At 41.7% G+C, this 56,649-nt stretch carries 61 protein-coding genes, 1 tRNA gene and 1 pseudogene (2 of these 63 only partly in view); 50 read left to right on the top strand and 13 right to left on the bottom strand.

Annotation, left to right across the window (positions count from 1 at the left end; genetic code table 11):
• Both leuS and MMU05_RS12635 read right to left on the bottom strand, forming a co-directional pair.
• Nucleotides 1–2,032: the 5' portion of a leucine--tRNA ligase gene (leuS, locus tag MMU05_RS12640; protein ID WP_241142044.1), read on the bottom strand. Its footprint begins 743 nt before the window's first position; only the first 2,032 of its 2,775 coding nucleotides appear in the window; the start codon lies at nt 2,030–2,032; the stop codon falls past the left edge of the window.
• Between the two features lie 366 nt (nt 2,033–2,398).
• Nucleotides 2,399–3,334: a hypothetical protein gene (locus MMU05_RS12635; protein ID WP_241142043.1), complete on the bottom strand. Its 936-nt coding sequence runs from the start codon at nt 3,332–3,334 to the stop codon at nt 2,399–2,401.
• A gap of 318 nt (nt 3,335–3,652) precedes the next feature.
• Here MMU05_RS12635 and MMU05_RS12630 point away from each other — a divergent pair, with 318 nt between their 5' ends.
• Genes MMU05_RS12630 through MMU05_RS12615 form a run of 4 tightly spaced genes read left to right on the top strand, consistent with a single transcriptional unit; the run spans nt 3,653 to nt 8,325 of the window.
• The gene (locus tag MMU05_RS12630; protein WP_241142042.1) at nt 3,653–5,194 is read left to right on the top strand and encodes a bifunctional GNAT family N-acetyltransferase/carbon-nitrogen hydrolase family protein; all 1,542 of its coding nucleotides are present in this window, start codon (nt 3,653–3,655) and stop codon (nt 5,192–5,194) included.
• A gap of 1 nt (nt 5,195) precedes the next feature.
• Nucleotides 5,196–5,747 (top strand): KdsC family phosphatase, encoded by a 552-nt coding sequence (locus tag MMU05_RS12625; RefSeq protein ID WP_241142041.1) that lies wholly within the window; start codon nt 5,196–5,198, stop codon nt 5,745–5,747.
• A gap of 1 nt (nt 5,748) precedes the next feature.
• Complete coding sequence (gene kdsA, locus MMU05_RS12620) at nt 5,749–6,597, top strand: 3-deoxy-8-phosphooctulonate synthase (protein ID WP_241142040.1); 849 nt, start codon at nt 5,749–5,751, stop codon at nt 6,595–6,597.
• Between the two features lie 36 nt (nt 6,598–6,633).
• Nucleotides 6,634–8,325, top strand: coding sequence for a L,D-transpeptidase family protein (locus MMU05_RS12615; protein WP_241142039.1), 1,692 nt, complete (start codon nt 6,634–6,636; stop codon nt 8,323–8,325).
• On the opposite strand, the gene MMU05_RS12610 is transcribed toward MMU05_RS12615, so the two are convergent.
• On the bottom strand, nt 8,314–9,024 hold the full coding sequence (locus tag MMU05_RS12610) for a murein L,D-transpeptidase catalytic domain family protein (protein WP_241142038.1): 711 nt from the start codon (nt 9,022–9,024) through the stop codon (nt 8,314–8,316). The genes MMU05_RS12615 and MMU05_RS12610 overlap by 12 nt on opposite strands.
• Before the next feature lie 303 nt (nt 9,025–9,327).
• Between MMU05_RS12610 and MMU05_RS12605 the strand changes: the two genes are divergently transcribed.
• From MMU05_RS12605 to MMU05_RS12500, 22 genes and pseudogenes are all read left to right on the top strand, one after another.
• Nucleotides 9,328–9,738: a 6-pyruvoyl trahydropterin synthase family protein gene (locus MMU05_RS12605; RefSeq protein WP_241142037.1), complete on the top strand. Its 411-nt coding sequence runs from the start codon at nt 9,328–9,330 to the stop codon at nt 9,736–9,738.
• Nucleotides 9,698–10,396, top strand: a complete 699-nt coding sequence (gene folE, locus MMU05_RS12600; protein WP_241142036.1) for a GTP cyclohydrolase I FolE — start codon at nt 9,698–9,700, stop codon at nt 10,394–10,396. Before MMU05_RS12605 ends, folE begins: the two co-directional genes overlap by 41 nt.
• A 110-nt stretch (nt 10,397–10,506) precedes the next feature.
• Nucleotides 10,507–11,193 (top strand): SDR family NAD(P)-dependent oxidoreductase, encoded by a 687-nt coding sequence (locus tag MMU05_RS12595; protein WP_241142035.1) that lies wholly within the window; start codon nt 10,507–10,509, stop codon nt 11,191–11,193.
• 78 nt (nt 11,194–11,271) lie between these two features.
• Nucleotides 11,272–11,535: a hypothetical protein gene (locus MMU05_RS12590; protein WP_241142034.1), complete on the top strand. Its 264-nt coding sequence runs from the start codon at nt 11,272–11,274 to the stop codon at nt 11,533–11,535.
• Nucleotides 11,536–11,555: 20 nt separating this feature from the next.
• Nucleotides 11,556–11,999 carry a hypothetical protein gene (locus MMU05_RS12585; protein WP_241142033.1) on the top strand — a complete coding sequence of 148 codons (444 nt, stop codon included), beginning with the start codon at nt 11,556–11,558 and terminating at the stop codon, nt 11,997–11,999.
• Nucleotides 11,996–12,625 (top strand): flavin reductase family protein, encoded by a 630-nt coding sequence (locus MMU05_RS12580; protein ID WP_241142032.1) that lies wholly within the window; start codon nt 11,996–11,998, stop codon nt 12,623–12,625. Before MMU05_RS12585 ends, MMU05_RS12580 begins: the two co-directional genes overlap by 4 nt.
• Nucleotides 12,626–12,690: 65 nt before the next feature.
• The gene (locus tag MMU05_RS12575; protein ID WP_241142031.1) at nt 12,691–13,698 is read left to right on the top strand and encodes a ligase-associated DNA damage response exonuclease; all 1,008 of its coding nucleotides are present in this window, start codon (nt 12,691–12,693) and stop codon (nt 13,696–13,698) included.
• 36 nt (nt 13,699–13,734) lie between these two features.
• Nucleotides 13,735–14,727, top strand: a complete 993-nt coding sequence (locus MMU05_RS12570; protein ID WP_241142030.1) for a phosphotriesterase family protein — start codon at nt 13,735–13,737, stop codon at nt 14,725–14,727.
• Nucleotides 14,728–14,927: 200 nt separating this feature from the next.
• Nucleotides 14,928–16,457, top strand: a complete 1,530-nt coding sequence (gene guaA / locus MMU05_RS12565; RefSeq protein ID WP_241142029.1) for a glutamine-hydrolyzing GMP synthase — start codon at nt 14,928–14,930, stop codon at nt 16,455–16,457.
• Nucleotides 16,458–16,637: 180 nt separating this feature from the next.
• Nucleotides 16,638–17,240, top strand: a complete 603-nt coding sequence (locus MMU05_RS12560) for a hypothetical protein (RefSeq protein WP_241142028.1) — start codon at nt 16,638–16,640, stop codon at nt 17,238–17,240.
• A gap of 79 nt (nt 17,241–17,319) precedes the next feature.
• Nucleotides 17,320–17,859 (top strand): protein N-terminal glutamine amidohydrolase, encoded by a 540-nt coding sequence (locus MMU05_RS12555; protein WP_241142027.1) that lies wholly within the window; start codon nt 17,320–17,322, stop codon nt 17,857–17,859.
• 141 nt (nt 17,860–18,000) lie between these two features.
• Nucleotides 18,001–18,300 carry a nucleotidyltransferase family protein gene (locus MMU05_RS12550; protein ID WP_241142026.1) on the top strand — a complete coding sequence of 100 codons (300 nt, stop codon included), beginning with the start codon at nt 18,001–18,003 and terminating at the stop codon, nt 18,298–18,300.
• Complete coding sequence (locus tag MMU05_RS12545; RefSeq protein WP_241142025.1) at nt 18,293–18,628, top strand: HepT-like ribonuclease domain-containing protein; 336 nt, start codon at nt 18,293–18,295, stop codon at nt 18,626–18,628. Before MMU05_RS12550 ends, MMU05_RS12545 begins: the two co-directional genes overlap by 8 nt.
• A gap of 29 nt (nt 18,629–18,657) precedes the next feature.
• Entirely contained in the window at nt 18,658–19,986 is a 1,329-nt protein-coding gene (locus MMU05_RS12540; RefSeq protein ID WP_241142024.1) for a VOC family protein, read from the top strand.
• 289 nt (nt 19,987–20,275) lie between these two features.
• A complete protein-coding gene (locus tag MMU05_RS12535) occupies nt 20,276–21,517 on the top strand; it encodes a dihydroorotase (protein ID WP_241142023.1) in 1,242 nt (413 codons plus the stop codon).
• Complete coding sequence (locus tag MMU05_RS12530; protein ID WP_241142022.1) at nt 21,518–22,030, top strand: DUF4199 domain-containing protein; 513 nt, start codon at nt 21,518–21,520, stop codon at nt 22,028–22,030.
• A 5-nt stretch (nt 22,031–22,035) separates the two neighbouring features.
• Entirely contained in the window at nt 22,036–22,581 is a 546-nt protein-coding gene (locus MMU05_RS12525; protein ID WP_241142021.1) for a DUF4199 domain-containing protein, read from the top strand.
• A gap of 114 nt (nt 22,582–22,695) precedes the next feature.
• Nucleotides 22,696–23,658 (top strand): glycosyltransferase family 2 protein, encoded by a 963-nt coding sequence (locus MMU05_RS12520; RefSeq protein ID WP_241142020.1) that lies wholly within the window; start codon nt 22,696–22,698, stop codon nt 23,656–23,658.
• The gene (locus MMU05_RS12515; RefSeq protein WP_241142019.1) at nt 23,658–24,638 is read left to right on the top strand and encodes a glycosyltransferase family 2 protein; all 981 of its coding nucleotides are present in this window, start codon (nt 23,658–23,660) and stop codon (nt 24,636–24,638) included. Before MMU05_RS12520 ends, MMU05_RS12515 begins: the two co-directional genes overlap by 1 nt.
• 189 nt (nt 24,639–24,827) lie before the next feature.
• Nucleotides 24,828–25,796: a hypothetical protein gene (locus MMU05_RS12510; RefSeq protein WP_241142018.1), complete on the top strand. Its 969-nt coding sequence runs from the start codon at nt 24,828–24,830 to the stop codon at nt 25,794–25,796.
• Between the two features lie 182 nt (nt 25,797–25,978).
• Nucleotides 25,979–26,314: pseudogene (locus MMU05_RS12505) on the top strand (type II toxin-antitoxin system RelE/ParE family toxin).
• 4 nt (nt 26,315–26,318) lie between these two features.
• A complete protein-coding gene (locus MMU05_RS12500; RefSeq protein WP_241127113.1) occupies nt 26,319–26,618 on the top strand; it encodes a helix-turn-helix domain-containing protein in 300 nt (99 codons plus the stop codon).
• Between the two features lie 542 nt (nt 26,619–27,160).
• Here the strand turns inward: MMU05_RS12500 and MMU05_RS12495 are convergent.
• Nucleotides 27,161–27,931, bottom strand: coding sequence for a class I SAM-dependent methyltransferase (locus MMU05_RS12495; RefSeq protein ID WP_241142017.1), 771 nt, complete (start codon nt 27,929–27,931; stop codon nt 27,161–27,163).
• 201 nt (nt 27,932–28,132) lie between these two features.
• On the opposite strand from MMU05_RS12495, the gene MMU05_RS12490 reads away from it, so the two are divergent.
• The 3 genes from MMU05_RS12490 to MMU05_RS12480 are packed head-to-tail and all read left to right on the top strand — an operon-like array spanning nt 28,133 to nt 32,291.
• A complete protein-coding gene (locus MMU05_RS12490; protein WP_241142016.1) occupies nt 28,133–29,467 on the top strand; it encodes an efflux RND transporter periplasmic adaptor subunit in 1,335 nt (444 codons plus the stop codon).
• Between the two features lie 9 nt (nt 29,468–29,476).
• Nucleotides 29,477–30,814, top strand: a complete 1,338-nt coding sequence (locus MMU05_RS12485) for an ABC transporter permease (RefSeq protein ID WP_241142015.1) — start codon at nt 29,477–29,479, stop codon at nt 30,812–30,814.
• A complete protein-coding gene (locus tag MMU05_RS12480; protein WP_241142014.1) occupies nt 30,807–32,291 on the top strand; it encodes a TolC family protein in 1,485 nt (494 codons plus the stop codon). The genes MMU05_RS12485 and MMU05_RS12480 overlap by 8 nt, the downstream gene beginning before the upstream one ends.
• Nucleotides 32,292–32,305: 14 nt before the next feature.
• On the opposite strand, the gene MMU05_RS12475 is transcribed toward MMU05_RS12480, so the two are convergent.
• The 4 genes from MMU05_RS12475 to MMU05_RS12460 all read right to left on the bottom strand — a co-directional run bounded on the left by MMU05_RS12475 (nt 32,306) and on the right by MMU05_RS12460 (nt 34,456).
• Nucleotides 32,306–32,485 carry a type II toxin-antitoxin system antitoxin gene (locus tag MMU05_RS12475; RefSeq protein WP_241142013.1) on the bottom strand — a complete coding sequence of 60 codons (180 nt, stop codon included), beginning with the start codon at nt 32,483–32,485 and terminating at the stop codon, nt 32,306–32,308.
• Complete coding sequence (locus MMU05_RS12470) at nt 32,475–32,960, bottom strand: hypothetical protein (RefSeq protein WP_241142012.1); 486 nt, start codon at nt 32,958–32,960, stop codon at nt 32,475–32,477. The genes MMU05_RS12475 and MMU05_RS12470 overlap by 11 nt, the downstream gene beginning before the upstream one ends.
• Before the next feature lie 152 nt (nt 32,961–33,112).
• Entirely contained in the window at nt 33,113–33,601 is a 489-nt protein-coding gene (locus MMU05_RS12465) for a hypothetical protein (protein ID WP_241142011.1), read from the bottom strand.
• Between the two features lie 6 nt (nt 33,602–33,607).
• Entirely contained in the window at nt 33,608–34,456 is an 849-nt protein-coding gene (locus MMU05_RS12460) for an SPFH domain-containing protein (protein WP_241142010.1), read from the bottom strand.
• A 165-nt stretch (nt 34,457–34,621) separates the two neighbouring features.
• Between MMU05_RS12460 and MMU05_RS12455 the strand changes: the two genes are divergently transcribed.
• A complete protein-coding gene (locus tag MMU05_RS12455) occupies nt 34,622–34,852 on the top strand; it encodes a hypothetical protein (RefSeq protein ID WP_241142009.1) in 231 nt (76 codons plus the stop codon).
• A gap of 114 nt (nt 34,853–34,966) precedes the next feature.
• Nucleotides 34,967–36,139: a DUF4221 domain-containing protein gene (locus MMU05_RS12450; RefSeq protein WP_241142008.1), complete on the top strand. Its 1,173-nt coding sequence runs from the start codon at nt 34,967–34,969 to the stop codon at nt 36,137–36,139.
• 84 nt (nt 36,140–36,223) lie between these two features.
• Here MMU05_RS12450 and fabG read toward each other — a convergent pair whose 3' ends face one another.
• On the bottom strand, nt 36,224–36,970 hold the full coding sequence (gene fabG, locus MMU05_RS12445; RefSeq protein WP_241142007.1) for a 3-oxoacyl-[acyl-carrier-protein] reductase: 747 nt from the start codon (nt 36,968–36,970) through the stop codon (nt 36,224–36,226).
• Between the two features lie 422 nt (nt 36,971–37,392).
• On the opposite strand from fabG, the gene lpdA reads away from it, so the two are divergent.
• The 6 genes from lpdA to MMU05_RS12415 all read left to right on the top strand — a co-directional run bounded on the left by lpdA (nt 37,393) and on the right by MMU05_RS12415 (nt 42,148).
• Complete coding sequence (gene lpdA / locus MMU05_RS12440) at nt 37,393–38,793, top strand: dihydrolipoyl dehydrogenase (RefSeq protein ID WP_241142006.1); 1,401 nt, start codon at nt 37,393–37,395, stop codon at nt 38,791–38,793.
• 89 nt (nt 38,794–38,882) lie between these two features.
• Complete coding sequence (locus MMU05_RS12435; protein ID WP_241142005.1) at nt 38,883–39,335, top strand: DUF2721 domain-containing protein; 453 nt, start codon at nt 38,883–38,885, stop codon at nt 39,333–39,335.
• Nucleotides 39,328–40,293: a glycerophosphodiester phosphodiesterase family protein gene (locus MMU05_RS12430; protein WP_241142004.1), complete on the top strand. Its 966-nt coding sequence runs from the start codon at nt 39,328–39,330 to the stop codon at nt 40,291–40,293. Before MMU05_RS12435 ends, MMU05_RS12430 begins: the two co-directional genes overlap by 8 nt.
• Before the next feature lie 314 nt (nt 40,294–40,607).
• The gene (locus MMU05_RS12425) at nt 40,608–41,621 is read left to right on the top strand and encodes a threonine aldolase family protein (RefSeq protein WP_241142003.1); all 1,014 of its coding nucleotides are present in this window, start codon (nt 40,608–40,610) and stop codon (nt 41,619–41,621) included.
• A 93-nt stretch (nt 41,622–41,714) separates the two neighbouring features.
• Nucleotides 41,715–41,858 (top strand): hypothetical protein, encoded by a 144-nt coding sequence (locus MMU05_RS12420; protein ID WP_241142002.1) that lies wholly within the window; start codon nt 41,715–41,717, stop codon nt 41,856–41,858.
• Nucleotides 41,846–42,148 (top strand): type II toxin-antitoxin system RelE/ParE family toxin, encoded by a 303-nt coding sequence (locus MMU05_RS12415; protein ID WP_241142001.1) that lies wholly within the window; start codon nt 41,846–41,848, stop codon nt 42,146–42,148. Before MMU05_RS12420 ends, MMU05_RS12415 begins: the two co-directional genes overlap by 13 nt.
• 165 nt (nt 42,149–42,313) lie before the next feature.
• On the opposite strand, the gene MMU05_RS12410 is transcribed toward MMU05_RS12415, so the two are convergent.
• From MMU05_RS12410 to MMU05_RS12400, 3 genes are all read right to left on the bottom strand, one after another.
• Nucleotides 42,314–42,397 (bottom strand) — tRNA-Leu (locus MMU05_RS12410).
• Nucleotides 42,398–42,470: 73 nt separating this feature from the next.
• Nucleotides 42,471–42,767 (bottom strand): putative quinol monooxygenase, encoded by a 297-nt coding sequence (locus MMU05_RS12405; protein ID WP_241142053.1) that lies wholly within the window; start codon nt 42,765–42,767, stop codon nt 42,471–42,473.
• A gap of 1 nt (nt 42,768) precedes the next feature.
• Complete coding sequence (locus tag MMU05_RS12400) at nt 42,769–43,542, bottom strand: SAM hydrolase/SAM-dependent halogenase family protein (protein ID WP_113925806.1); 774 nt, start codon at nt 43,540–43,542, stop codon at nt 42,769–42,771.
• 103 nt (nt 43,543–43,645) lie between these two features.
• Between MMU05_RS12400 and MMU05_RS12395 the strand changes: the two genes are divergently transcribed.
• The 13 genes from MMU05_RS12395 (at nt 43,646) to MMU05_RS12335 (ending at nt 55,755) form a co-directional block, all read left to right on the top strand.
• Nucleotides 43,646–44,647, top strand: a complete 1,002-nt coding sequence (locus tag MMU05_RS12395; protein ID WP_241142000.1) for a PhoH family protein — start codon at nt 43,646–43,648, stop codon at nt 44,645–44,647.
• The gene (locus tag MMU05_RS12390) at nt 44,577–45,041 is read left to right on the top strand and encodes a GNAT family N-acetyltransferase (protein WP_241141999.1); all 465 of its coding nucleotides are present in this window, start codon (nt 44,577–44,579) and stop codon (nt 45,039–45,041) included. Before MMU05_RS12395 ends, MMU05_RS12390 begins: the two co-directional genes overlap by 71 nt.
• A 42-nt stretch (nt 45,042–45,083) precedes the next feature.
• Nucleotides 45,084–45,620, top strand: a complete 537-nt coding sequence (locus tag MMU05_RS12385) for a DUF3575 domain-containing protein (RefSeq protein WP_241141998.1) — start codon at nt 45,084–45,086, stop codon at nt 45,618–45,620.
• Nucleotides 45,621–45,710: 90 nt separating this feature from the next.
• Nucleotides 45,711–47,678 (top strand): ComEC/Rec2 family competence protein, encoded by a 1,968-nt coding sequence (locus tag MMU05_RS12380; protein ID WP_241141997.1) that lies wholly within the window; start codon nt 45,711–45,713, stop codon nt 47,676–47,678.
• A gap of 73 nt (nt 47,679–47,751) precedes the next feature.
• On the top strand, nt 47,752–48,528 hold the full coding sequence (locus MMU05_RS12375; protein ID WP_241141996.1) for an enoyl-CoA hydratase/isomerase family protein: 777 nt from the start codon (nt 47,752–47,754) through the stop codon (nt 48,526–48,528).
• 1 nt (nt 48,529) lies between these two features.
• A complete protein-coding gene (locus MMU05_RS12370) occupies nt 48,530–50,440 on the top strand; it encodes a RecQ family ATP-dependent DNA helicase (protein ID WP_241141995.1) in 1,911 nt (636 codons plus the stop codon).
• Nucleotides 50,440–51,033: a hypothetical protein gene (locus MMU05_RS12365; protein WP_241141994.1), complete on the top strand. Its 594-nt coding sequence runs from the start codon at nt 50,440–50,442 to the stop codon at nt 51,031–51,033. Before MMU05_RS12370 ends, MMU05_RS12365 begins: the two co-directional genes overlap by 1 nt.
• Before the next feature lies 1 nt (nt 51,034).
• Entirely contained in the window at nt 51,035–51,586 is a 552-nt protein-coding gene (locus MMU05_RS12360; RefSeq protein WP_241141993.1) for an NUDIX hydrolase, read from the top strand.
• Between the two features lie 195 nt (nt 51,587–51,781).
• Nucleotides 51,782–52,231 carry an acyl-CoA thioesterase gene (locus MMU05_RS12355; RefSeq protein WP_241141992.1) on the top strand — a complete coding sequence of 150 codons (450 nt, stop codon included), beginning with the start codon at nt 51,782–51,784 and terminating at the stop codon, nt 52,229–52,231.
• Between the two features lie 54 nt (nt 52,232–52,285).
• Nucleotides 52,286–52,972: a tetratricopeptide repeat protein gene (locus MMU05_RS12350; RefSeq protein WP_262917674.1), complete on the top strand. Its 687-nt coding sequence runs from the start codon at nt 52,286–52,288 to the stop codon at nt 52,970–52,972.
• Complete coding sequence (locus MMU05_RS12345; RefSeq protein WP_241141990.1) at nt 52,972–53,934, top strand: L-threonylcarbamoyladenylate synthase; 963 nt, start codon at nt 52,972–52,974, stop codon at nt 53,932–53,934. Before MMU05_RS12350 ends, MMU05_RS12345 begins: the two co-directional genes overlap by 1 nt.
• A 218-nt stretch (nt 53,935–54,152) precedes the next feature.
• Nucleotides 54,153–55,352 (top strand): phosphoglycerate kinase, encoded by a 1,200-nt coding sequence (locus MMU05_RS12340; RefSeq protein ID WP_241141989.1) that lies wholly within the window; start codon nt 54,153–54,155, stop codon nt 55,350–55,352.
• Between the two features lie 169 nt (nt 55,353–55,521).
• Entirely contained in the window at nt 55,522–55,755 is a 234-nt protein-coding gene (locus tag MMU05_RS12335) for a hypothetical protein (RefSeq protein WP_113925728.1), read from the top strand.
• Between the two features lie 18 nt (nt 55,756–55,773).
• Here MMU05_RS12335 and MMU05_RS12330 read toward each other — a convergent pair whose 3' ends face one another.
• Nucleotides 55,774–56,649 carry the 3' portion of a glycoside hydrolase family 3 protein gene (locus MMU05_RS12330; RefSeq protein ID WP_241141988.1) on the bottom strand. It continues 1,464 nt past the right edge of the window, so only the last 876 of its 2,340 coding nucleotides appear in the window; the start codon falls outside the window, past its right edge; it ends in the stop codon at nt 55,774–55,776.

Genomic DNA, 56,649 nt, shown 5'->3' with positions numbered 1-56,649 from the left:
GGTCAGGCCTCCATGCTTTGAATTTCTCAATGTTCAGGTGGTCATTATTGACAATATTCACATCGACATGCATGGCAGAAGTATCATATTGATCTTTGAAACCATGGCTTACAAAAGTGTTTGTTCCTTTTACTCTAAATACAAAATTGGATCTTCCCTGAATCATTCCCTGATTGATCATCTTTTGGAATGGCTCTTCGATACTTACCGCACCGATATCAAATAGGAACTTGGTCCAAAACCGAGAATACAGCAAATGTCCGGTCGCATGTTCTGCACCGCCGATGTAAAGGTCCACCGAACCCCAATACTGTTCTTTTTCTTTAGAAACAAACTTCTCGGTATTTCCCGGATCCATATACCTGAAAAAATACCAGCTAGAGCCTGCCCATCCAGGCATGGTGCTCATTTCTAATGGAAATTCTCCCTCAGCAGTTTTGTATGTCCAGTCTTTTGCCCTGCCAAGTGGTGGTTCGCCATCTTCGGTAGGCAAATATTTATCCACCTCAGGCAAAACCAAAGGCAGGTCTTTTTCATCCATCAGGTAAGGCAGTCCATCTTTGAAATAAACAGGTAGCGGCTCACCCCAATAACGCTGACGCGTAAAAATGGCATCACGCATTCTGTATTGGATTTTGCCGTTTCCGATTTTCTTTTCTTCTAGGAATTCGATGGCCTTATTCATCGACTCCTTCATTTCCATATTGGAAATGAATCCCGAGTTGATGATCGTTCCTCCTTTTCCGGGAAAGGAACCGTTTTCCATGCTTCCGGCAATTACTTGCCTTATCTCTAATCCAAAGTGCTTTGCAAAGTTGTAATCCCGCTCATCATGTGCAGGTACTGCCATGACCGCTCCGGTTCCATAACCTGCCAAAACATAATCCGCCACCCAAATTTGGATTTCTTCCCCATTAAATGGATTGATAGCATAAGATCCCGTAAATGCGCCGGAGATGGTTTTGACGTCTGACATCCGGTCTCTTTCGGAGCGGTTTTTGGCAGTCTCGATGTAGGCCTCAGCAGTTTTCCTTTGGTCATCGGTGATCAGTTCAATGACATAATCGTGCTCGGGTGCCAATGCCAAATATGTCACACCATAGATGGTGTCTATCCTTGTAGTAAATACTTTGATCAGTTTATCCTGTCCTTTGACCTGAAAAACCATCTCTGCACCGATGGATTTTCCAATCCAGTTTCGCTGCATTTCCTTGATGGGTTCGGACCATTCTACTGTTTCCAATCCTTGAAGCAATCTGTCAGCATAGGCTGTAATCCTCATGCTCCACTGCATCATTTTTTTGCGCTCCACAGGATGGCCTCCTCTTTCGGAGAAACCATCTTTGACTTCATCATTGGAAAGTACTGTACCCAAGGCTGCGCACCAGTTGACGGAGGTCTCCGCGAGGAAAGTCAAGCGGTATTTTAACAGGATTTCCTGTTGTTCTTTTTCATTGAAATTGTTCCAATCAGAAGCAGAAAACTCGGGTGTATCTTCATCGCAAACCGCATGGACATTTGCATTTCCTTCGGAAGAAAACTTTTCTACCAAAGAAGCAATGCTCAAGGCTTTGTTCTCATTCTTATCATAATAGCTGTTGAACAGCTGCATAAAGATCCACTGCGTCCACTTGTAATAGCTCGGGTCGGAAGTCCTGACTTCTTTGTCCCAATCAAATGCAAAACCGATATTCTTCAGCTGTTCTGTATAACGGCGGATATTTTGTTCCGTAGTAATGGCAGGATGTTGTCCGGTTTGAATGGCATATTGCTCCGCAGGAAGACCAAATGAATCATAACCCATCGGATGAAGGACATTGTATCCCTGCAATCTCTTGAATCTCGTGATGATATCAGAGGCGATATATCCAAGTGGATGACCGACATGCAAGCCCGCCCCGGAAGGATAGGGGAACATGTCCAAGGAATAAAACTTCGGTTTTGTCAGATCAACTTGGGCATTGAAAATCTGGTTTTGCTCCCAGTAGGTTTGCCACTTTTTTTCTATTTCCTGAAAATTGTAATCAGCCATTATGGAATAATTGCGTTGCTTTTTGAGAATTGCTTGCAAAAATAGGAAAAATCACGGGAATAGGCTGACATTCCCTTATTTGCTTTGATCGATAAATCAAAATGAAATCGCTCAAAGCAAAGTCCCAAACTTGAAGATGAACTTACTCTCGAGGTCCGGATTTAAAAAGATTACTATTATTCCTTAAAAAATTATGGTGATACTTGATGATTCCGGTAAAATGATATTTCAATATAATTCCTAGCAGGAGTCTGAATGGCCGGTTCATCGGTCTTCCGACTTCGGTCTTCTGTCCTGTTTGTAATGGAATATTGGTTTATTGGCAAAGAATTGGATAACCATTTAAAAAATCTCAAATCTTTAACATTACCAGAACCTGAAGCTCTTTTCATTGACCCGGTTTCTAAAAATCCAGTTGTCCCAGATATCAGGAGCAAGGTAAATCTCCAAGCCCACATTAAATGTCAAGAAACCATCAAAGCGCTCATCCAATCCTGAACCTCTTCGGATTCTACCGCCGTTGTCAATGATTTTTTGGACATCGGGTTCACCATTTTCTTTATAAAAATCAAGATTTCTAACAGCTAGACGAAGTCTGTCAGGTCTTGGTCCGTCACCATTGACCCCATAATCGGTAATGAGGTCCTGATAAAAATCTTTGATGTTATACGCACTGATGTCATCCATATAATCCGTAAAGGTCCACCTGTAATTCATCTCTAGGGTCAGATCAGTCCAGACATTCAATTTATATTTCATGCCTATTCCGGTGGGTATAACGAAAATGTATTTGTCGTAGGGGTTGTTTTCCAACTGGAGAGGACGGAGATCGACCCAAGTGCCGTTCAATTCTGCTTTTGGATCATTGCTTGATACACCTACGCCTGCAAAACCATAAAAATTGATAAAGTTCCTTGTGATGTTATATACTTTGACAGGCTTAAGGTGGAATTCTCCCACCATACTTGCCTCCCAGTTTCTTGCCCTGAAACTGAGGTTTCTAGGATTCCTGTAACTCCTTGGATCTGCCGGAATGTCCGATCCGGAAATCTGGTAATAGGTAAATTCAGCCCTCGCCCTGATGTACGTGCCAACGGTTCTCCTCACTGCAAAACTTGCATTCCAGTCAGGCTGAATCCCTTCATTGTATCTCCAAAGAGAATATAACTCCCCAAAATATTGTGTGGGTCCTGCCGAAACAGCCACTGACCAAGGGGCATCAAACCTATACCGATAGAAGCTCTGTGAATGCGCCGCAAAGGATATCAAGGTGACAAAAAGTGTAAAGAATATTTTTTTCATACTAATCGAAAAGGGAACTAATTGGGAGTTGGTGCAGATCAAACACACACTTAGGAGATGTAAATAAATATAAAAAGAATCAAATATTCAATGTTTTATCAGCATCGGCCTTCAAGATATCAGCCTGATTTACAGTAATTTTTTACCCTAGCAAAAACGCTTTTTTTCAAAATTGTAGGTTGTTTGTCCAAAAAATATTTTCACCCTCAATAAATTGATTTTGGAATTGAAAACTAAGCCATGTCCATTTATTTATTTTAATCGGTATCGGTTGTATATTTTTTTAAAGATTGGCTTTATTTTGGTTAATTTTGAACCATGAGTAAGCAAAAGGAAGAATTAGAGCACCGGCTCAAACTCCGGAATATCAAACTTTCTGATTATGATGATATCCGTGAAATCATGGTTACCATCTACAAGGACCAAGGAGGTGCGTGGTCAAGACAAGAATTGAAAAACCAGATCCGCGCCTTTCCTGAGGGTCAGATTTGTATCGAAGATAATGGCAAAGTAGTGGCGGCAGCGCTAAGTCTTGTGGTGGATTATACCAAATTCGGTGACAACCATACCTATGACCAAATTACCGGTTTTGGCAAGTTTGACACCCACGACAATGATGGGGACACGCTTTATGGAACTGACGTATTTGTCCATCAGGAATACCGCGGAATGAGATTGGGAAGGAGGCTTTACGATGCTAGAAAAGAGCTCTGTGAAAACCTGAACCTGAGATCCATCATTGCGGGAGGAAGAATCCCGGGATATTCTAAGTACGCTGATCAAATGACGCCAAGAAAATATATCGACTTGGTAAAAAGTAAAGAAATCTTTGATTCTGTTCTTTCATTCCAGTTGGCGAATGAATTTCACGTCAGAAAAGTAATCACCAAATACCTACCTGAAGATACCGATTCAAGAGCCTATGCCACGCTTTTGGAATGGATCAATATTTATTATGAGAAGGATGAAAAACTGATAGGAAACAAAAAATCAATTGTCCGCTTGGGTTTGGTCCAATGGAAAATGCGTCGCTTCAACAACGTCGACGATTTGATGCAGCAAGTGGAGTTTTTTGTGGATACCATCTCCGGCTATAAGTCAGATTTTTGTCTGTTTCCCGAATTTTTCAATGCGCCGTTATTGGCAGAATTCAACGACATGGACGCCTCCGAGGCGATCCGTAATGTAGCTGACTATACTGACGAAATCATCAGCAGGATGAGGGACTTGGCCCTTTCCTACAATGTGAACATCATCGCGGGAAGTATGCCTGAGTATGATGGCAAAAAACTCAGAAATGTGAGCTACCTCTGTAGGAGAGACGGAACAACCGACAAGCAATATAAGCTACACATCACGCCTGACGAGCAAGCCTATTGGGGTTTACAGGGTGGAAATGGGATCAAAGTATTTGATACAGATGCCGGAAAAATCGGAATTTTGATTTGTTATGATGTGGAGTTTCCTGAGTTGGGGAGGATTTTGGCCGAACAGGAAATGGACATTTTGTTTGTCCCGTTTTGGACTGATACCAAAAATGCCTACCTCAGGGTAAATACCTGCGCCAAAGCAAGAGCAGTCGAAAATGAATGCTATGTAGCGATTACGGGATCCGTGGGAAACCTGCCAAGGGTGGAAAATATGGATATCCAATATTCCCAAGCGGCGATTTATTCACCTTCGGATTTCTCTTTTCCCCATGATGCTACGGTTGCGCAAGCTTCTGAAAATGCCGAAACAACCATTGTAGCAGATGTTGACTTGGATCTATTGACCAAGCAAAGGAAAGCAGGAAGCGTGAGAAACCTTGACCAAAGAAGACTTGACCTCTACTCCATTCAATGGAAGAAAAAGAAATAAAATGCAGAAATATCTTTCAGGAATTACAGAAGAAATCGCCCATAAAGCAGAAAAAATCAAATTGCTCATCACGGATGTGGATGGTGTTTTGACTGATGGTGGGATCATTTATGATGACAACGGATTGGAATACAAACGATTCAATGTCAAGGATGGGTTTATTGTCTCCCATCTCCGCAAAAGCGGAATCCTCGTCGGGGCCATTACAGGAAGGAATTCCAAAGTGGTAGAAAACAGGTGCGAGGAACTTAACTTTGACTTCCATTACCATGGTGTGCGTGACAAAGCGCAAAAATTGGAAGAGATCCTAGAAGTATTGGACCTTATGGTCGAAGAGGTGGCCTACATCGGAGACGACCTGATTGATCTTCCTCTGATCAGGAAAGTTGGATTCTCGGCATGCCCCGCAGACGCATTGCCCTATATCAGTGCCCATGTTGATTTTGTGTCCTGCCTCAATGGCGGCCAAGGCGTTTTCCGGGAAGTGTCCGACTTAATATTACAATCAAAAGGACAGTTGTCCGATATCATAGACAAATATCTCAACCCATAATATGGAGAAATTTACCCAACCAATGAGGATTACCGAAGACATCGTCTTGGGAACTGGCAAACCTGTTTTGTTTGCAGGTCCGTGCGCAGTCGAAAGCTTTGACATCTGTATGGAGATTGGCAGTTCTGTAAAAGAGTATGCCGACAAACTTGGTTTTTCTTACGTTTTCAAAGCTTCATTTGATAAGGCAAACAGGACATCTTCATCTTCATTCCGTAGTATCGGAATGGACAAGTCATTGGAAGTTCTTCAGAGAGTCGGTAAAGCACTTAACGTTCCCTTGGTCACTGACATTCATGAAAGTTATCAGGCTGAAGAAGTTGCAGAAGTAGTGGATGTGCTTCAAATTCCCGCATTTCTTTGCAGGCAGACAGATTTATTGCTTGCTGCAGGACAGACAGGAAAAGCAGTAAAAATCAAGAGGGGCCAGTTTATGGCGCCGGAGGACATGCAGTATGCGGTCACCAAAGTACGGTCCACAGGCAATGAGAATGTTTGTCTGACTGAGCGTGGATTTACCCTTGGTTACCACAATCTTGTGGTCGATATGAGGGCGCTGCCGATTATGAGGCAATTTGCTCCGGTGGTTTTTGATATAACACACAGTGTGCAGCAACCCGGTGGCATGGGAGGCACAAGTGGCGGACAGAGGGAATTTGCCCCGTTTTTGGCGAGAGCAGCGGCTGCGGCAGGAGTTGATGGTTTTTTTATAGAAACGCATCCTGAGCCGGCCAAAGCACTCAGTGACGGACCAAACCTCATTCCTCTGAACAGGATGAAGGATTTCCTGACTATGTTGAAAGAGACTTGGGAACTTGGTCAGAAGTATCAGGATTTTTCAGTCAAATAGCAGATAGATGTTTCATAAACGATAAATCAAAAACAAATGAAAAGGGTTTTATTGGGGTTTTTTACATGCATTTTGCATGTCTCTCTTTTTGCGCAGCAAGCCCCGGACGAAAACGGCATTGATTCCTTTATCCGGCAATACCTAGAAAGCAACAGTCCGGAAGAAAGACCCAGGATTGGTGAAAATGAGCTTTTCAGTTCGGTAGTGATCCATAGGTTTTACGGAGAAAGAAATTTTGAACCGGCATGGGTCAAAAACCAAATCCTTCCGGAAATTGCCTATGAAATGCGCTATGAAATTGCGCAGTCAAAGTTTGATGGACTTAATCCTGATGACTATCATTTTCAGGCCATTAATGGTTATTTTGACCGCTTTGAAGCTGCAAAAAAATCAGGAGAACAATTGAAATCCATGGAACTCGCTGCAGTCGACGTGTTGCTGACGGATGCTTACATCATGCTTTCTTCTCATCTTTTTTTGGGAAAAGTAGACCCTGAAAGCTTAAAAACCACATGGAGTATCCAGCGGAATGTACCTGAGCTTATGATTGACCGGCAGCTTGGGGCCGCCATCCAATCCGGAAGTCTTAGATCAAGTATTGAGGGTTTTTATCCTGCTTTTAGCATTTACAAAAAAATGCGAGATGGGTTGAGGGAGCTTTTTGAAGAGCAAAAGAGGTTTGAAAAGGAACCCATTGCCACTTGGAAAAACCTGAAAATAGACAAATCCATCAAACTGGGTGATGACCATAACCAATTGCCTGAAATCAGAGAAAGACTATATTTTTGGGGCTTTTTAAAGCCATATCAGCCTTTGGATGAAAAGGTATATGATAGTCTGATGATGGACGGCATCAAAATGATCCAAAAACGATTTGGCATGGAAACCGACGGAGTGATCGGTAAGGGGACGATTCAGGCCCTCAACCAAAAGCCTTTGGACTTAATCGCCACCGCAACTGTCAACCTGGAGAGACTTCGCTGGCTTCCGGACACCATCAAGGAGATGGAGTTGATCTTGGTCAATACAGCAAATTTTCAACTTGATTTTATTCAAAAATTGGACACAGTGCTGACTTCCAAAGTGATTGTTGGAAAAAGTTACCATTCTACCCCGCAATTCAGTGCCCTGATGTCTTACATTGTCTTTAGCCCGACTTGGACAGTACCCACCTCCATAACCAGAAATGAGATTGTCCCAAAAGTCAAAAAGGATCCCCGATACCTGTCTAGAAACAATATGAAATTGTTGAATTCGTCAGGTGGGACCATTGATCCTTCCTCTATTGATTGGTCCAAGGTTAGCGCTAGGTCATTCCCTTATACAGTCCGCCAAGAGCCAGGTGAGAATAATTCGTTGGGCCTTGTAAAGTTTATGTTCCCAAATAAAAACAGTGTTTATATCCATGACACTCCTTCCAGAAGTTTGTTTGAAAGGGAAGATAGGGCCCTAAGTCACGGCTGTATCCGGATTCAAAGGCCTTTTGACTTTGCTAAAATCTTGTTGTCACATGATCCTGCATGGACGGATGAAAAAATCAACTCTGCCATGCATCAGACAAAAGAACAGACTGTCAATCTAAACAGGAAGATTCCTGTCGCCATCATTTACCTGACATATTGGTCAGATTCCAGGGGAAACATTTATTTCAGGGATGATATCTATAACAGGGACGGAGAAATTTATACCGCCCTCAAAGAAAATCGGATCAAAAAATCAGGTATTTAAGAAAACAGATTTGTCCAAATATTCTTTGTCTTTGCCATAGATAAATAGGAGAGATTGCTCTTTGATCATGTCAATCACCTCATTTGCGATTTCATTTGGCAAGGCTGGACAACCCAGACTTCTCCCCAATCTCCCGGTTTGTTTGATGAAATTTTCATGGGCATAATCAGCACCATGGATAACAATGGCACGCTCTCTCGCTTTGTCATTGAATCCTTTTTCGAGACCGTCAAGCCTCAAAGAATATCCGTGTTTGCCTTGGTAGGTTTCTCCTGTAAGATAAAACCCAAGGCTGCTCATATAAGAAGAACTAACGTTCGAAAATTGCTTTGCCATCAGGTCACCTGAATTCCTGCCATGGGATACAAGGCCGTAGTGTAGGATAAGGCCGTCTTTCATGTCAATGATCCACATTCTTTTTTCCGTGGAGGGCAAAGAAAAGTCGATAACAGTCAGTGGTTTGCCATTCGAAATTTTTCCGTCCTCCTGCATTTTCAGATACCCTTTGATGCCGTATGACAAAATTTCTCTTTCGGGGATTTCAATGGACACATTGGCAGAATTTGAGCTGACAAGTTCGATGAGGTGGTTCTCGAAAGATAGCTCCTTGAGGATAGAAGAAGGAGAACTGTTGACAAAAAAATGGGTGGAGATAGAGCTGCCGAGCAGTAAAACAAGGACTAGAGTGAGTTTTCGCATTATATATGATTGATAGTCTGGGAATTACAAAAGAAATTGTATAACGCCAAACTTACAAATCCAGTGCCATTATATCCAATTTTCTTGGAGTATTATTTGTGAATGACTGAAACTATAAGTCAGGTTTATTTATTGGAACTGTTTTAACGTGGATAAATGTTAAAAGGCATCCTTTATATAAGTTTAGAAATTATTCATAAAAATTACAGATATTCCTATCTGATAATCAATCGTTTGAAATTTTTGTTTAAAGAAATTAAATAAATATTAAACAAAAATTAATAAACTCCTGTTTGATAAACAATGAAAGTAGCAGTATATAGAAAAGAGCATTTCAACGCAGCACATAGGTTACACAACCCTGATTGGTCAACAGAAGAAAACGAGCGTGTTTTTGGGAAGTGCAACAATCCCAATTTTCATGGTCATAATTACGAATTGATAGTAAAGCTTTTGGGACCCATCGATCCCGGAACGGGTTATGTGTATGACATGAAAATATTAAGTGATTTAATCAAATCACAGGTACTAAATAAATTTGATCATAAAAATTTAAACTTAGATACAGATGAATTCAAAAATCTCAACCCAACAGCGGAAAATATCGCTGTGGTTATTTGGAATATTTTAAGGAAAAAAATCGACACTAAATACGACTTAACGATTCGGCTATATGAAACAGAAAGAAACTTTGTTGAATACGATGGGAATTAATTTTTCTCAATCTTATGACGAAATGGGGGATGAACACATCGGGACTTCCCACGATACTCCACTGAGAGAAGATGCTTTCGAGATGGATGATGAGCTCAAGATGGAGCTTATCGAAAAGCATTTCAGAGAAATTATGCATGTTTTGGGACTTGACCTGACAGATGACAGCCTGAAAGGAACCCCAAAAAGAGTGGCCAAAATGTACATCAAAGAAATTTTCAGTGGTCTTGATCCCAAAAACAAGCCGGATGTAAAGCTTTTTGAAAACAAATACAAGTACAATGAGATGTTGGTGGAGAAGGACATTACTTTCCACTCCAACTGTGAACACCACTTCGTCCCGATCATCGGAAAGGCTCACGTCGCCTATATATCAAACGGAACAGTTATTGGGCTTTCCAAAATCAACAGGATAGTACAGTACTTTGCCAAAAGACCACAGGTGCAGGAAAGATTGACGATGCAGATCGGCAATGAGTTGAAAGAAATGCTGGGAACAGAAGATATTGCCGTCATCATCGATGCGCACCACATGTGTGTATCAAGCAGAGGGATCCAAGACGTCAACAGTGCGACCGTCACTTCTTATTACAGCGGGAAGTTTGAGAAAGATGAAGCTTCCAGAACGGAGTTCATGAAATATATCAGCATGAAATAATCGTAGTTGAAAACTGAACCAAATCAAACCGGGACATCAGTCCCGGTTTTTTTTTATCACCAGGTTTTCAAACATTTTTTTTCCAAAAAGATTTTATAAAAAAACCAATTATGAATCATAAAAACATTGTCATCATCGGTGGTAATTCGGGTATAGGCAAGTCAATCATTGAAAAATCAAGGGCTTTGGGAGCAAATGTTTTTCCTTTTCATAGGTCAGGTGAAGGTGAGTCACACCTCGATGTCACCGAAAAATTTGATTCAATTGCCGGACTTCCGGAAGTGATTGATGGACTTGTTTATTGTCCGGGCACTATCAGTCTGAAGCCTTTTCACCGGTTTTCGATTGAAGATTTTCAAAAAGATTACGAAGTCAATGTCCTTGGAGCTGTAAGGGTGTTACATGCTTGTCTCAAGGGCTTAAAAAAATCTGAATCAGCATCTGTTGTCCTTTTTAGTACCGTTGCGGTGCAGGTGGGCCTTGGATTTCATTCCTCCATTTCCAGTGCCAAAGGAGCAGTCGAAGGTTTGGCAAAATCTCTGGCAGCCGAATGGGCACCCAACAAAATCAGGGTCAATGTGGTCGCCCCCTCGCTGACAGATACACCTTTGGCCTCAGCACTTTTGGGCAATGACGATAAAAAAGAAGCCTCCAACAAAAGACATCCACTCGGTAGGTATGGTCAGCCAGAGGACATAGCCGGTGCTGTGTTATTTTTACTTTCCCCCGATGCGGCGTGGATGACAGGTCAGGTTTTACACCTTGACGGAGGAATGTCTTCGGTCAGAGGAATGTAATTTCGAAGATTTCAAACATTTATTGAGGATTATTGTATTACGATTGGGTATTCTCCCTATTATAAAGTTTTAGACATTATGAGGACTCCACCAGAATCATTTTTGATTTTCAAGGAAGAACTGGAAAAAGCCAGACTGGAAAAGGAAAGGCTAAAGAAAGAGTATGAAGCCAAATTGGGGGACATGAACAGAGAGCTTTCCAGATTGAAAGAGCAGATTCATTCCCAGCAAGAACTGATCAAGACAACTTTGGAATATGCCATCCGTCTTGAAGAGAATCTAGGTAGCTTCAAGGAAGAAGTTACAAATGGTAAAAACATGAAAAACCGGTCGTTTCACTAAAAATAATCCCAGACACCATCATGAATATCACTGCCAATACCATCGATCTCAACAACTTCGGGCTTATTTTTGAAGAAAAGTACGCCAAGGTATACGCCAATCAAGAAAAAGGAATGATCATCTGTGAGTTATTGACAGACTATATTCCCATTGATGATTTCAAAACCACCTTTATCCATATCACCAGAATCATAGAAAAAGGAAAGTTCAGAAAATTCATTTTTGATAAAAGATCTCTCCGGGCTTTTCACCAACCTAGTATGGAGTGGTACTTCCTTCACTGGAAAAATAAAATGCTTGAGCTCGGCGTGGACCAGCACCGCAAAATCCTTCCGGAAGAAAAATGGTTTGAAAAAATGGTAATGATTTCCAAAGAACAAATCCTGAAAAACAATCCTGATAATATTATCCACCTTTTGGATATTAAATATTGTAATTCCATTGAAGAAGCCATTTTGATATGATGAAGCATTTCGATAAGGCTTCCATTTTGGAGGCCGAATCGTCTTTTAGAAGAGATTTTATCAATTGCCTCTCAGGTTACAAAAGCCTGAATCTCATCGGTACAAAGAGCTTGAAAGGAGTTACCAATCTTTCTCCTTTCTCCCAGGTTTTTCATATCGGAGCCAGTCCTCCTTTGGTGGGGATTTTGTTCAGACCTCATTCAGTCGAAAGGCATACCCTCGAAAATATCCTTGAAACAGGGTATTTTACCCTCAATCATGTTACAGAAGATTTCTACCGGGAAGCCCACCAAACGGCGGCAAGGTATTCCGGTTCAGAATTCGAAGCCACAGGATTGGATGAAGAATACATAGAAGAATTTTTTGCCCCATTTGTAGCCAAAAGTCCGGTGAAAGTAGGGTGCAAGTTGGTAGAAACCCAAACCCTCCAGGTCAACGGTACGGAACTACTCATTGGAGCCATCGAACATGTCTGGGTTGAGGAAAAAGGTCTGAGATCTGACGGTTCACTGGATCTGAATGTATTGGGGACAGTTACGGTTACAGGTTTGGATGAGTACCATGTAGGAAAAAAAATCGCAAGATTGAGTTATCCAAAGCCAGGAAAAGAACTTGAAGAGATTTGAGGTAAGGATGAGGTAATAAATCAAAAGTATAAATTTTTTGGGGTTAAGTTTAAAAAAACAAAAGAATGAATCTGCTTGAATTGACACCATCAGGATTGTATTGTCCTCAAGCGGATATTTTTATTGATCCTTGGAAGCCTGTTGACAAGGCGGTAATCACCCACGCCCATTCAGACCATTCCCGTTGGGGAATGAAGCATTATCTTTCGCATCATCATTCCGGTGAAGTGATGAAACTCCGTCTCGGTCAGGAGATTTCTTTGGAAACCATCGAATATGGAGAAACATTGGACATCAATGGGGTGATGCTGTCTCTCCATCCTGCAGGTCATATACCCGGTTCTGCTCAAGTCAGGTTGGAATACAAAGGAAAAACCGTTGTCATTTCCGGGGATTATAAGACTGAAGATGATGGTCTTTCCCAGGTTTTTGAGCCGGTCAAGTGTCATGAGTTTGTGTCGGAATGTACTTTCGGAATGCCTGTTTATAAATGGCAATCCCAAAAAGAGATTTTTGAAGATATCAATGCTTGGTGGAAGCAAAATGTGGAGAAGGGAAGAAATTCGGTTCTGTTCGCCTACTCATTGGGAAAAGCACAACGGATTATAAATAATTTGGATTTGTCCATTGGGGAGGTTTTTGCCCATGGGGCTATTTGGAATACCAATCAGGCACTGATCGCCAATGGGGTCAAAGTAGTTGACATCCCAAAAGTTACTGCCGAAATCCCCAAAAGCAGGTTCAAGGGAGCCATGATCATCGCTCCACCTTCCGCAATGGGTTCTCCATGGATGAAGCAATTCTCCCCCTACCAAACAGGAATCTGCTCTGGCTGGATGGCTATCAGAGGCGCCCGAAGACGCAGAGCTGCAGACGCCGGTTTTGTGCTTTCTGACCATGCAGATTGGGAGGGATTGATCACTGCAATCAAAGCGACAGAGGCTGAAAAAGTTTACCTGACCCATGGCAGCACTGCGGTTTTTGGAAGGTATTTGGAAGAAGTGGAGAAAATTCACGCGGTAGAATTGAAGACTTTGTTTGAAGGGGAAAACAGCAATTTGGAGGATTCTTAGCCTATCTTTTTTAACTTATGGAAAAAATTCAAATCCATGAGAGCTTTAATCCCGGTTTTTCTGATTCTAATCTTATTTGGATGTACCCCTCAGGAATCTGAGCAGGGTAAAATCTATACCGTCAACGGAGAAATTTCCCCTTCCGAAATGGGTCTTTCTTTGATCCATGAGCATATTTTGGTGGACTTTATCGGAGCAGATTCTACGGGATACCACCGTTGGGACAAGGATTCCGTGGTGCAAAAGGTTTTGCCTTTTTTGGAGGAAATCAAAGCAAGAGGTGTCAAAACCTTGGTTGAATGTACGCCATCTTATTTGGGTAAAGATCCTGTTTTACTCCAAAAGCTTACGGAAGCTACAGGCATTCAGTTTATTACCAATACCGGCTACTACGGTGCTGTGGAGGGGAAATACATACCAGCACATGCTTTGACCGAATCTGCAGAGCAATTAGCGAAAAGATGGGTTAAAGAATTTCAGGAAGGAATAGAAGACACAGGCGTTAGACCAGGATTTATCAAAATCTCAGTCAATAGCGGTGCTCCACTTTCAGAGATGGATACAAAACTGGTCAGGGCGGCAGCCATTACCCACAGGGAAACGGGTCTTTTGATCGTATCCCATACCGGAACTTGGGAAACAGCCAATGCCGAAATCGAAGTATTGAAAGAAGAAAAGATTGACCTTTCCCATTTTGTATGGGTACATGCACAGGCAGAGAAAGACTTTGAGAATTATAAGAAAGCCGCTGAAGAGGGAGTTTGGATCAGCTTAGATGGCATCGCTTGGGACATTCCCGACCATTTGGAGAGGATTGTATATTGTAAAGAAAATGGGCTTTTGGACCATGTGCTACTTTCGCATGATGCGGGATGGTACAGTCCGGGAGAATCTAATGGGGGTGATTTTAAAGGCTTCACGGCTTTGTTCGATGAGTTGATTCCTATGCTTAAGGGAAAGGGATTTACCCAATCTGAATTGGATTTGATGTTGATCGAGAATCCCGCAAAGGCTTTTTCGATTAAATAAAAAAACAGCTATAAAATCTATCCTGCTTCTGGAGAAGCTGGATAACAGGGAAGCAAGTTAACCATTAACCCAATAACAAATTAACTCAATACCTATTAGCTCTACAATTTTCCAATCTTCCAATTTTCAATTACAAAATAATCTTCTGAAAATATTTCCCTTTCCTTTTTCCAATATCCCTGCCCTGTGTACCTTTGCGCATGGCAGAACAAATCCTCATCCTAGACTTTGGTTCCCAATACACACAACTCATCGCCCGCAGGGTGAGGGAACTCAATGTATATTGCGAAATCCACCCCTTCAATAAAATTCCTGAAATCAACTCTGACATCAAAGGAGTAATCCTTTCAGGCAGCCCCTGCTCGGTAAGGGATGCAGGATCCCCTGATTTAGACCTTGATAGCCTTCGCGGTAAACTGCCGCTTTTGGGAGTTTGCTACGGCGCCCAGCTCCTTGCAAACAAATATGGAGGAGAAGTCCTTCCTTCAGAAATACGGGAATATGGCCGTGCCAATCTCGATGACATTGACCTTCATTATGGCCTTCTCAAGGAAATGACCCATGGTTCACAGGTATGGATGTCCCACGGTGACACCATCAAATCGCTTCCAAGTGGATTTGATGTCATCGCAAGTACCGCTTCTGTGAAAGTAGCTGCTTTTAAAGTTCAGGGTGAAGAAACCTACGGCATCCAATTCCATCCTGAAGTAACCCACTCCCTGGAGGGAAAAAATCTGCTTAGAAATTTTGTGGTCCACATCTGTGGATGTGCGCAGGATTGGACTTCTGATACTTTTATTGACACGACTATTGCTCAACTGAAAGCCAAAATCGGAAACGACAATGTCGTCATGGGCCTTTCCGGTGGTGTGGATTCTTCTGTGGCTGCCACATTGATCCATAGGGCCATCGGCAAAAACCTGTATTGTGTTTTTGTGGACAATGGATTGCTCCGCAAAAATGAATACGAAGAAGTTTTGGAATCCTATAAAACCCTTGGGTTGAATGTCATCGGTGTTGATGCCAAGCAAAGATTTTACGATGCCTTAGCGGGATTGAGTGAACCGGAAGCAAAGAGAAAAGCAATTGGACGTGCATTTATTGAGGTTTTTGATGACGAAGCCCACAAGATTGAGGGTGTCAAATGGCTTGGACAAGGCACTATCTATCCCGATGTGATCGAGTCAGTATCCGTCAAGGGTCCCTCTGCCACCATCAAATCCCACCACAATGTGGGTGGCTTGCCCGACTTTATGAAGCTTTCGGTAGTGGAACCTTTGAACACCCTGTTCAAAGATGAGGTGCGGGAAGTAGGCAGGGCTTTGGATATTCCTGAGACCATCATTGGAAGACATCCTTTTCCTGGTCCAGGCTTAGCGATCAGGATTTTGGGGGATATTACGGCCGAGAAAGTCAAAACCCTTCAGGAAGTGGATTATATTTTTATCCAAGGACTTAAAGATTCAGGATTGTACAATCAGGTATGGCAGGCAGGAGCGATCCTTCTCCCGATCCAATCCGTCGGAGTCATGGGAGATGAGAGGACCTATGAAAAGGTCGTGGCGCTGAGAGCTGTAGGCTCTGTGGACGGCATGACAGCAGATTGGATCCATTTGCCTTATGAGTTTCTCGGGAAAATGTCCAATGAAATCATCAACCGTGTCAAAGGCGTCAACCGCGTAGTCTATGACATTTCTTCTAAGCCGCCGGCTACGATTGAGTGGGAATAATAAAGCAACATAATCCATTATTGAAAGAAGGGACATGTCAAGGTGTTCCTTCTTTTTGCTTTTTCGGCATTTTCATTCAAATAAGGTTTTAAATATTACCTAGATTCAGTTAATTTGAAGGATGACAATTTCTTTAAGACCAAGATTTTTTCATTTGTAAACCACAGCACATTTTGAGTTATGAGAAAAAGACAAATCATTGTTACAGCATTTTTGATTCTTAGCATCATCGTGATTTTGCTGTCTGGTGTCCGCCACCATCATTGGCTTGTGTCTTTTTGTCTGATTTTGATGTTTGTTTTTTATGGAAGAGAACATTACAAATTGGTAACAAGGGGCGTTGGGGGAGAATTATTTTTGCGGAGGCAAAAAAAGAGTTTTAAAAAATGGACATTGGCTCTTGCCGTCGGTGGTACAATATTGTTTTTTATTGGAGTTCCGATACCAAAATGGTCTTTGGTCCTCTTTTGGTTGATCGTGCTGTATGAGTGTTTTTTATTCCTCCTGGTCAAAAACCTCAATCCCATTACCCTGGTATTGGATGGTTACCAATTGAAATTTCGGGGAGTCATCAATTCCCATCGTAACATTTCGGGATTGACAAAGATTGACCACGGTTCCTCTGGCGGGTTGAGGTTTTCCTTTAGAGATGAAAACGACATTCAGATCAAAAAGACAGATTACCTGGATTCGGATATTTTTCAGTTGATAGAAATCTGCAAAGAGCGGACCAAGGAAGACCTTGTACTCTCCGAAAATCTGATCGGGCTGGATTTGAGATAACTTGAGAAGAGGCATAATGAAAACATAATCAGGATAACTGACTTAAGCCCGCAGAAGTGTGCTACTTTTGTGGCAGCAAATGAAAATCAAAGAATTCAAGTACTCCGAAAATTTTTGTGAGGAAAACATCTGGCATTTATGCCAAAATCCCGAACTCGAGGGCTTCACCAAAAAGGTGCTCATCATCTCCAACAGCAACAGAAATTGCTCTTTCCGGTTTCAAAAATCCCCCAATGGTGATGAATTGGTATGGTGGGATTACCATGTGATTTTGCTCGCCACCAAACCCGAATTGCAGTTGATTTATGATTTTGATTCCACTCTGGAGTTTCCTTCTTCCCTAAAAAATTACTTGGAAGCTACTTTTCAGACTGAACATATTCAAGAGGACAAAGATCTTCCCGGTTTCAAATCAATCGGATCTGAAGATTTTATCCACTCCTTTATTTCTGACAGGGGACATATGAAAGATGAACAAGGAAATTGGCTGTCATCTCCTCCCAAATGGCCGACTATCGGTAACAACGGCAACCTTCCTTTGCCCGGACTTCTGGATTTTAGCGAAACAAGTAAAGAGCGGATCTTTAGTCTTGCAGAAATATATCTTGGTGAAAATTGAATTCAGACTGAAAGTCAATATTCGATTTTTTTTGTTGCACTGATTAAGTTTTAGATTAAGTGTTCAAAACCAAAATATGCAATCCGTTTTTGTCATAGATATGATTTCCTTTTTCAAATGAAAAGATTGTAATTTTGAAACATGACAATTGTTGATAAAAATATTGATCAGGTTAAGGAATTGTGCAATAAGCATATGGTGTCCAAATTATTTGTATTTGGGTCCATTTTGACTGACCATTTTGGGAAAACAAGCGACATTGATTTCCTTGTTGATTTTGAAGGTGTGGAAATCTATGATTATGCAGATAATTACTTTGACTTTAAAAAATCACTTGAAAATCTTTTCCAAAGAAAAGTAGATCTACTTGAAAATAAAGCCATCAATAATCCTTTTTTGAGAGAAAATATCGATTCTTCTAAAAGACTGATTTATGGATAATGAAATCAAAACATGGTTGTTTGACATAATTCAAGCTATCAATGAAATTGAAAGTTTTTATGAAAATAGGCCCAAAAAATTTGAGGAATATGTAAATGACATCAAAACGAAAAGGGCTATTGAAAGAGACCTGGAAATCATAGGTGAAGCTGCAAATAGAATTTATAAGAAGGATAAGAATTTCAAACTGTCAAATGTTGAAAAAATAATCGCAACCAGAAATAGGATAATACACGGTTATGACAAGATTTCTGATGATTTAATATGGAGCATAGTAATAAATCATATTCCTAAATTGAAGGAAGAAGTTAAGATGCTCCTAAAATAGAAATCCTAACCCAAAGTAATCCATCCAACATGAAATCCTCAGCCTTATTTTTATTGATCATTTTCATTTTTTCTTCCTGTCAGGAACAAAAAGAAAATAGCCATCAGAAGCACCTCGGCGGCATGGCTGCCATGGCCGAAATGGTCGCTGCGGACGTCAAGCCTATTGCCCTGAGCGAACCGATGGAATCAGCTGAGATTGATGCCATTTGGGCGGAAGCGTCGGCGATTGCTGAAAAATATGGCGTGGAAGTATTTAGAGAAACTGAGCTGATTAAAACCATGCTGTTTCCTGAGTCCGTAGCTGACGGAAAAGAAGTCTTGGTTTTTCACAAGCCAAATGCTTTGGAAGCCTACCTTGATTTGAAAAAAACCATTGCCGAAGGCAAAAATGGTGTCAATGAAGCGCGCCGGTTCGGCAGATTGTTGGGATATCCCAATCAGCATATCAATACACTATTGGCCAAAAATACTGAGTTCAGGTCTTTGCCTGATTTTGATATTCAGGGCACTAATGTGTTTTTGTATTACAAAGATTTGGCTAGTGCCAAGGACTTTTATCAACAGACATTGGGGATGGAAATTGTGTCAGATTATGGTTTTGCGGCCACAGTCCGCATCTCCCATGATGCCTTTCTGACTTTGGTGGATGAATCAAAAGGGATGCACAAAGCTTCCGAGCCAAAAACTGTTGCCATTGCTTTGCTGACTGACCAACTCCCTGAATGGTACGCCTACCTGCAGGGAAAAAATGTCCCCATCAAATACACTTACAAACCCAAAGAAAATAATGCCCATGACGGTTTTGTGGCCATCGATCCGGAAGGTTACCTGCTGGAATTTGAATTGTTCAAGCAACACGAAGAGAACGAATTGCTGATTCCCCAAATGAGAAAATACCCTGCCTTATCGACCATTTCGGAAGATGTGGCAGCCGGATTGGGTTTTTATGGAGCGGTGACTTGGACCTATTACCAAGACATGCTTGAAGCGGAGAAGTTTTATGAGGAAATAATGGGGCTGCGGTTGATCGTCGATCAGGGTTGGGCCAAAGTATATCAAGTATCTGAGACAGGCTATATCGGCCTCGTGGACGAACGTCGTGGCATGCATATCTTTTCTGAGAGCAAAGCCGTGAATGTGTCTTTTTTGCTTGGGGATGTGTCAGGATGGTTTGATTATGTCAAGAAAAGTAATTCCTTTCCTTTGAGACAGGATAGCCTTGAAGTAGGTCCGGAAGGAAAATACAAAGGATTTGTGGGTTTTGATCCCGGAGGATATTACCTCGAGTTTGACCAATTCTTCCCAAATCCCGACAATGACAGGTTGTTGGAGTTATTGGGGAATAAGAAGGATTGACTTCATTTTGCAAATATTTTGAAAGGGGAATGACGTTTGGTCCTCCGTCATTCTAAACCGCAGCCTGCGAAGGTGAAGAATCTCCTTTACTTGGGACACTTCACTGCGTTCAGTGGGACGACTCAGAGATAACCGATCTTATCAGTTTGATTTATTCGGAAAAGTCAGGGTTTTTACCATTCCAAGAGGGCCCACTATCTTGCCTTTTTGAAAAGACACCTCATCCTCAACCTGATTTTCCTTTCATTTTTTGGAATATTATTGCAGTTTTGCACAAATAATAACCTTTATGGCCGTACTGCTCCAATCGCTCAGGTTAATTGATTCACAAAGGATCCATCCCCCAAAAAATTTCATTTTTACCGGTTCTGAAATCCTCGAAGACAAAGGCGATTCTGGATTGAAAATCAAAGAAGCCATCGACTGTTCGGCTTTCTTTGCTTCAAAGGGTTGGGTAGATTTGAGGTGTATGTCCGGCGAACCGGGTGAAGAATACCGCGAATCTCTTGACAGCTTGGGGGATTTGTTGGCCGCGAGTGGTTTTACCAAAGCCGTTCTGATGCCCAATGCAAAGCCGGCTATCCAAACCAAAAACGAGATCCAGTTTGTCCAATCTAAAGCAAAGCAATGGTTGTCAGATTTGGTCATTCAGGCAGCTGCCACCAAAGATTGCAAAGGAGAAGATTTTACGGATATTCTTGATTTACACCATGAAGGAGCCTTTGTATTCGGAGACGGAACCCATCCCATTTCCAATCCCGATCGGTTACTGAAGATTTTACAATACCTACAGAAGTTTGATGGGCTACTTTTTGACCAGACCTATGATCCTTACCTAGCCCTTTTTGGTCAGATGCACGAAGGCATTACTTCGACCAGATTGGGGATGAAAGGAATTCCAAACTTGTCTGAAGAAATAGCTGTGCACCGCAACCTTGAAATCCTCAAATATGCTGGAGGAAGGCTTCACTTGCAGACCATCAGTAGTAAAGGTTCTGTGGATAAAATCCGGCAGGCCAAAAAAGACGGTCTGAAAGTCACTGCCGATGTATCGTTGTACCAATTGTTATTCTCCGATGAGGACATGGCTGCTTTCGATACCAACCTGAAAGTAATGCCTCCTTTCCGTGGAAAAGAAGATAGAAAAGCGCTGATCAAAGGCCTGAAAGACGGGACCATCGATGCGATCGTTTCCAACCATCAGCCCCAGGATTTTGATTCTAAGTTTATGGAGTTTGATTTGGCAGCATTTGGAATGTCAGGTCTGCAGACTTTTTTGCCGGGAATGGCGAAGTTGGCGAGCGAACTCACTTGGCCTCTTCTGATCGCCAAAATCACCGAAGGACCTTCCAAAGTGCTTGGTTTTGATACTTCCAAAATGGAAAACCTGACAATTTTTGACCCTGAGGAAAACTGGGTTTTTGACCAAAAATCAAACAAATCACTTTCTGCCAATATGCCTTGGTTCAATACCACCTTGAAAGGAAAAGTTAAATTTGTCATCAACAAAGGCCGTTTTGTCAAAATCTAGATGAAGCGGTATCTCGGATCAACTTACCTGTTTGGATTGATTGGGGGCGTATTTTGTGTCCTCGCATTTTTATTGTTTAAGTGGATCGGCTTCGATGCCACCAACCTCAGCATGCTGTTTGGCTATGTGCTGATCCCGATATTCGTGTTTTTGGGAATCCGGTATTTTAGAAATGACATCAATGGCGGTGAACTTTCATTTGCTCATGGGATGACCATAGGATTTCTGATTTATACCATGATTGCGGTCGTGGCGGGTTTGGGGATTTGGCTTGTTTTGTCTTTGAGTCCGGAATTTTTTCAGGAAATCAAAGCTGCAAAAGTCGCCGTTATGGACACCAACAAAGACCTGATCGTAGGGCAGTTGGGACGGGAATCTTTTGACTTTACCTATGAAAAAATACAGGCAATGACCGCTTTGGACATTGCTTTGAATGATTTTATATGGAAAATCCTTCCCGGATTATTCTTTACAATCATTATTTCTATAATTTTAAGGAGAACAAAATTATAAACTCTATGGAAAATCAAGAATCACCATTCAAAGCAGGACTCAATTCAGGTTTGATATTGGGTATCATTTCAGTTGTAATTACTTACATCCTTTACTTTATCGATCCCACCTTGTTGGTAGCGTGGTATGTTGGCATCGGGATTTTGGTATTGTATTTTGGACTGATCATCTACTTTGGCGGCCAATACAGGTCTTCCATTGGTGGATTTATGACCTTCGGAACTGCTTTTAATTTTGCATTCGTAGCCATGGTTGTTTCCGGGATAATCAGTATGCTTGGCAGTCTGTTGCTTTATAATGTTGTTGATCCGGCACTTCCGGGCGTGTTGATAGAAAGTCAGATGGAAACCCAAATGGCCATGTTGGAGAAGTTTGGTGCTGCAGATGCCATGACTTCTGAGCAGATTGATGATATCCGTACCAGCCTTGAAGGAGGCTATACTGTTTTGGGTCAAGTGAAGGCTTTTGGATTTCTGTTGATTGCTTATGCCATTATCGCACTGATTCTTGGAGCAATATTGAAGAAAAGAGACAAGTCTCTGGACTATTGATACAGACCTCTGAAGCTGTTGGAATTTAGCTCCAATGGCTTCAGGGATTATATAAAGGAATCCCCAACTTTTTGTTCTGGTTTCCTTTACCAAATTGATTTTCGAAAAACCAAAATGACTCAAATCTCCGTCGTCATACCTGTTTACAATGAGCAGGAATCACTTGCCGAATTACATAACTGGATCTGCCGGGTCATGGAAGGGTACAGCTTTTCTTATGAAATCATATTTGTCAATGATGGCAGCAATGATGGTTCATGGAAGGAAATCCAAAAACTCGCCAACCTCAATCCCGCAGTAAAAGGCATCAGTTTCGGTAGGAATTATGGCAAATCTGCAGCTTTGGACATGGGCTTCAGCAGGGCTGAGGGAGAAGTGGTCATTACTTTGGATGCTGACTTACAGGACAGTCCTGATGAGATCCCGGAGCTGTACGACATGATCGTCAAAGACGGTTTTGAGATCGTATCAGGGTGGAAAAAGAAAAGACATGACCCCATCAGCAAGACGATACCGTCAAGATTTTTTAATTGGGTGACTCGGGTGATTTCGGGGATCAAACTTCATGATTTCAACTGCGGTCTGAAGGCCTACGACAAGAAAGTCGTCAAAAATATCCACCTATACGGAGAAATGCACCGGTATATCCCCTTGATCGGAAAATGGGCAGGCTTTTCCAAAATCGGTGAAAAAGTCGTCGAACACCGGCCAAGAAAATACGGCTATACCAAATTTGGTTGGGAAAGATTCCTGAACGGCTTCCTCGACCTGATTTCCGTTTCCTTTGTCAACAGGTACAAAAAGCGTCCGATGCATTTCTTCGGTACTTTGGGCTCGGTCTCCTTTTTGGCGGGTTTCTTCATCACAGGTTGGCTGATTTTTCAAAAGATCTATGGACTTTACCGGGGAACAGCCGTCAGGGAAATCACCGATCAACCCTTATTCTTTTTGGCATTGGTGGCTTTGATTGTGGGGGTTCAGTTGTTTCTGACTGGCTTCCTCGCGGAAATGATGACTTCCAACAACAGCCGAAAATCCGATTACAACATTGACTCCGAACTGAATTTCAAGGATTGATGGTTTTTTCGGTAATCATACCGGTGTACAACCGTCCCGATGAAATCAGGGAATTGCTTCAGAGTCTGACTACACAGACCTTCACAGGCTTTGAGGTGATAATCGTGGATGACGGATCTGATAATCCCTGCAAGCTTGTCGCAGAATCCTACAGAGAAGAACTCCAAGTACGTTATTTTTGGATTGAAAATATTGCCCAAGGCTTTGCCCGTAACTTCGGGATGAATCTGGCCAAAGGCGATTATTTTGTGCTTTTTGATTCCGATTGCATCATTCCTTCTCAATATTTTGAGGTTTTGGATAAAGCCATCAATACCCGAAAGCTCGATGCCCATGGTGGTCCAGACGCTGCTGAGGAAGGTTTTTCCAACTTCCAAAAAGCCATCAACTACAGCATGACCTCCCTATTAACTACAGGAGGAATCCGGGGAAAATTAAAAGATCCATCGAAGTTCCAAGCCCGTGGATTCAATATGGGCCTATCCAGAAAAGCATTTGAGGCGACCAAAGGTTTTGTCGACCCAAACAGAGGAGAGGATATCGAGCTGAGTATGCGGCTCAAAAAGTCAGGTTTCAGGTTGGAGTTGGTGGAGGAAGCTTTTGTGTACCACAAAAGGAAAAACACCTGGCAAAGTTTCTTCAGACAGAGTTATTCCTTTGGCCAAAACCGAATCAATGTCAGCCGTTACCATCGGGATGCGGTGAAGTTGGTGCATCTGATGCCGGCAGTATTTTTACTTGGTTGGATAATGGTTATTGGGTTATTGGTTATTAGTTATTGGTTTCCAGCCTTCTCGATTTTCTTGACAGCAGGGCTCTTGGTTTATTCTCTATGGATTTTAGCTGTTTTCGTTCATTCTACTTTCATAAACAAATCACCTTGGGTAGGATTACTTTCTATTTTTACAGCTTTTGGACAGCTGAGTAGCTATGGCGCAGGATTGATGACTGAATGGGTGAAGAAGGTTTTTAAGGGGTAAAATCCAATTAATTTTTTACACGCAAATAGTCAGGAAGACTGGTTGGATATTTAGGATATTAGTTTTATGTTTAGATGATTCAAATATTTCTGCAACTGTTGCTGTTTGTATTCCATATACCATACATATTGCAGTGATTTCGTGAAGCAAAACGTTAGCTGCAGGAAAAAAAAAGACAAGGCTAGAACAATGAAAATTAAATACTTCTTGATAATTATTATTTCATTATTTTCATCATGTAAGGGACAGAACAGAACTGTCCCTGTTTGGGCGAAGTTTTTCGACAAAAAGGAATATAACTTTTTTATTGACATAATTGAAGAATATTTCAAACAAAAGAACTTTGAAATTTCAATAAACGATGGAGTTGTAATTGTGGAGAATGGGGACTTTGGATTAAACAATCTTGGATTAGTTAATCTTGCACAGATTTGTAAACAGGAAAATAGAAATGTATGGAAAGAGATTGTTTCAGACCATTTCAATAGAATGATTGAAGCCAATGAATTTCAGACTGACTTTAATAAAAAAATTAAGGATTTCGAACAAATTCAAAAATATATTGGAGTGAGACTTTACCATAAAGAATATATTGAGGCAGTTGGAAAAGAAAATACGGTTTACAAAGAGCTTACAGATGAAATTGTTGAACTACTTGTTTTTGATTTACCGCATACAGTAACAAGCATTAAACCTGAAAATGTAACCGCGTGGAACAAGCAGACAAAAGAATTGTTTGATATAGGTTTCAAAAATATCAAATCCAATTATCCACTTGAAATTTCGCAACAGGATATGAAGGATTATAAAATATGGTTAATACAAAGTGATAATGTCTTTGCATCAAATATTTTACTTGATAAGAAAGACTTAAAAAAATATATCGGAAAACACGGTGCATTGATTGGTGTGCCTCATAGACATGCTGTAATTATTTATCCAATTGAAAATTTGGAGGTTGCTAAAGCTATTAACTCCTTAATTCCTATAATCAAAGGGATGAATAATGAAGGCCCAGGTTCAATAAGTGACAGGCTTTATTGGTACAAGGAAAACCAATTGATTAATTTACCTTACAATTTTCTTGACAATAAATTACAATTTTATCCACCAGATAATTTTGTATCGATGTTGAATGAATTAAAAAAGGAAGATTAATAATCTTCGGTTCCTAAATTACCTATAGGCAACAGGGGTTTTATGATTCAAGGTCAGTTTAGTGTTAGCAGACAGTTTTCGTCTCCGCAATCGCCACTTCTTAAACCCTCCAAAAGTTAGAGTGGATTAAAAGAACCCTCACATTTTTGGAAAATGTTATCTTTTGAGATAACTTTGTAAATATGGTAAGGAAGATAATTTTTTATGAAAACCACTTTATTGAATTTTATCAAAATCAAGATGAAAAGGTAAAGAGTAAGATTCAATATGTTTTTGAGATGATCAAGCAAGTGGAAAGGGTGCCAGAGAAGTTTCTCAAACATCTGGAAGGAACTGAGAGCTTGTTTGAAGTTAGAGTGGAATACCAATCAAACATTTATAGAATTTTCTGCTGCTTTGATTAAGGAAGGTTAGTCGTGCTCTTCAACGGTTTTCAAAAAAAGAGTCAAAAGACCCCAAAGAATGAAATAGAGAAAGCAGGAAGGTTAATGAAGGAATATTTTCAATCAAAGAAATAAGATTATGAAGGATTATAGCAAAGTCAAAACATTTGATGAACTGATTGAACTGGAACACGGCAAAGTCGGAAGTGAGAGCAGAAACAAGTATGAAGAAAATGCCCAGATGTTCATCATAAGCGAAATGCTTAAAGATGCAAGAAAGGAAGCGAACCTTACCCAGGAGCAATTGGCGGAAAAGGCAGGGACAAAGAAAAGTTATATCTCAAAACTTGAAAATGGAAAAGGAAATATCCAGTTGTCAACCTTGATCCGGATTTTCGAACAAGGTTTGAATAAAAGAATTGGATTAACCTTCCTTTAAAGGGGCAAAAGGAATAAGGCACTCTAACATTACCTTGGATACAGCGGGCGGTACCGACTAACTACAAACGCAATGTCTTTTAGAAGTTAAGTGTAAGCTTGAAAGGAACGTCTGCGAATGCCCGAGGTCTCCAAGCTGAATCCCGTAGGATCAAAGGGTTTTTACCCCTTTTTTTGAATCCCCCTTCTTCATTCTTAATTTTTCATTCTTTTATTCCCCCTTTTTTACAATAAAAAATCACCTCATTCTCTGGCAAAGCATTTTTCAAGACTATAGCGGGATCAAGGGTTTTGACAAAGAGGTTTTCTTGGACATCGAATTCTGATTGGCGTAATTCCAAATGGACAAGAAATTACATTTTTCGTATCATAACCGATTCAAATCGTATCAAATCGTATCATTTTGGGCTAACCTTTTTATATCAAGGATCTTTGGATTCAATTCCTGCATTGATTTTTTGAAAGAGAAGGCTAGCTTTATTATTCAAAACTAGGCCATAATCCCTCAACAATCATTTTTTTTCATCCTTCCTCCCTCACCCTTCATCCTTTACTCCCTTTTCTACAATAAAAAATCACCTCATTCTCAGGCAAAGCATTTTTGAAGACAACAGCAGGATCAAGGGTTTTGACAAAAAGGTTTTCTTGGACATCAAGTCCTGATTGACTGAGGCGCTTGGCGTAGTCATTCCCGTATTTGCGGACGTGGTCTCTTTGGCCGAAAAGTCTTTCGCGCTCGGCGGCATCGGTGATGGTTTTGTCCTCGATGGTCTCGGGAATGTCATAGACAGGGGATTGGATGATTCCCCAACCGTTTGGTTTGAGCACGCGGTTGATCTCGCTGCATGCCAGGATATCGTCGTCGACATGTTCCATGACGTGGTTACAGAATACGACATCAAAAGTATTGGCTTCAAATGGGATCTGATGGACATCCATTTTGACTTTGGCCAAAGGAGACTCAATATCAGCAGTGATGTAATCCAGATTTTTCATGGCCTCCATCCGGTCGATAAAGCAAAGCTCAGGGGCAATATGGAGTACTTTGAGTCGATGCGTAAAGAAGTTTGTCTCTTGTTGCAAAAACAACCACATCAGCCTATGCCTTTCCAAAGCAAGGCAGTTTGGGCAGAGTGCATTGTCCCGTCCTTTTCTTCCATAAGGCAAAAACTTCCGGAAAGAATGGTCACATACATTGCAGGTAACCTGATTTCCCTGATAAAAGACCGCCATAATCCGCAGGAAAAAGTGGGAAACAAGCTGCAAATATTTCCTTGGAATGTATCGGATAATAAAACTGATCAATGACTTCATATCAGGGTTTGGTCGGTTTTTGGGGAGGTAAAAACCCCAATGAGCGCGCAATTTATCAATTCCATTTCAATTTTTCGGTTTTCCGTTTCCTGCACTCAGGATAAATTATAAATTACTTTAATGGTTTTATAACATGCTTATTGGGCTGATTTTAGACTCATTTATGGCTAACTTTGACTACACCAAAATAACTGTCCAATCATGCAAAGAAAGTATATTTATACAGGACTTGGGGTGCTTGCAGCTCTGATTGTCATATACCTACTTTTTTTTTACTCAAGTAATGAGGGCAACTTCGAAATACTGACAGAAGTTAAAAAAGGGCAATTTAAAGTAGAAATCACTTCTTCAGGCGAATTGCAGGCCTTGAATTCTATAGAAATTCTTGGACCCATAGAGGCAAGGAGATACCGGATCGGGAACTTCACGATCGAAACCATGGTCGATGAGGGAACTGTAGTCAAGAAGGGAGATTTCATTGCCGCTCTTGACAAAACAGAACTTTTTGGAAGATTGGAGGACAGGCGCCTGGACTTGGAACAGACTAGGGCCGCCTACGAACAGACACAGTTGGACACCTCCTTGGTGCTCAGACTCGAAAGGGATAACCTGATCAACCTGGATTATGAAGTCGGAGCCAAAAAACTGGTTTTGGACCAGTCTCAATATGAACCGCCGGCCATCATCAAGCAAAATGAGTACAACTACCAAAAAGCCATCAGAGACCTACAACAGGCCAAAGAAAGGTATAGAATCAAATCCCTGCAGGAAAAAGCGAGGATGGTTGAGGTGTCTGCAAGGTTGAGAGAAGCGGAGTTGGAAGTTTCCCAAATGCAGGAAGCTTTGGAAAAATTCACCGTACTCGCGCCACAAAACGGCATGGTGATATACCGTCAGGGAAGGGGCGGAAAAGTAAAAGAAGGCTCACAGATCAGTTCTTGGGACCCTGTAGTAGCCACACTTCCCGATCTCAGCACGATGCAAAGCATCACTTACATCAATGAAGTGGATATCAGAAAAATCAAAGTTGGCCAATCTGTAGTAATCGGATTGGATGCTTTTCCCGATAAAATTTTGACAGGAAATGTTATTCAGGTCGCCAACGTGGGACAACAAAGGCCAAATTCGGATGCCAAGGTTTTTGAAGTTTTGGTCAGAGTCAATGAAAGTGACGACCTCCTTCGTCCCGCAATGACAACCAGCAATTCCATTTTGATAGAGGAAAAAAGTGATGTGGTCTATGTGCCTTTGGAGGCTATCAATGTAGAAAGCGACAGCATCAATTATGTCTATCTCAAAAACGGCAGCAAGCAGGAAGTAAAACTCGGCCTGGCCAATTCCAACGATGTTATCATTGAGATGGGATTGGAAGAAGGGCAGGATGTGTTCCTTTCTACTCCCGAATGGTCCCAAAATACAAGTATCAGTTTATTGGCAGAATTAAATGGGAAAAGGAACCTTAAAATCGAGGAGCCAATTTCCGTACCGGATTCCTCTATGAGAACCGGGTATCAAGTCAGGCCTGTCAATAATTAAGATACATTTATGAATATTAATTTCGACCGAAATGAAAGATTAAAAGCCAATTTCCACATAGCCTTGGAAGCGGTCTTAGCCAATAAATTAAGGTCTTTGCTGACGGCTTTGGGGATAATTTTTGGAGTTGCGGCTGTGATTGCGATGCTTGCCATCGGCAACGGCGCCCAACAGGAAATCCTCGAGCAAATCAGGCTGGTCGGTGTCAACAACATCGTGATTACACCTGTGGTCAATCAAATTGAGGAAAATCTGGCCGAAGAATCAGACCTGGAAGAGGAAAGGGGGAAGTTTTCGCCCGGACTGAAACTTTCCGATGTCGAATCCATCATGAAGACCATTCCTGGAATCAAAAAAATCAGCCCTGAAATCGTATTGGAAACCAACCTAGTCAAAAGTGGAATCAGGCGCTCAGCCAAGTTGGTAGGCGTCACTCCGGCCTATTTTGAAGTCTTGGATTTCAAACTTCGGGAAGGAAAAATGTTTACCGAATCCAATCTTCTCCTCGGTGCGCCTGTCTGTATCATTGGAAGGTCGGTTCAGACCAAATTTTTTTCAAAGGAAAACCCAATCGGAAAGATGATCAAAAGCGGAAACCAATGGCTTGAAGTCATTGGTGTGATGGAGGAAAGGTTGGTCTCCGAGCAGAGCATTTCCAAATTGGGTATCAGAGATTTCAACATGGACGTTTATGTACCTATCCAAACGATGCTGATCAGGTTCAAAAACAGGGATTTGGTGACAGGAGCGGCAGTTTTGGATGGGGAGCAGTTGACGACCAATACAGACCCAAATTACCATCAGATTGACAAAATAGTGGTTCAGGTAGAGGAAAGCGAATCCCTCAATCCCACTGCCGAGGTGATTTCCAAGCTTTTGGAGAGAAGGCATATGATGGTGGTAGACTTTGAGATTACGATTCCTGAGCTCTTGCTGAAGCAACAGCAGCGTACCCAGAACATCTTTAACATTGTCCTTGGGGCCATTGCAGGGATATCACTTTTGGTCGGAGGGATAGGAATTATGAACATCATGTTGGCCTCTGTGATGGAAAGGATTAAAGAAATAGGATTAAGGCTTTCGTTAGGTGCAAAAAAATCCGATATTGTCAATCAGTTTCTGTTTGAAGCCGTCATGATCAGCATCACAGGAGGGATTATAGGGGTAATATTGGGGATTTTATTGGCCCATTTGGTATCCACCTTTGGGGATTTCCCGACCATCATTACCCTTCCTTCGATATTGCTTTCTTTTGGCGTCGCAGCGACCGTCGGTTTGGTTTTTGGAATCGCTCCGGCAAGAAAAGCAGCAATGCAGGACCCTATAACTTCTTTAAGGTATGAGTAAACAGTATTATTGGAGTGCTTTATTTGTTTGGTTGGTTGTTTTCCCCTTCCAATCTTTTTCTCAAGAAAGAATTACCTTCACCCTCGAGGACATGGTAGCAAGGGCAAAGGCGAGGTCCCCGGCAGCCCTTCGCGCACAAACCCGTAAAGAAAACAGGTATTGGAATTACCGTTTTTACCAATCCAATTACAATCCACAGCTAAGACTGAGCGGAACGATTCCCGGATTTTCACAGGCATTCAACAATGTTACCCAACCTGACGGAACCATTGAATTTAGGGAAGTAAGGCAAAATTTCATGGATCTTGAATTGGGCATCGAACAGGAAATAGCTGCCACGGGTGGTAACATTTCGGTCAATTCTTCCACGACCAAGTTTGACAATTTCCTTGCACCTGCAGGAAGTCCTCAAACCCAATGGAGCGGAATTCCGGTCAATGTGCGTTTGTCCCAACCGTTTTTTGCTTATAATCCCTTGAAATGGGATAGAAAAATCGAACCACTTGTCTATGAGGAAAGCAAGCGGGGATATGTGGAAGAAATGGAACAGATCGGAATGACGGTGACAGAACTGTTTTTTGATTTTCTGATTTCCCAAGTCAATCTGGAGATCGCCACCAAAAACCTTGTCAATACGCAAGAAATCCTCAAAATAGAGCAAGGAAGGTATAATATCGGAACCACATACGAAGACAAATTGCTGCAGGTAGAGCTGCAGGTGTTACAGGCAAGACAGGATTTGGCACAGGCTAACCTTGACTTGGAGGCCAATAGCCTTCGGCTCAAATCTTATATTGGGCTCAATGATGCCGAGGAAATAAGCTTGATTCCTCCGCAAATCGTACCCGACCTGACCATCGATGTGGAGGAAGCCATCGAATTTGCTTTTCTCAACAGGGCCGATGCCATGGGGTTTGACAGAAGAAAACTGGAAGCACAGGCCGGATTGGCGCAAGCGAGAGGCGAAAGATTCAATGTCCTGATGAATGCAAGTTATGGTCTCAACAATGCGGGATTGACATGGGGTGATATCTATATCGATCCAAACAGGCAGGTATTGCTCAACCTTGGATTCTCTATCCCGATTTTGGATTGGGGAAGGAATAAGGCCCGAATGGGACAGGCGGAAGCCAACAAGCAATTGGTGGAATACACGGTCGAGCAGGACATCATCAATTTTGAGCAGGAGATATTTACCAAAGTCAAGAACTTTGACATGATGCATGACCGTCTCGAAATCACCAAACTTTCAGATCAGGTGGCTGACAAGCGCTATGAAATTTCCTTGAGAAGGTACCAAAACGGAAATGTGACCATCACAGACCTGAATATTGCACAGCAGGAAAAAGACCAAAACCGAAGGGCTTATATCCAGTCTTTGAGGGATTATTGGACAGCTTTCTATGAAATGCGACAGTTGACATTGTATGATTTTGAATACAGGCAGCTGCTTTACAATCCTGATGCGGAGGATTGAAAAAGACCCGGAACCTATTCAGATTCCGGGTCTTTTTTTATCTGGGATGGAAGCCTTCCTGACTTCTTCAGCGCCTCATGGATGATCCATTCCAGCTGCCCATTGGCACTCCGGAACTCATCTTCTGCCCATTTTTCGACAGCTTTCATGAGATTTTCATCTATCCTTAAGGCGAATGGTTTTTTAGCTGCCATAATTTTTTGTTTGGTAATCTTTAAACATGGCTATGGCTTTTTTGGCCTCCTCAGGTTTGTGTGTGCCAATTAGAAATTTTTTATTCTTTGTTTTGACCATGATGCCAAATTTCCCTCCGGTATTGTATGCCCAGGAATCAAAATTGTACCTGATACCCCAGCCTCCATATTCCCATAGTGAATTGTATTCCTTCAGTTCCATGGATTCTATTTCCTTGAAGTTGTATTTTCTGTTTCTGACAAAAGGGAAATAGCTAAAAGACAAAGAATGGGAATCTATAGTCGTCTTGAGGGTTAGGGAAAGAAACAATGCAAACACAAGACCAATGATTCCCATAGGGATCATTATATCTGAATATTTTACTTCTTCAAGACTAAAAGCACTAAAAAAAACGACGCCTGCTACAAAGACCAAAAGCATCCAAATCCACAATTGGTTGAATCTCTGGGTTTCTTTGAAAGTGTAATTAGCCATTTTTTTCACTGTTTATTTTTTGTATACCTTTTGTTGCCGCTAATGATTGAAAACTCGGATTGAAGATCCAGAGTACCGGCTATGGACTGTCGACTATGGACTGTCGACTATGTGAATATGCCTGATTTTGGTTGACACTTTTCTGTCCAGTGTCATTTTAAATCTTCATTTTCTTTCCAATAAGAAATCATTTCATCCACTTCTCTGGGTTTGTGCGTACTAAAAACCAGTTTCTTTTTTGCAAGCTGAACTTCAACAACATGGTCTGCAAAGAAAATATAGGCTTTGGTTTTTCGGGAGAACCTGACTCCTACGCCACCGTATTCCAATAATCCATCCATTTTTTTGACTTCAATGGATTTCATTTCATTCGGGGAGATTTTTGTCCATCTGTTTAGGAAAGGAGGATTTCTGTAGGATAATCCATCGGTTGTCAATCTCAATTCTAATCTGATATTCATCAAAAGAGTGAACACTATGACCATGAGGCTAAATACAAATCCCATGATGAAAGGTCCGTCTTCTCCCAACTTGCCTGTCTGCCATAAGACACCCAAAAGAATCAGGGTAGGCAATTCCAATAGGATAATTCCATACATCAGAATTGTGCCTCTAAATCCCTGTACTTCATTGACTACCATACGGGGTTATTGATTGAGTGTTCCCACATTCAAAACCGGACTCGCACTTCTGTCCGAGCAGAGGACGACCATCAGGTTACTGACCATGGCTGCTTTTTTTGATTCTTCAAAGTCGATAATGCCTTTGATTTTGAGGTCTTCCAATGCCATTTCGACCATGCCCACTGCGCCGTCCACGATCATTCTTCGTGCAGCGACGATAGCTGTGGCCTGTTGTCTCTGTAGCATGGCGGAGGCGATTTCGGAAGCATAAGCGAGATGGGAAATCCTTGCCTCAATCACTTTGATCCCGGCGGATTTTAACCTGTCGGAAATTTCTGCTTCTAGGGAATGGTTGACTTCCTCTACCCCTGACCGGAGTGTGATTTCTGCATGTTGGTGCTCAAAATCATCGTAAGGATAAAGTCCCGCCATTTTTCTGACCGCAGCATCTGTCTGTAAGTGGACGAAGTTTTCATAATCTTCGACTTCAAAGGAAGCCTTGAAGGTATTCTCCACCTGCCAGACGACGATCGTGCCGACCATGACCGGGTTACCGATTTTGTCGTTGACTTTCAGCGGCTTGTTCTCAAAGTTTTTGACACGGAGAGAGATTCTCTTTTTGGTCATTAATGGATTGACCCAAAAGAAACCGGTGTCCTTCACCGTGCCTTTATACGCACCGAAGAGGACGAGCACCATGGCCATGTTGGGTTGTAAAGTAAAAAACCCTGGAGTAATCATTATAAAGGCAAATCCGAGGACCACCCCCAAAAGATGCCATTCATTGATAAATGAAAATGCAGTGGCCGGAATCAGTGCAATGACCACCAAAACCATCAAGTAGCCGGAAATAGGTTTAGTTATTTTTTCCATATTGTTATGATATTAAAATGATATCATTGCAATATACTTTCTTTGATTTAAAAAGTTGCATGCAAGAGGGAAATATTTTTGTTAGGCCCCTTGATTTTCTTTGAAAAAGGCAAGACAAATAATTTTTAGGGTATAGTTAATTATATTTGTTAAAACCGAATCCTAATGAAAGCCATAGAAATCAAAGCCAAAACAGACAAAAACGGGAATTTATTGATTTCTGAAAAGCTTCATTTTTCAAATAAAGAGGTGAGGGTTTTGATTTTGGTTGAGGACGAGGATATTGATGAAAAATCTTGGTTAAAAGCACTTTCCAAAAACCCTTCTTTTGATTTTTTGTCTGAACCCGAAGAGGATATTTATACAACCAAACACGGAAAGCCATTTCATGATTAGAAATTTTTTTATTTTTTATCAAAATGAGATACAATCCAAATTAAAATTACTTTTTGGGATTAAATCATGTTGAGCAATGGTTTGATTTATCGACTAATCTGTTAATTTTGGATTATGTTCAAAAGTCCCTTTTCCCAAATTCTAGTTTTTGTTGGTTTCATAGCCCTGTTTTCCTGTGGAGAAAAGGCTTCTGATGAAATATATGTTGGGAAACTTGAAGAATTGGTTACAGGCGATCTACTCGTCAAGAAAGATAGTTTGACAAAAAATATAGAAGTCAAACAGGTAATCCATCATCAAGGAATTGATTTTATCATTTCCTTGGCTGATAGGGAGAGGACGATCCAGTATTATTCAATCCTAACCGGAGAAAAAGTCAAGGAAATCAAACTTCCTTTTGATGGGCCAAACAGCTTCAAAGGTTACATTGGCTTGTTAATAGCTGAAGGGATGGATTCCTTGACCATAGTAAATATGGACGGTTGGTTTTATGACTATTATCAAGGTAATAGAATAAAAGAGGAACGTATTGATTCGAAACTGGAATTTCCAAATACGTATTACAGTAGCATGTACCATGGAAGGAGGAACAATTTTACCAAAGTATCTGAAAGTCAGTATCAAATTTCAGTGGTTCCACTGGTTGCACCAAGTATCAATTTTTCAGGAAAAATAAAAGCCTTTGATAAAATCGAAGAATGGATTATCACCTTTGAGTCGAAAGAAAACAAGGCAGGTGTCCAGAATCTTATTTTTCCTTTTGGATATAGATCAGATTTTGTTGAAGACCACTTGTCTTATCCGCCAATCGTTGAAATTATGGACAGTAAGAATTATGTTTTATTTCCATATTCTGATTCCGTATTTGTCATGTCCGATTTCAAAATAGTTGACAGAAAAAAACTAGACTCCGGAGTTGAATTTAATTTCATTGGCAGTGAAAACATCGTAAGAGGGGAGTACGGTTATGTTGAATTAAAAAAAGAGGCTAGTTCTCATTTAGATTTTCTTTACGATAAGTACAGAAATGTATTTATCAGGATTTCAAAAATAAATGAATCCGGCGCTGGTGAAACTACCCGTGAAAGAACAAAACATCACCTACTCAGCATATATGATGAGGACCTAAATCCATTATCCGAATACACTTTCGAATATGGTCCCGGCTCCAAATTGGAAAATTACTTTATAGCTTCAGACGGTTTTTATCTGAATAAACCCGAACAACCCAATGAAGACCAATACGAGTTTTACAGATTGGATCTCAGCAAAATCAAAAAACCCTGACCGGGATATTCCGCTCAGGGTTTTTGAACATTATAAATTCTAAATTTTCTAGTTTCTCGCCTCTCGCTTCTAGTCTCTCGCCTCTCAGGTAAGCATCGCACCATCTACTTGGATGACTTGTCCTGAGATATACGAACTCATATCCGAAGCCAGGAATACGCAGGCATTGGCAACTTCTTCCGGTTGGCCGCCCCGCTTCATCGGAATACCGTCTCTCCAGCCTTGGACAGTTTTCTCATCCAATACAGCAGTCATTTCCGTTTCGATAAAACCCGGTGCCACGGCATTTGCCCTGATATTTCTTGATCCCAATTCTAAAGCTACAGATTTGGTAAAACCGATAATCCCGGATTTGGAGGCTGCATAATTGGCCTGACCGGCATTGCCTTTGATGCCGACGACGGAAGTGATGTTGATGATGGAACCTGACTTGGCTTTCATCATTGGACGCGTTGCAGCTTTGACGGTATTAAAGCAGGATTTGAGGTTGACTCCGATGACTTCATCCCAAGCTTCCTCGGTCATTCTCATCAGGAGATTGTCGCGTGTGATACCGGCATTGTTGACCAAGATGTCCAAACTTCCGAATTCCGTCACCACGCCGTTGACAAGTTCCTCGGCAGCTTTGAAGTCAGAGGCATCCGAACGGTACCCTTTTGCTTTGATCCCGAAGGCTGTCAATTCTGTCTCAAGTGCCTGTCCTTTTTCTACACTTGACAGGTAAGTGAAGGCCACATTTGCACCTTCTTGGGCGAATCTTACAGCTATTGCTTTACCGATTCCTTTGGATGCCCCGGTGATCAGAGCTGTTTTTCCGCTTAATAATCCCATGTTATTTTCTTTGGTTGGTTTCTGTTAAAAACCCAAAAATAAGAAAAATTTGATTCAATGATTGCTCACGCAGAGACGCGAAGACGCAAAGGAGTGAATAATGTATAATGATGAATGCACTCTACGCGTCATTTTGAATCTAGGGTACGAGGATGAAGAATCTCGTTTATCAGAGACCCTTCGCTTCACTCAGGGTGACGTCACATGAAATCAATAATTGGTAACATCCCGAAACCTTTACCCCCCTTTGCGGTAAAGGAATAAAATATTGAAGCAAGCACAATTGTTTTGGTCGCGTAAATGAATCTTATTTAGCAAAGTCTCATGTCTCAAATCTCCCATCTTATGTCTTTGTTTGATTTTTTTCTCAGCCTAAAAGCCCTATTTTTGCGAAGCTTATTTTAATATTAACCAGTAAGAATATGTCTTCAACAAAATATGATGTGATTGTTTTGGGTTCCGGTCCGGGTGGGTATGTAGCGGCGATCCGCGCTTCTCAGTTGGGTCTGAAAACTGCCATAGTGGAAGCCGCCGAGTTAGGTGGTATATGTCTGAACTGGGGTTGTATTCCTACCAAAGCTTTGATCAAAAGTGCGCAGGTTTTCGAATACATCAGCCATTCTGAAGATTATGGCATCAAGGTTAAAGGTGCGGAAGTGGATTTCCCAAGCATGATCAAAAGAAGCCGTGATGTAGCAGCCGGAATGTCCAAAGGAGTTCAGTTTTTGCTTAAGAAGAATAAAATAGACCAGATTTTAGGTTGGGGCAAAGTACAGCCCGGCAAAAAAATCGAAGTCTCAGACAGCGAAGGTAAAAAAACCGTCTATGCCGCAGACCATATCATCATCGCGACAGGCGGCCGTGCAAGAGAACTTCCCGCAGTGAAGATTGACAACGATAAAATCATCGGTTACCGTAAGGCAATGGTTTTGGAAAAGAAACCTGGTAAAATGGTTGTTGTAGGTTCCGGTGCGATAGGAGTTGAGTTTGCTTACGTCTACAGTTCTATCGGCACTGAGGTGACGATCGTGGAGTTTTTGGACAGGATCGTGCCCAATGAAGATGAGGAAGTATCCAAAGCATTGGAAAAAATATATAAGAAAAACGGCATCAAAATCATGACCTCCACGGAGGTGACTGCGGTGGACACCAAAGGCAAAGGATGCAAGGTGACCGTCAAGGATAAGAAAGGCACAGAAACAGTCATCGAATGCGACGTGGTCCTATCCGCTGTCGGAGTAGTGTCCAATGTCGAAAATATCGGATTGGAGGATGTCGGGATTTTGGTGGAAAGAGGAAAAATCAAAGTTGACGAATTCTACAAGACCAATATGCCCGGTTACTATGCCATCGGTGATGTGACTACAGGCCCGGCTTTGGCACACGTGGCTTCAGCTGAGGGAATCATCTGCGTAGAAAAAATCGCCAACCACCATCCTGAACCGCTGGATTATAACAATATCCCCGGATGTACTTATTGTATTCCTGAGATTGCCTCAGTCGGATATACTGAAGCCAAAGCAAAAGAAGCAGGCTATGAAGTGAAAGTCGGCAAGTTCCCTTTCTCTGCCTCAGGAAAAGCTTCCGCTGCAGGCGCTAAGGACGGTTTTGTGAAATTGATTTTCGATGCCAAATACGGAGAGCTTCTTGGCGCTCATATGATCGGAGCCAATGTAACGGAAATGATCGCTGAGATCGTTGCGATCCGCAAATTGGAGACTACGGGTATGGATTTGATAAAGACGGTCCACCCGCATCCAACGATGTCAGAAGCCATCATGGAAGCCGCAGCTCAGGCCTATGGTGAAGTGATCCACCTTTAATTCAGATTGCTTTTTAAGAATAAACGAAGCCCGGAAGTCTTTCCGGGTTTTTGTTTTTTATCCTAAATCTTATTTAAATTGAACCAACCATGGAACTCCAAATATCCACACCTGCCCTTCTTTTTTCGGCGATTACCCTGATGATGCTCGCTTTTACCAACAGGTTTTTGGCCGTTGCGAGTTTGATAAGGGGACTTCATAAAAAATTTCTGGAAAACCCCGATCAGGAAATTATCATTGAACAGATTCACAACCTCAAGCGTCGTCTCAGCATGATCAAATACATGCAACTGTGCGGGGTATTGAGTTTTTTCCTTTGTGTCATATGTATGTACCTCATATTTCGAGAAATTCAGCCTGCAGCGGATTATGTGTTTATTGCAAGTATGCTGACGCTATTAATTTCCCTGGCGATATCTTTGGTGGAGGTTTTCATCTCCAATCAAGCCCTCGAACTTGAATTGCAGGACATGGAAAACATATTTGAAAAGCGAAAAAGCAGCCTTGATTTTTGGTTCAAAAAAGATAAAAGTGATGAGTAAATTCAACAACATATTCAGAATTGTATTGCCGGGATTGATCCTTTTATCCTGTAATACTTCCAAACCGGGAAATACCAATACAAATCCAAAACCTATTGAATTTAGGATTGGCGTAGAATCGACAAAGGAGGCCAAAGAGTTTTACTCTTGGACTTCAGACCGGATTCCATTGGTCAGCGCGCACCGCGGTGGACCTTATCCCGGTTTTCCTGAAAATGCCATTGAGACCTTTCAAAACGTCATCGAACATACTCCTTCCATCATTGAATTTGATGTGGCACTTTCCAAAGACTCTGTTTTGGTTTTGATGCACGACAATACTTTGGAGAGGACGACCAATGGTTCAGGAAAAGTCATTGACCTAGCTTTTGAGGAAATCAGGAAACTGAAGCTGTTGGATAATGATCGAAAAGAAACAGATTTTCAAGTTCCTACTTTGGAAGAAGCATTGATTTGGGGCAAAGGAAAGGTGTTGTTTACGGTGGACATCAAGCGTGAAGTTCCGTTTGAAATGGTCGTGGATGCCATCAAAAAATATCAGGCGGAAGCTTATGCTGCCGTCATCACATACAGTGTGGACGCTGCCAAGAAAGTTCATAGTCTTCATCCCGAATTGATGCTTTCTGTCACCATCCGCAATGAGGAAGAATTGAAAAGATTTGAGGAATCCGGTATACCTGTGGAGCAATGGATTGCTTTTACAGGCACTTCCGAAAGAAGCCCCGAGTTCAACGCAAAGTTGCATGAAATGGGGGTTTTTACGATTTTGGGAGTACTTGGTAACTTGGATAAAAGTGCGGTTGCAAGAGGAGATCAAATTTATGTTGATTTTGTCAAAAACGGAGCAGATATCCTTGCCACCGATCGCCCGATTGAGGCAGCAGAGGCGATCAAATCCTTGATTCCTGAGAAAAGCTCGAAAAGTAAATTCTTTGGAAATAAAGTAGAAATACGGTAGAAATAAAGTTGAAATAAATTGAATTAGAGTGGAAATAAGGTTGAAATACAATGGAAATACGATAGAAATAAGGTTGATATACAATTGAAATAGAGTAGAAATATGATAGAAATAAAGTTGAAATATGGTAGAAATACGATTGAAATAAAGTTGATATAAAATGGAAAATAAGGCTTGATGCTGTAAGATTATTTCGCCGTAGGCATATTTCCACTTATTTCGCAAAGCGTATTTCAATAAAATACATATTTCGGCGCAAACATATTTCCACCTTAATTTCGCGTAGCATATTTCTTTTAAACCAATTCATCCAAATGATTATAGACTTACGTTCAGATACTCTGACCAAACCAACCCAAGGCATGTTGGAAGCCATGTGGTCAGCACAAGTTGGCGATGATGTATTTGGGGAAGACCCGACTGTCAATGCCTTGGAGCAGAAGTTGGCTGATATGTTTGGCATGGAGGCGGGACTTTTTTGCCCTTCCGGTACCATGACCAATCAGATTGCGATCCGTCTCCATACCTGGGCACAGACCGAACTGATCTGCCACAAATTTTCCCATATTTACCTCTATGAAGGTGGGGGCATCATGTCCAATTCCCATGCTTCGGTAAAACTTTTGGATGGGGAATATGGAAAAATTAGTCCTTCTGACATTGCCGATGCCATCAATCCTGACGATGTCCATGCGCCCGAGACTACCTTGGTTTCTCTCGAAAATACCATGAACAAAGGCGGTGGCAGTATTTATACTTTAGAAGAAATCCAACCGATCCGAACCCTTTGCGAAAAGCACGGGATTAAACTCCACCTGGACGGAGCAAGGATTTTCAATGCTTTGGTAGTCACCGGCGAAAGTCCCAAAGCTTGGGGAGCGATGTTCGAAACCATTTCGGTTTGCCTGAGTAAAGGATTGGGTTGTCCGGTGGGTTCTGTCCTTCTGGGGTCAAAAGAAGATATCAAGCGTGCCAGAAAAGTCAGAAAATCTTTTGGTGGCGGAATGAGGCAGGCGGGTTTTTTGGCGGCAGCGGGAATCTATGCCCTCGATAACCAAATCAAAAGATTGGCCGATGACCATTATAGGGCAAAGAAATTAGGACAGATCCTGGAGCAACATCCTATGGTTTCGGAAGTTTTTCCAGTTGTCACCAATATCGTCATCGCAAGATTGAAGGGCATCACTCCGGCCGAAATGCTTCAAAAGTTGGATGCCGTAGGCATCAAAGCCGTCCGCTTTGGCAAAGACCAAATCAGGTTTGTTACCCACCTGGATTTTGGGGACGAGGGATTGGAAGAGTTTGGGAGAAGGATCAGAGGTTTGTGATTTTCTTTTTTCTAATCTTCTCGAATTTGTATATTTAAATCAAAAAATAAAATAATGATCACAAAAGAGAAAGTATTACAAACCTTAAAAGAGATGCCTGACCAATTTTCGATTGATGATTTGATGGATAAACTTATCCTGATCAATAAAATTGAAATCGGAATTGACCAAGTTTCCAAAGGTGAGACATTTTCAAGTGAAGAGGCTAAGAAAATGATTAAAGAATGGTCAAAGTAAAATGGTCCAAAGAAGCAATTGAAAATATTTTTGAAATCCGAGAATATTATATGAAGGTTTCTCCAAAATTTTCAGAATTGCTTACCGATCAAATTTTTGAAAAGGAGGTTTTATTAATGTCATTTCCAAAAATTGGAAGGATCGTCCCCGAGATAAATAATGAAAATGTCAGGGAAATCATCTTTAAAAACTATAGGATTATATACAGTCTTTTCGACGAAAAAAACATAAACATCATAGCGGTTCATAGCTCTTCCAAGCCGCTTTCTGAAGGCTCAATTTTTGGCTAAATTGAATGTTTTTTGATTCAATAATGGTCTGAGCACAGTAGAAAAAAAATCGAATTGTTTTCCACTCAAAATAAAAATGACGGTTTCGATAACCTCTACGAAAAACACACCCATTCCTCACAAGTATTAAAACAAAAAAAGCCCGCATTTCTGCGAGCTTCTCTGTACCCAGAGCCGGAGTCGAACCGGCACGAGTGTAACCTCATTGGTGTTTGAGACCAACGCGTCTACCAATTCCGCCATCTGGGCATTTCAATCATTTTCCGTCCCTTTCTGAACGGGATGCAAATATGAGTAAAGATTTTTTTTCCTGCAACACCTTTCAGGGCAGTTCTTGGATTTTTTTGGAACTGAAAGCAACAGGTTTTTCTGCAAAAAGGGTTTTGGTAAATGACCATACGGATTTAAACAACTCGGAATCACGGTATTGGTTCAGAGCTCCCTCACTTTGCCAATGGCTGTAGGTCATGAAAATATTTTTGTTGTTCTCGTCCTGCCACAGTTCCAGATGGCTACAACCGGGAAAATTCCTGATTTTTTGCTTGTTGGCTTCAAAATTTTCTAAGAAAGCTTTGACAGCTTCCTCCCTAAAGGTCATCCTTACCACCCGGACCAGCATATTATTCGGCTTCAAAATTTATAAAAACAGGACTGTCATGTCTTAATCCCAACAAATCCGCCCCATGTCCATGGTTGATGCCGATTTCCAGGAGTTCGATGCTGTTGAAGAAAGCAAAGCAATCGCCTGCGTCTACATTGTCATAGGTTTTGTTGAGTCTGTTGATTCTTTCCCTGCCAAATTCCACGTTGTATTTACCGGGATTGAGTTTGTCAAAAACCTCTTTGGGAATATTGGTAATCAGGTTGCCATAGTTATCGATACGGATGACGTGGCCTATTATCTGTTTTTTGGTGGCTTTGAATTGCCTAGGGATCATTTTTTTGATCTGCATCAGCGGACCGCCAAAATCATGGATGGCAGCACCGGAGGCCACTTTGGCCGCGATGGGCGCAAGGATGTCTTTTACAGGGAAAGTGCTTTCTTTGATATGCACTTCGGAGAAAAGAACACAAATCCCCGGATCATAATCGGATAGCAGACTGAGGACTCCGTTGTTTGGTCCCAAGAAAATATGTTCTTCCAACTTGATACCTATATAACCCTCTGTGCTGGCGCTTGTGCTGTTCATGGCCACCAGGTGAACAGTGCCTTTTGGGAAATCTCTATAGATTGCTTTCAAGACAAAAGCTGCATGTGCAATGTCGTATATGTCGACTTTGTGCGTGATGTCGACAATATTCAATTGTGGGTTGATGGATAACATTTTGGCCTTTACAGCCGGCACATAGTAGTCGGCGTCTCCAAAATCTGAGGTGAATGTTATCAATGCCATGGAAGCAAGTCTGTTAAAATTTTGTACTTTTGTACAGGTGTCAACAAAATTAGGAATTTTATGCTTACACCCTCTATAGACTTCACAATTCAAGGAAATTAGATTGGTAGAAAAAATAATCACTCTGGAAAACATCCCGCTACTGGACTTTTTAGGCTCAGAAAACGAGAACATCCGTCGCATTGCTGATGCTTTTCCCCAAAGCAAAATAGTATCCCGAGGCAATGAAATCCGTATTCAGGGACGTGCCCCCGAGATTCTCCGAATCAATGATTTGATCAATATGCTTCTGCAGCATTTTCACAGGTTTGGTCATGTGACCCCAGACAATGTAAAAGAATATATTGCTTTGGAAGGTCAGCCTTTCGAAGAAAATGAAAAGAATGACGTCATTCTCTACGGTAACAAGGGGCTTGTCGTCAAGCCCAAATCTCCCAACCAACGCAAACTTGTAGAGTCAGCTTTTAAAAACGACCTGGTGTTTGCATTGGGTCCTGCCGGTACAGGTAAGACCTATATCGCTGTGGCGCTGGCTGTCAGGGCATTGAAAAACAGAGAAGTCAAAAGAATCATCATCACCCGCCCGGCTGTGGAGGCAGGCGAAAATCTGGGATTCCTTCCGGGTGACCTACAGGAAAAACTGGATCCCTATTTAAGACCGATTTATGATGCTTTGGCCGACATGGTGCCTGCTGAGAAGCTCAAATATTACCAGGAAACAAGAGTCATAGAAATCGCTCCTCTTGCCTACATGAGAGGGAGAACTTTGCATGATGCTTTTGTCTTGTTGGATGAGGCGCAGAATACTACAAGTGAGCAGATCAAAATGTTCCTTACCCGGATGGGCCCCAATTCCAAGGTTATCATTACAGGTGACCAAACCCAAGTGGACCTTCCCACCAAAAAGAAATCCGGACTCACTGAAGCCTTGCATATCCTCAAAGATGTCAAAGGAATCGGCGTTGTAAGCCTGAGTGGAAAGGATGTCATCAGGCATAAATTAGTCAAATCGATCATTGAAGCATACGAAAAAGATGAATCCCAAAGAGACGAAAGAAGAGAAGCAAATCTCCGTAGAAAAAGTAGTGACGAAGGAGCAGCTTAAAACAGTTTTTGGCATCCGAGAAGAAGTTTTTGTCATCGAGCAAGAAGTGGATCCTGCTGAGGAATATGATGAGTTTGAGGATACTTCCATTCATTTTTTAGCAAAATCAAAAGGAGAACCTGCCGGAACTGCAAGATGGAGATTCACTGACAAAGGCGTGAAACTTGAGCGCTTTGCAGTATTGAAACCTATGCGCGGAAAAGGTGTGGGCTTTGCCTTGGTCGATGCAGTAGTGGGGGATATCAAACTTCACCCGGATTCAAAAGGCAAAAAACTATACTTACATGCCCAATTGGACGCCATGCCGCTATATGCGAAATTTGGATTTCAGAAAGTTGGCGACATGTTTGAGGAGTGTAATATCAAACATTTTAAAATGGAATTATACCTTTGATATTCGAAAGAATAAATTTTACCGTAAACCGACACTTTTGATATGAAAAAATTATTGTTTGCAGTTACATGTTTTGTCTTTTTTCAGGGCAACATCCGTGCTCAATCCTTGGAAGATCCGAAAGGTGAGATCAGGCTTAATTTTCTAAACACTATTGTTCTTGGCTCTGTGGAGTTGGGATATGAGAAGTTTTTAAAACCTGATCAATCATTGGGACTTGAAGTCCATCTCAATGACCGATTCGGTTATAGGACTCAGGGTAATGGCAGTAATTTTTCTGCCACCTCGTTTTTGGCTTCCTACAACTTTTATTTTGCAGGAAACAACGACGGGAAGGTATATATCTCCCCGTATTTCAAATACCGAATCGGAGAATTTACCGAAGTGGTAAATAATGCCAATGTGGTAACTAGTCTGAACAGTGCTTATATTGGTTTGATAGCAGGTTACAGGTGGAACTTTAATAATTTCGCTTTTGGACCTTTTGGGGCAATCGGCCGGGGCTTATCACAAAGCGTGGCTGACAGGTTTTCAATAATTGAGCTGAAGGCAGGTTTCAACGTCGGTTACCGTTTCTAAAAAATATTAAACGTTTAAATTAGGGGCAAAGGAGTCAGAGATGACTCCTTTTTCTTTTTTTGTTTTTAAATTCCGAGAAACAATTTTCCCATGCGTTTTTCGGAGTTTCCATTTTTGCGATATGCTCTATTCTTTATCCTCGGGATAGTTTTGTATCCTGTTTTAAGCCAAATCGGAATTTGGGTTATAATTGGAGTTGCAGCCGCTTCCGGTTTGATTTACCTTTTTTTGGTTTTTGCCAATGACGATCGCAGAAGGTATAAATTCCAGATCATCCTTCCACTTTTAGCTTACCTCCAATTGGCCGCAGCCGGTTTTTTTTCCACTTACCAAAAAGACATCAAAAATCACCAAAATCACCTTTTGAATTCCGAAAAAGATATCAAGGCATATCTCGGAACAGTAATCAGCAATGACGAACCAAAGCCCAATTCGACAGCAAACAGGATCAATGTCAAAAAGGTATTTGACGGGAAAGTCTGGGAAGAAAAACAGGGAGAAGTTTTGATTTACCACCGCTCAGCTCAGGGACTTTCTTCCGGTGATTTGGTTCTGGTATCAGGAAGTCCGCAAAAAATACAAGGGCCAACCAATCCATTTGAATTTGATTACCGCAAATTCATGCAAAACCAACAGGTCTCTCACCAGCATTTTATCGGTGAAAAATTTGAAAAAATAGGAAGGCTGACTGAAAACCCCATCGAGACTTTTTTTATCAACATCAGGTCCGAAATCCTCTCGGGAATGGACAGTCTCATATATAACAGGCAGGCAAATCAGGTAGCGAAGGCGATTTTGTTGGGACAAAAGAAAGACATGGATCGGGATATTTCAGATGCCTATGTCACTGCAGGTGCGATGCATATTCTGGCAGTTTCCGGATTGCATGTCGGGATTGTGTATGGATTCTTTTTTCTATTCATAAAACCGTACAGGCTTAAAGTCAAAAAAAGGGTCATTTACCTTAGCATGATTATTTTATTGATTTGGGGATATGCCTTGTTGACCGGGATGTCGCCTTCAGTCATGCGGGCTGCGACGATGTTCTCGCTGATGGCTTTGGCACAGATGAAATCCCGAAACCCTTCCATCTTCAATGCCATCGCCTTGTCAGCGGTGGTTTTATTAGTGTATGATCCTTTTCTGATCTATGCTGTCGGGTTTCAGCTTTCCTACCTGGCACTGATCGGAATTTTGGTGATTCAGCCCTTATTGGTGCGTCTTTGGAGTCCTAAAAACAGGATTGTAGACTATATCTGGCAAATTACAACAGTCAGTTTTGCCGCACAACTGGCCACTTTTCCGATATCGGCTTACTACTTTCACGTCTTCCCTACCTATTTTGCAATCGCCAACTTGGTGGCCATTCCCGGGGCATTTTTGATGATGGCTTTGGGGGTTCCCCTTATGGTTTTGATCAAGGTCCCTTACATTTCTTTGGTCTTGGCTTGGGTGACAGAAAAAACGATTATTGTGGTCAATACGCTGATTTTTTGGTTTCAGGGACTGCCTGGTTCGAGGATTTCAGATATTTATTTTTCTTCAAGTTTCATTTGGGTGTATTGGCTGATGCTTTCATTATTCATTTTATTATGGCTCTATCCCGGAAGGAAAATGGCCTATACTTTATTGGTATTGTTAGGATTGGTTGGGATTTCGCGGCTGGTTTTTGCTTTTATTCCAAAGGAGAAAAATGAAATTACTTTATATGCTGCCGGAAAAGGAATGGCCCTAGATTACCATATCGGTGAAACTCTTTTTTGGTATGACCAAGCTTCAGAACAGGATGTCAGCTTCAAAGTACTGCCAAACAGAAATGCGTCAAAGGCCAAATCCAGATTTCCAATGGTTGCTTTTGAAACCGCAAAAGGGCTTGAAATCCCGATTCCCCGACAGAATCAAAATCTTGTAATTCAAAACAACACCATTCACTTTGCCGGAGAGGTCATTGATTTTTCAATTTTTAGATGGGAGGAAAACAAATGGACATCTGTTACCAAATCGGATTCTATTTTGATTGATTCGCATTCGTACAAAATAATATTAAACTCACCCTAATCTTGGAAGAGCAAAAGCAGTCGGCTATCTTTCAATTATCGATTTTCACAAGCTCAAAGAATTTCCCTTCGCCATGGACCAACCGATAATAACGCAGATCAAAGACAGGATAGGTTACATTATCCTCAACAGACCCGAAAAAAGAAATGCTTTAAACGGCGAAATGATCGCTTATCTTGATGCTGCACTGACGGATTTTGAAAGGGATGATGCTGTCAAGGTAATTGTTATCAAAGCCGAAGGAAAAGTCTTTTGTTCCGGTGCAGACCTTGCGGCACTACATGCTCTTCAGTTTAATTCTTTCGAAGAAAACCTGATTGACAGCCGTGGCCTTAAAGACCTTTTTCACAAAATTTATACTTTTCCCAAGGTCATCATTGCGCAGATTCAGGGACATGCCTTGGCTGGAGGATGTGGCTTGGCAAGTATCTGTGATTTTTCATTTGCCGTTTCCGAAGCAAAATTTGGTTATACTGAAGTCAAAATCGGATTTATTCCCGCGATTGTCATGGTTTTTCTCCTTCGGAAACTCGGTGAAGGCAAAGCCAAGCAGCTGCTGCTGGAAGGAGACCTGATTTCTGCTACCTATGCCCAATCCATGGGACTGATCAACAGGGTGGTCGAAGCCGCCGAATTGGAAGAAAAGGTCTATGGTTTTGCACAAAAACTGATTGAACAAAACTCGGGTGAAGCCATGTCGCTGACCAAAGAAATGATCGGAAGGGTGCAGGAAAGGACTTTGGAAGAGGCTTTGGAATATGCAGCTTCTATGAATGCCAAGGCAAGAGGAACAGATGATTGCAAAAAAGGCGTCACCGCATTTTTGAACAAAGAGCAAATCAAATGGTAAATTGAGAGAAAAGGCTTTCCATATTCTCAGTACGGTTTTTGGATACAGTGACTTCCGTCCTGTTCAGTTGGAGATCGTGCTTTCTGTTTTGGAAGGAAAGGATACTCTTGCACTTTTGCCCACCGGTGGGGGAAAATCCATATGTTTTCAGGTTCCTGCATTGACGATGGACGGAATCTGTGTGGTGGTGAGCCCGCTGATTGCATTGATGAAAGATCAGGTGGACAACCTTCGGAAAAAGGGGGTTTTGGCAGCAGCGATTTATTCAGGGATGGGAAAAAGAGAGATCGATACCATCTTGGACAACTGCATTTACGGCAATTACAAGTTCCTTTACGTTTCCCCGGAGCGGCTCAAAACCGAGATTTTTATTGAGCGCTTCAAAAAAATGAAGGTCAATCTGATCGCTGTTGATGAAGCGCATTGCATCTCACAATGGGGATATGATTTCAGACCGCCTTATTTGGAGATTGCGCTGATCCGTGAATTTCACCCGAATGTTCCATGTCTTGCCCTGACTGCTTCCGCTACTTTGAAAGTAAAGGCAGACATCATTGAGAAGTTGGAGCTCAAAAAACCATCGGTCTTTGTCCGTTCTTTTTCCCGCAAAAACCTCAGCTATTCGGTAAGATTAGTAGAAAACAAACTGGAAAAAGCCATTGAGATTTTGAATAAAATCCCCGGCTCGGCCATTATCTATGTCAGAAACCGGAAAGGCACCAAGGATATCGCCAATGTGCTCAATCAAATGGGGATTTCGGCAAGTTTTTACCATGCTGGCCTAGACAATGAGACGAGAGACAAGCGGCAAAATGAATGGAAGAAAAACCAAATCCGGGTCATCGTTGCCACCAATGCTTTTGGGATGGGTATCGACAAGCCGGATGTCAGGTCAGTCATCCATATGGACCTGCCCGAAAACCTCGAAAACTACTATCAGGAAGCTGGCCGTGCAGGGCGGGACGAACACAAGGCTTATGGTGTTTTGCTCACCAATGAGCAGGACATGATGGTCTTGGAGGAGCGTGCAGCAATGGCTTATCCTCCAATTGATTTTTTAAAAAAAGTTTACCAAAGTCTGGCCAATCAATATCGGATTGCTGTGGGAAGTGGTTTTATGGTCAGTTATGATTTTGACATGTCTTCCTTTACGTCAACTTATGGGCTTGATTTGCTGACAACATACAATGCCTTGAAGGTACTGCAAGAAGAAGGGTTTCTGGAACTGAATGAAGGATTTTATTCACCTTCGACTATTCATTTTTTGGTTGACCAAAGCAAACTATACGAATTTCAGATCGCCAATGCCAAATTGGACCCGTTGATCAAAGTCTTGATGCGGACCTATGGCGGGGAGCTTTTTGTCGAATACCTCAAAATCCAAGAATCCAAAGTGGCAAAAAACGCCAAGATGGAAGAGTCCGACCTGATCAAACAACTCGATTACCTGGATCAGGTTGGGATTTTGGCTTACCATCCCAGAAAAGACAAACCCCAAATCACTTTTTTGACAGCAAGATTTGATGCCGGAAAGCTTCCGTTGAATTCCAAGAGAATTGAGGAGAGGAGGCAAAACGCCATTTCCAAAGCCAAATCGATGGTAGGCTTTATCAAGAACGTTTCCCTCTGCCGCGCAAATCAGATCTCCTCTTATTTTGGGGAAGGGGGAGATGACTTTTGCGGAATTTGCGATGTCTGTCTGGAAAACCGGAAGCACCATGACACCGAAGCAGAAAGGGTCAGAAAAAAGATTATTCAAACTTTAAGTGGAGGAACCTTGTTTTCCCTTCATCAAATCCATGAAATCCCCGGCCTGAAAAACGATCCTTTTACAGTCAGGATTTTGAGAGAACTCGAGGAGGAAGGATTGATCATGACAGAACCAAACGGCACCTATAAAATCAAACACTGATGGCCTCATTTATTGATGATATTTTGGGAAAATTATTTCCTAAAAAATCAGCTCCCATGAACGTGAAAGAGAATTTTTCCCAATCCGAAGGGGAAAAGGACATGGTCGCGAATTGGATGGAATCAGAGGAGGGGATGGCGACGCTGAAGCTCATCAATAAAAATTACCATTTCAAAAAGTCAGGAATCACGGGTTCCCCTGAGGTGCATATCCTCAATTCTCCATATGCCAATGGATTTGCGGTTTCTTTTGAAAGCCCTTTGGACGAAAAAACTTTTTCCCATCTTTTCTTTGCTTTTGGCAGACGAATGTTAGATTTGGGATATCATCGTGTAAGTCTGGACAGAAAAATGGAGGAAATTCAGGAAAATGTCAGGACTACTGAAAAACAGTATTTCAAGCCACCCCTGAGTAGCACTGATTTTTCCCAAAAGATTGACCAGATGTTTGGCAATGTGAGCATTGAAAAGGTCAATATCAACGATAAACCCAGCTTCCTCAAAGTTTTGGTCACGGTCTATTCAGACCATTTGTATCAGGATGCAAAGCCATTTGACCAGTTTATCGATGAATTATTTCAAACTTACCCTTAGTATGGACCGGAAATCACTTAGAGAAAATTTAGAAAATTACAGAACGCCCTTTGAAGATGAATCGTCTTTTGTGGAAGATTTTATCGAGTTGACTTTCGATGACAATGCTTTTGTAAGAAAAAGATTGGAGGGACATTTTACCGGATCTGCTTGGATTGTCAATAAGAGAAGAACGCATACCCTTCTGACTTTACACCGAAAGCTCAATAAATGGCTCCAACTTGGAGGGCATGCTGATGGGCATGAAAATCTCTTGGAAGTGGCGATGGCAGAAGCACAGGAAGAAAGCGGCTTGACATCTCTGAGGATTGTCGATTCCAGGATTTTTGACATCGACAGGCACACGATTCCACAAAGGGGCGATGTACCTGAGCATTTTCATTATGATGTGCGTTTTTTGTTTGAGGCCGAAATGAACGAGCCTTTGCAGATTTCAGAAGAAAGTAAAGACCTTGCTTGGATCCAGTTTGATGCAGTGGAAGATATGGTCGGTCCGAATCCATCAATTTTGAGGATGTTGGAAAAAACCTCCAAATCCGAAATTTTGATGTAAGCAGAAAATATTTTAGATGGGTATCCTCTTCTTTGCTATTAACCCTATATTTTTCTTCAAACGGGACGGAATTCCGATAGCTATCGGAACGAAGTCGGAAGACGGATGTACCGGGCAATTAAGTCTGCAAACCAGAATTTGAATAGGTATCCTATCAACTGGCATCATTGCGAACATACATATAATATTTTATCCATGAATAAATATCAACCGGAGGATGTACTGTCCTCTTTTTCTTTTTCAGTCCCGATCCAGGTCCGTTTTTCGGATATCGATGGCTATATGCATGTCAACAACGGGATCTATTTCAATTATTTTGAGCATGCCAGAGCAGAATTTTTATTCAGGGTCTGCGAATGGGATATTTTAAAAGTAGGTACGGTAGTAGCCAATATCAACATTGACTATCGGACTCCTATCCATGTCGAAGATAGGCCCGATGTCTACGTAAAATGTACCGGAATCGGGAATACTTCCTTTGTATTGGAGCAGGTATTGATGGGGAAATCAAAAGACGGCGGGGATAAAATCTTTGCCCAAGCTTCCACCATCATGGTGTTTGTAGACATGCAGACCATGCGTCCCGTTTCGGTGCCAAAAGACTATGCTTCAAAATTGTTGGGAGAATCTTCCAAAGAGGCATAATTCTTTATCTTTGCCCAAAATTAAACTACCGTGAAAAAAAATCTCTTTTGGCTGATGGCCATCATCTCGTTTTGGTCCTGTAGTCCTTCCGAGCAAGAGCTCTTTGATGAGGGAATCAAAATGATGGAAACCGAGCAATATGACAAAGCCATTGGGTTCTTTGACAGGACCATCGAAAAAAATCCTGCAAATACCACAGCACTGAATGCCAAAGGTGTTGCCCTTTTCCAACAAAGTAAATTTGATGAAGCCATAGCCTCTTTTTCAGCTTCAATTGATGTGGATTCCACTTCTTACAAACCTTACTTCAACAGAGGCAATGCCTATTTGGAGAAAAAATCCTATAAAGAAGCCCTGTTGGATTACAATACTGCCAATGGACTCGATCCAAAACAAAACGACATCTACTACAACAGAGGGCTTGCCTTATTGGCTTTGGAACAATATGAAGATGCCATCTTCGATTTTGATGTGGCGCTACAGGCCGATCCAAACAATGCCTTGGCACAATTCAACAAAGCAAAAGCCCAATTGGGCAACAATGACCCTGTCTCAGCCATCAACTCACTGATCAATACCGTCAACCTTGACAAGCAAAACGGAGCGGCCTATTACCTTTTGGGTGTGACGCAGATGAGTGCTTTCGGTCAGAAAGAAGACGGTTGTGCCAATCTCAAGCTTGCCTTGAGTTTAGGATATGCGGAGGCAAAAACCTGGATAGACGATTTTTGTAAGGAATAATGGCCACAATCGGTAAGGACATATCGAAAGCAAAAACCCTGCTCGAGCAAGGAAAATTGGTCGGAATCCCCACTGAAACGGTATATGGATTGGCAGGCAATGCCCTCGATTCTGATGCTGTGGCCATGATTTTTGCAACCAAAAACCGACCGGATTTTGATCCTTTGATCTTGCATACTTCCGCGATGGAACGGGTCCATGATTTTGTCAAAGAAATCCCTTTTCCTTTAAATCTATTGGCGTCAAAATTTTGGCCTGGGCCACTGACTTTGCTTCTGCCAAAAAAGGAAATTGTACCTGATTTGGTTACAAGCGGGTTGGATACCGTGGCAGTAAGAGTGCCGAGTCATCCACTGACCAACGAGCTATTGTCAGAATTGGATTTTCCTTTGGCAGCGCCGAGTGCCAATCCCTTTGGCTACATCAGTCCTACCAAAGCAATCCATGTCAATGACCAATTGGGAGATAAAATAGCTTATATCCTAGACGGAGGAGACTGTGAAGTCGGACTGGAAAGTACCATCGTGGGATTGGAAGAAGGGGAAGTGACCGTCTACCGTTTGGGAGGATTGGACCTGAATGCCATCCGAGAAGTGGTCGGCGAAGTGAAAGTAATGACGCATTCGAGCTCCAATCCAAAGTCACCGGGAATGCTCAAGAGCCATTATTCCCCAACAAAACCATTTATTCTTGGTAAATTGGAAGATCTTGTTTTGGAATATTCCGCAAAAGGAATTCCATTCGCGATTTTATCCTTCCATCAAAAATTTCCATCCCTAGATCGATCCAAACAAATCCAATTGAGCCAAACAAAGGATTTGAATGAAGCAGCAAAAAATCTATTTGCAGCCATGCGGGCTTTGGATACCATGGATGTTTCCGTAATTTTATCAGAGCTTTTGCCTGAGGAAGGATTGGGTAGGGCGATCAATGACAGACTGCGGAGAGCGGCTGTGCAATAGGCAGGTTTCAGTGGTCAGTTTTACAGAGGTCAGTGATCAGTTTTACAGTTTGCCGTGGTCAGTTTATCAGTATCAGGATTCTAGTTTTCAGAATTTTATGAAAAGTCAAAATCAAGAATTTACCAACAACTTCTTACCTCTTACTTCCAACTTCTTACTTCCAAACTTCCTACTTCTAACTTTCTTTAATCTTCAAAACCTTTTAAACAACAATAAACATGAACAACAGAATCAAAAGTGTGGACAATATTGATTTTAAGGGTAAAAAAGCCCTTGTCAGGGTAGATTTTAATGTCCCTTTGGATGAGCACCAAAATGTAACAGACGACACCCGAATCAGTGCGGCCATTCCCACGATCGAGAAAATATTAAAGGACGGCGGTTCAGTGATCCTGATGTCGCATCTTGGAAGGCCAAAAGATGGTCCTGTGGAGAAATATTCCCTAAAACATGTTATTAACAATCTCCAAAAATTAGTTGGACAATCTGTGAAATTTGCTCCTGACTGTATCGGAGAGGAAGCCAAAAACCTGGCTGCAGGCTTGAAACCGGGGGAAGTGCTTTTGCTTGAAAATCTCAGGTTTTACAAAGAAGAAGAAAAAGGAGATGAAGCTTTTGCAGAAAAGCTTTCCAAATTGGGTGATGTGTATGTGAATGATGCTTTTGGCACCGCACACCGTGCGCATGCTTCCACGGCTGTGATTGCCAAATTTTTCAACACCAAAGCTGCCGGTTATCTGATGATTTCAGAGCTTGATAATTCTGACAAAGTCCTTGAACATCCTGAGCGACCATATACTGCCATCATGGGCGGCGCAAAGATTTCTGATAAAATTTTGATCATCGAAAGGTTATTGGACAAAGTCGACAACTTAATCATCGGCGGCGGAATGTCCTATACTTTTTCCAAGGCCAAAGGTGGCAAGATCGGAGATTCTCTCTGTGAGCCTGATAAGTTGGACTATGTGTTGGAGTTGATGAAAAAAGCGGAGCAAAAAGGAGTGAAAATCATCCTTCCATTGGATACGGTTACTTCTAAGGCTTTTGCCAATGATGCCGAACAGGGTTTGGCCAAAGCAGGAGAAATTCCTGACAACTGGATGGGATTGGATATCGGACCGGAAACAAGAAAATTATTCGGAGATGTCATCAAAAATTCTAAAACCATTCTTTGGAACGGCCCGATGGGTGTTTTTGAAATGAGTAGTTTCCTAAATGGAACTGTGTCTGTGGCCCAAGCTATCGCTGATGCTACCGAAGCAGGGGCATTTTCCCTCATCGGAGGCGGTGATTCAGCTGCGGCAGTCAACAAATTCGGTTTTGGCGACAAAGTATCTTATGTGTCTACCGGTGGAGGTGCTTTGCTAGAACACATGGAAGGCAAAGTATTGCCGGGTGTGGCAGCTTTGATGCCTTGATAAAAGCTAATTGTAAGTAAGTGAATAGATTAAGCAATAAGGCCGACTATTGTCGGTCTTATTTTTTCTCAAGGATTGCAACAAAAATCATTCGCGAAAGAATAATCCAATCCTCCTTGCGTTTTGCTACAAAATTGTAATTTTGGCCTTAATTGTTAAATCTTCACCCATGAAAAAAATCTTTTTTGCATCCATCCTTATCCTGGGATTGGGAAGTTGTATATCCGATATCGAAGAAATCTCAGGAACCTGTACCGTCCTTCTGAAAGATGGAACAACCATCGAAATGAGTCAAGACATCAGGCAGAATACAAGAACAGGGACCATTACCTACCGGGACGGAGAGGGTAGATTAAAGTCAGTTTTCAAGGAAGACTATGAGACTTTTGACTGTGGTTCTTGATTTCTGTGGTTTGGAGATTTATTTTTTCTGATACTTTTCTGTACGGGAGTCTTTGATTACCCCTTTCCAGTTTAATCCAAAAGCAAAATTGTATGTATTGCCTGCCTCATCCACATGGCAATCCATATCATGCGCCACATCTTCAAATTGGCTCTCGACGGTCTCCATATTGGCAGGCATCTGTACCGGCAATAATCCGCTTGGTTCTGCAGCACCTGATAAAATATCCAAAATTGCCTGATCCTGGACATTGAAGTGCAACACGATTCCCTGAACCTCTTTTTCAAATTCTGAAAAAACCATCGGGTTGGAGGCCGAAATGATGGTTATAACAGGTTTTCCGTTCATGGCTTTTTTGGTGTCCATGACGTTTTGAAGGTCCTTCAGATTTGAGGCTGTGATGGTTTTGTTTTTATAAGACCTGTTGGTAACCTGAGGAGCGAGTACCGGATCTCCTGCCGCAATGCTTTGTTCTCGGGCGGTAGCAGCTGTGTAAGTGCCATATTGGAGACTGATTGGGACATAACCATTTCCTCCGGTCATCCTGTCAGCAGGGTCATAACCTGTTCCTGATTCGGGATTGCTGACAAAGACCAAGGCAAAATCTGCTTCCTCGGGATTATCGGTAACCTGAAAGTATTTTTTGGCGATTTCAAGGTTCAATGCATCTACCCATTGTTCTTCCGATTTGATTCCCCACCAATTGGTAGTGGAAGGAATAAATTTCTTAGGGATATATACCTTACTGTTTTTGGCGATAGGAAGGACGTTTTCTTTATTCTTCAACATGACCACTGACTTGACTTGGGCCTGAAATCCTTCTTCCATAAATGCGGGATTACCGACAGTTTCCTTGGTATGGGCGATTTCGAGGTAAGGATTTTCAAACAGGCC

The organism is Cognataquiflexum rubidum, assembly GCF_022538115.1.
Taxonomy (GTDB): Bacteria; Bacteroidota; Bacteroidia; order Cytophagales; family Cyclobacteriaceae; genus Cognataquiflexum; species Cognataquiflexum rubidum.
Note: the sequence above shows the minus strand (reverse complement) of the source record. Positions and strands in the feature narration are given on the sequence as shown.

What these genes read in the sequence shown, in the direction of transcription:
- MMU05_RS12635 (WP_241142043.1), bottom strand. Translation starts at nt 3,334, where the DNA reads ATGAAAAAAATATTCTTTACACTTTTTGTCACCTTGATATCCTTTGCG.
- MMU05_RS12630 (WP_241142042.1), top strand. Translation starts at nt 3,653, where the DNA reads ATGAGTAAGCAAAAGGAAGAATTAGAGCACCGGCTCAAACTCCGGAAT.
- MMU05_RS12625 (WP_241142041.1), top strand. Translation starts at nt 5,196, where the DNA reads ATGCAGAAATATCTTTCAGGAATTACAGAAGAAATCGCCCATAAAGCA.
- kdsA (WP_241142040.1), top strand. Translation starts at nt 5,749, where the DNA reads ATGGAGAAATTTACCCAACCAATGAGGATTACCGAAGACATCGTCTTG.
- MMU05_RS12615 (WP_241142039.1), top strand. Translation starts at nt 6,634, where the DNA reads ATGAAAAGGGTTTTATTGGGGTTTTTTACATGCATTTTGCATGTCTCT.
- MMU05_RS12610 (WP_241142038.1), bottom strand. Translation starts at nt 9,024, where the DNA reads ATGCGAAAACTCACTCTAGTCCTTGTTTTACTGCTCGGCAGCTCTATC.
- MMU05_RS12605 (WP_241142037.1), top strand. Translation starts at nt 9,328, where the DNA reads ATGAAAGTAGCAGTATATAGAAAAGAGCATTTCAACGCAGCACATAGG.
- folE (WP_241142036.1), top strand. Translation starts at nt 9,698, where the DNA reads ATGAAACAGAAAGAAACTTTGTTGAATACGATGGGAATTAATTTTTCT.
- MMU05_RS12595 (WP_241142035.1), top strand. Translation starts at nt 10,507, where the DNA reads ATGAATCATAAAAACATTGTCATCATCGGTGGTAATTCGGGTATAGGC.
- MMU05_RS12590 (WP_241142034.1), top strand. Translation starts at nt 11,272, where the DNA reads ATGAGGACTCCACCAGAATCATTTTTGATTTTCAAGGAAGAACTGGAA.
- MMU05_RS12585 (WP_241142033.1), top strand. Translation starts at nt 11,556, where the DNA reads ATGAATATCACTGCCAATACCATCGATCTCAACAACTTCGGGCTTATT.
- MMU05_RS12580 (WP_241142032.1), top strand. Translation starts at nt 11,996, where the DNA reads ATGATGAAGCATTTCGATAAGGCTTCCATTTTGGAGGCCGAATCGTCT.
- MMU05_RS12575 (WP_241142031.1), top strand. Translation starts at nt 12,691, where the DNA reads ATGAATCTGCTTGAATTGACACCATCAGGATTGTATTGTCCTCAAGCG.
- MMU05_RS12570 (WP_241142030.1), top strand. Translation starts at nt 13,735, where the DNA reads ATGAGAGCTTTAATCCCGGTTTTTCTGATTCTAATCTTATTTGGATGT.
- guaA (WP_241142029.1), top strand. Translation starts at nt 14,928, where the DNA reads ATGGCAGAACAAATCCTCATCCTAGACTTTGGTTCCCAATACACACAA.
- MMU05_RS12560 (WP_241142028.1), top strand. Translation starts at nt 16,638, where the DNA reads ATGAGAAAAAGACAAATCATTGTTACAGCATTTTTGATTCTTAGCATC.
- MMU05_RS12555 (WP_241142027.1), top strand. Translation starts at nt 17,320, where the DNA reads ATGAAAATCAAAGAATTCAAGTACTCCGAAAATTTTTGTGAGGAAAAC.
- MMU05_RS12550 (WP_241142026.1), top strand. Translation starts at nt 18,001, where the DNA reads ATGACAATTGTTGATAAAAATATTGATCAGGTTAAGGAATTGTGCAAT.
- MMU05_RS12545 (WP_241142025.1), top strand. Translation starts at nt 18,293, where the DNA reads ATGGATAATGAAATCAAAACATGGTTGTTTGACATAATTCAAGCTATC.
- MMU05_RS12540 (WP_241142024.1), top strand. Translation starts at nt 18,658, where the DNA reads ATGAAATCCTCAGCCTTATTTTTATTGATCATTTTCATTTTTTCTTCC.
- MMU05_RS12535 (WP_241142023.1), top strand. Translation starts at nt 20,276, where the DNA reads ATGGCCGTACTGCTCCAATCGCTCAGGTTAATTGATTCACAAAGGATC.
- MMU05_RS12530 (WP_241142022.1), top strand. Translation starts at nt 21,518, where the DNA reads ATGAAGCGGTATCTCGGATCAACTTACCTGTTTGGATTGATTGGGGGC.
- MMU05_RS12525 (WP_241142021.1), top strand. Translation starts at nt 22,036, where the DNA reads ATGGAAAATCAAGAATCACCATTCAAAGCAGGACTCAATTCAGGTTTG.
- MMU05_RS12520 (WP_241142020.1), top strand. Translation starts at nt 22,696, where the DNA reads ATGACTCAAATCTCCGTCGTCATACCTGTTTACAATGAGCAGGAATCA.
- MMU05_RS12515 (WP_241142019.1), top strand. Translation starts at nt 23,658, where the DNA reads ATGGTTTTTTCGGTAATCATACCGGTGTACAACCGTCCCGATGAAATC.
- MMU05_RS12510 (WP_241142018.1), top strand. Translation starts at nt 24,828, where the DNA reads ATGAAAATTAAATACTTCTTGATAATTATTATTTCATTATTTTCATCA.
- MMU05_RS12500 (WP_241127113.1), top strand. Translation starts at nt 26,319, where the DNA reads ATGAAGGATTATAGCAAAGTCAAAACATTTGATGAACTGATTGAACTG.
- MMU05_RS12495 (WP_241142017.1), bottom strand. Translation starts at nt 27,931, where the DNA reads ATGAAGTCATTGATCAGTTTTATTATCCGATACATTCCAAGGAAATAT.
- MMU05_RS12490 (WP_241142016.1), top strand. Translation starts at nt 28,133, where the DNA reads ATGCAAAGAAAGTATATTTATACAGGACTTGGGGTGCTTGCAGCTCTG.
- MMU05_RS12485 (WP_241142015.1), top strand. Translation starts at nt 29,477, where the DNA reads ATGAATATTAATTTCGACCGAAATGAAAGATTAAAAGCCAATTTCCAC.
- MMU05_RS12480 (WP_241142014.1), top strand. Translation starts at nt 30,807, where the DNA reads ATGAGTAAACAGTATTATTGGAGTGCTTTATTTGTTTGGTTGGTTGTT.
- MMU05_RS12475 (WP_241142013.1), bottom strand. Translation starts at nt 32,485, where the DNA reads ATGGCAGCTAAAAAACCATTCGCCTTAAGGATAGATGAAAATCTCATG.
- MMU05_RS12470 (WP_241142012.1), bottom strand. Translation starts at nt 32,960, where the DNA reads ATGGCTAATTACACTTTCAAAGAAACCCAGAGATTCAACCAATTGTGG.
- MMU05_RS12465 (WP_241142011.1), bottom strand. Translation starts at nt 33,601, where the DNA reads ATGGTAGTCAATGAAGTACAGGGATTTAGAGGCACAATTCTGATGTAT.
- MMU05_RS12460 (WP_241142010.1), bottom strand. Translation starts at nt 34,456, where the DNA reads ATGGAAAAAATAACTAAACCTATTTCCGGCTACTTGATGGTTTTGGTG.
- MMU05_RS12455 (WP_241142009.1), top strand. Translation starts at nt 34,622, where the DNA reads ATGAAAGCCATAGAAATCAAAGCCAAAACAGACAAAAACGGGAATTTA.
- MMU05_RS12450 (WP_241142008.1), top strand. Translation starts at nt 34,967, where the DNA reads ATGTTCAAAAGTCCCTTTTCCCAAATTCTAGTTTTTGTTGGTTTCATA.
- fabG (WP_241142007.1), bottom strand. Translation starts at nt 36,970, where the DNA reads ATGGGATTATTAAGCGGAAAAACAGCTCTGATCACCGGGGCATCCAAA.
- lpdA (WP_241142006.1), top strand. Translation starts at nt 37,393, where the DNA reads ATGTCTTCAACAAAATATGATGTGATTGTTTTGGGTTCCGGTCCGGGT.
- MMU05_RS12435 (WP_241142005.1), top strand. Translation starts at nt 38,883, where the DNA reads ATGGAACTCCAAATATCCACACCTGCCCTTCTTTTTTCGGCGATTACC.
- MMU05_RS12430 (WP_241142004.1), top strand. Translation starts at nt 39,328, where the DNA reads ATGAGTAAATTCAACAACATATTCAGAATTGTATTGCCGGGATTGATC.
- MMU05_RS12425 (WP_241142003.1), top strand. Translation starts at nt 40,608, where the DNA reads ATGATTATAGACTTACGTTCAGATACTCTGACCAAACCAACCCAAGGC.
- MMU05_RS12420 (WP_241142002.1), top strand. Translation starts at nt 41,715, where the DNA reads ATGCCTGACCAATTTTCGATTGATGATTTGATGGATAAACTTATCCTG.
- MMU05_RS12415 (WP_241142001.1), top strand. Translation starts at nt 41,846, where the DNA reads ATGGTCAAAGTAAAATGGTCCAAAGAAGCAATTGAAAATATTTTTGAA.
- MMU05_RS12405 (WP_241142053.1), bottom strand. Translation starts at nt 42,767, where the DNA reads ATGCTGGTCCGGGTGGTAAGGATGACCTTTAGGGAGGAAGCTGTCAAA.
- MMU05_RS12400 (WP_113925806.1), bottom strand. Translation starts at nt 43,542, where the DNA reads ATGGCATTGATAACATTCACCTCAGATTTTGGAGACGCCGACTACTAT.
- MMU05_RS12390 (WP_241141999.1), top strand. Translation starts at nt 44,577, where the DNA reads ATGAATCCCAAAGAGACGAAAGAAGAGAAGCAAATCTCCGTAGAAAAA.
- MMU05_RS12385 (WP_241141998.1), top strand. Translation starts at nt 45,084, where the DNA reads ATGAAAAAATTATTGTTTGCAGTTACATGTTTTGTCTTTTTTCAGGGC.
- MMU05_RS12380 (WP_241141997.1), top strand. Translation starts at nt 45,711, where the DNA reads ATGCGTTTTTCGGAGTTTCCATTTTTGCGATATGCTCTATTCTTTATC.
- MMU05_RS12375 (WP_241141996.1), top strand. Translation starts at nt 47,752, where the DNA reads ATGGACCAACCGATAATAACGCAGATCAAAGACAGGATAGGTTACATT.
- MMU05_RS12365 (WP_241141994.1), top strand. Translation starts at nt 50,440, where the DNA reads ATGGCCTCATTTATTGATGATATTTTGGGAAAATTATTTCCTAAAAAA.
- MMU05_RS12360 (WP_241141993.1), top strand. Translation starts at nt 51,035, where the DNA reads ATGGACCGGAAATCACTTAGAGAAAATTTAGAAAATTACAGAACGCCC.
- MMU05_RS12355 (WP_241141992.1), top strand. Translation starts at nt 51,782, where the DNA reads ATGAATAAATATCAACCGGAGGATGTACTGTCCTCTTTTTCTTTTTCA.
- MMU05_RS12350 (WP_262917674.1), top strand. Translation starts at nt 52,286, where the DNA reads ATGGCCATCATCTCGTTTTGGTCCTGTAGTCCTTCCGAGCAAGAGCTC.
- MMU05_RS12345 (WP_241141990.1), top strand. Translation starts at nt 52,972, where the DNA reads ATGGCCACAATCGGTAAGGACATATCGAAAGCAAAAACCCTGCTCGAG.
- MMU05_RS12340 (WP_241141989.1), top strand. Translation starts at nt 54,153, where the DNA reads ATGAACAACAGAATCAAAAGTGTGGACAATATTGATTTTAAGGGTAAA.
- MMU05_RS12335 (WP_113925728.1), top strand. Translation starts at nt 55,522, where the DNA reads ATGAAAAAAATCTTTTTTGCATCCATCCTTATCCTGGGATTGGGAAGT.